We start from the raw sequence: 55,216 nt of genomic DNA on the forward strand, positions 1-55,216 counted from the left end.
AATCACATCACGGCGGAACTCTTCCGGATACGCCTTCACCATGGCGCACATCCTTCCAGCAGGAGCCAACGCTCCTACCTGTCAGGAGTCAACCGAACCTGCAGCAGTCCCATAGAGCAGCCGGGAGGCGCAACGAACGATCGTCTATCGGTCCCGATCAGCCACGCACGTTCGCTTCGTTCACTCACGCCCGGGTCGGGCGGGGCCATGGAGTGCAAAACCAATCGCTCCCACGACCGCGAGCAGCAATCCCAACGCGGCGATGACCAGCCCGGCCGCCACGAGCCCGAGGTAGTCCGCACCGTGGACGGCGCCGAGAAGCGCCATGACGAGGCCCGCTGCCAACGCCCCTGCGCCGATCGCAAGGCCGAGTACGCGAGGCGGGAGGCGGGAGGCGGGACAGCATGCTTGCATCCAACTCCACACGATCGGCGTCCGATCATCGACCGGCTGAACCCAAGATCGGCTACCGGACACCCCGACGGTGCTCGGCCGCTGGCCTCGCGCCGTTGCAGTCGTCACTCTCCACCATGTCGTGCGCTCTCACGTCGATCGAGGGCCGCAAGCATCGCGCTTGTGTTGTGGAGCACTCGAGGTGTCGTGACAGCGGTGAGGACGAACACGGCGACGAAGAAAGCTGCACCGAACCAGAACAGCGGCTGACTCGTGACAGCAAGCCAGATGGCAAGCGCTGTCATCGGCGAGTACAGCGCCGGCACCGACCATCGCAGCGGGCGGTGCTGCGCTCGATGATGCTGCAACGCGCGACGCCACTCGTCGATTTTCACCTCTGCCGGGACGGTGCCGCTTCGAACAGCTCGATCGAAGTCCGGGCGTCGTGCGGGGCCGCTGTATCCACGTCGTGTGCGGCCGAGCCAAATCCCCATGAAGGTGCCGTAGAACGCGCCAGCGATGGCTGACACGAGCGCGCGAGCTCCGATACCGAGTTCCGGCGTCGTGATGAAGGTCGCCCCGAACCACGCGGCGGCGAACCTGACCACCATGATGCCCCCGGCCGTCCAGGTCGGTATCTTCCGCATCCACCCCGTGAGACGAGCTTCCCGTGACCAGTTCGATCAACGGCAGTCGTCATGTACCCAGGGCTCGCCGCCCGCAGGAGGCGGCACGACCGATGACCGATGGGTTGGCGGACGCTTTCGCTAGGGTCAGAGCATGGGACCGACCAAAGCCGAGCGGCGGCTGCGCAACGCGCAGACCCGACTTCTCATCGTCGCTCTCTTCGCCGCGGTCCTCGCGGCCTTGTTGCTCGGGATGGTCGGAGTGCCGCAACCGCTCGCCCTAGCAATCAGTGGCGTGGTGTACCTCGCCTGCTGGTGGGCAGTCCTTCGAGCGATTCGCCGACGCCGAGACGCGACAGTAGACATGGACGTCCGTTAGCCGATCTCGAGTTCAGCTGATCGTTGCAACACCACCGTGATCCGGAGCGTTGCAGATGCGACCCGGCTGGCGCAGCGTGCCCGAGCGGCGCGGCTGTGGGAGCTACCCGGACAGGGCACGAGCGGGCCAGCGGCTTGTGATGCTGCCCGCGTGCATCCACGTCATGGAACCGATGGTCCCGAGCAGCTCGTGGGCAGGACCCTGAAGAGCGAACGTCTCGTCCGGCTGCGCATCCTCTGTCGGAGCCTCAGCGGCGGAGGGTGTCCTTGGGGTACTCGCCGTAGCGGGCGAGGTAGAGCCCGGAGAACCGTCCGAGGTGGGTGAAGCCCCATCGGCGTGCGACCTCGGCGACGGTGGTGGCGGCGGGGTCGAGTTGCAGGAGTTCGTCGCGTACCCGGGTGAGGCGGACGTCGCGCAGGTACGCCATCGGGGTGGTGTCGAAGACCCGCTGGAACGAGTCCTGCAACGCTCGGATGCTCAGGTCGGCGACGGCCGCGACGTCGGCGACCGTCATCGGCAGGTGCGGGTTCGCGTGCAGGTGGTCGACGGCTCGGCGCAGTCGTGCGTTCTTCGGCAGCAGCAGCGCCGGCGGGAGCGGCTCGGACAGGATCGGCGGGTAGAGGGCCAGGAACGCCGCCGCCGTCTGTCGGGTGACTTCGTGCCACGCGAGCGAGCCGAGCTCCGCGTCGCGGAGCGTGGACGACGCGGTTGCGAGGGCGCGCCGCCACCGCAGGACGGCGTCGTGCGAGGGCGGCTGCCGGTGGTCGAACCGGAGGTCACGGTCATCGACGTCGTACTGTTCGGCGGCGACGTCGTGCACGAGGTCCCGGTCCAGGTGGACGAGCCGTTGGTCGTAGTCGGCGAAGGTGAAGACGAAGTCGCGGTCCGGTGGGAAGAGCAGCGGTTGGTGCAGTGCTTGCGGGATGGGTTCGCCGTGCACGTCGACGACGGACTCGCCGGCGTCGATCCACTGGACCACGTAGTCCTCGCTCGGTGGGATGTTCCCGCGGAGGAACCCCGTCATCTGCGATCGGCGCAGCGACAGGCGGTGGTCTCCGGCGGCGCCGTACCGGTAGCGGTACGGCGCGTCCGTGTGCTGGGTGTGCCAGTGCTTGCCGGCGTACAGCCCGGGCAGCGTTCCCATCGCTGATCCGGAGTCCGCGCCGCTGAGCTGCAGTCGTACGGGCTCCGGCACCGGTCGGTCGGGTGGGTCGATCATCGTTGCGCCTCCCCGGTGCAGCGTCCGGTGTCCCCATCGTGGACCGGAAACGCCGAGGTGTTCGGCTTCCCATCGGAAGCGTGGTGTGCTGGGTGTCGACGTTCGAGGGAAGCACGGTGATGGTGGGCATGGGTGACAGTGGCGGGGACGGCGGCACCGACCTCGACGTGATCGGCGCGCTGACGCGGATGGAAGCAGCAGACGCAGCGCTGCGACACCGGCTCCGGGAGCGTCTGCACGTGTCGGGGAGCGACGTGGTGCTGCTGCAGTTCGTCGGTCGGGCCGAAGCCGGCGGCCGGACCGTGCGTGTGGCCGACCTGGTGCGCCACCTCGGTGTGAGCAGCCCCGCCGTGACCGCGACGACGCAGCGGCTCGAGCGCGCCGGGTACCTCGAGCGCTCGCCGCACCCGGAGGACCGGCGCAGCCGCATCATCCGTCTCACCGCGGACACCCGCGCGGCCTTCACCGCGGCCCTGGACCACACCAACGAGCAACTCCACGAGCTGCTGTCCTCCTTCTCCGATGACGAGCGTGCCCGGTTCGTCCACATCATCGAACGCGTCACCACCGCCCTCGACGACGGCGCGCCGCCCTCACCCGGAGGACACTAGCCGCCGCCTGTCGACCACAGCGCCACTGTCCAAGATACGTCGATCGGTCACGACGTGACCGTTCTGGTTGGTGGGGGGAACCGCTGCTCCGTACCGTCGTCGTCGATGCGAGGAGGGTTGTTGTGATCACGATGTCGTTCAGCCACGGCGGGAGTTGCCACGGAGCTCCCCAGGGAGAGCTCCGTGCAGAGTTCGGGATCCGCAGCCAGGTGTGCCGTCGTGTCCACACGCACGTGCACCGCGCGCGTCGGGAGGGAGCGCCCCTCGCCGAGGTGGAAGACGGGGCCTTCTCCGCGTTCGACGATCACTGACCGTACGGCGCCCTGCCGGTCGGACCGACCGGGCGGCGCTCTCGTGATCAGGTGCTGCGGAGCGTCTCGCTCGGGTACTCGCCGTACCGGGCGGCGTACACGGCGGAGAACCGCCCGGCGTGCGCGAACCCCCAGTACCGGGCGACGTCGGCGACGTTCGTCGTCGCGGGGTCTGCACGGAGCAGTTCGGTGCGGATCCGGTCGAGGCGTACCTGTCGGATGTAGGCGTTCGGGGACATCCCGAGGACACGGCCGAACGCGGTCTGCAACGCGCGGAGGCTGAGGTTCGCCAGGGCGGCGAGGTCGGTGCTGGTGATCGGCAGGTGCGCGTGTTCGTGGACGTACTCGGCGACGTGCTTCAGTCGGGCGTTCCCCGGTAGCAGCAGCTCCGGTGGCAGGTCCGCGGTCGCCTGCGGGTACAGCTCGAGCAGTGACACCGCCGCGAGGCGGCTCATCTCGGCTTGGAGGAGCGGGGAGGCGTTCCGGTCCATCGTCGTCGCGGAGATCAGGTGCACGGTCTGCCGCCACCGCCGCAGTGCTTCGTCGTCGGGGCGGGCGGTGTGGTCGAAGTTCGCACGGGAGACCGCGAGACCGCGCTCGGCGGCGATCTCGTCGACGGCCCTGCGGTTGACCTGCACCAGGCGTTGGTCGTAGTCCGCGAACGCGAACTCGAAGGCATGGCCCGGCCACAGCTGCGGTCGGCCGGGCTGGAGGTGGATCGCGTGCGGACCGACGTCGAGGATGCCGGTCCCGCGGGTGATCCACTGCATGACGAAGTCGTCGCCGGCGGGCATCTCGCCGGTCAGGCGGCCGTCGAACTGCACCGCGCGCAGCGTCATCGCCGCATCCCCGGCAGATGCGTACCGGTAGGAGAACGCGGTGTCGGTGGTGTCCGCTTCCCAGGCGACGCCGGCGTAGGCGGTGGCGAGGGTCCGGCGTGCGTCGGCGATGTCGTCGCCGCGCTCGTCGACGCGGATCGGGGCGGGTGTCTGCTCAGTCATCGTGCTCGAGCAGAAGTGTCACATCCCGACGGAGTCCACCGGGGAAGGTGTACGGAATACGCCGCTAGAAGCGTTCGGCGTCGATGTCGTACACGGCGATCAGCATCGCTGCGGCCGTCCGGGCGGTGCGAGCGGGCTGCACGGTGTCGTGGATCGCAGCCTCGACCTGTGCGCCCCGCAGCAGCAGCGTCAGCGCCGGCGCGAGGTGCGCGGGCAGGGCTGCGGCGTCGCACAGCATCGCGACGTGCTGCTCGACCTGTCGGAGGTGGTCGTCGGCGAGCTGGCGGATGACCGGGTCCTGCCGTCCGAGTTCCCCGTACCCGTTGATGAACGCGCATCCCCGGTAGGAGTCGTCGGCGAAGCACTGTTCGAGGTAGGTGAAGACCGTGAGGAGGCGGTCCCGCGGGTCCGCCGCGACCTGCTCGGCGGCGGTCAGGCCTGCCATCCAGTGCTGGTGGCGGTTCTGGAGCGCGGCGACGACGAGCTCTCGCTTCGTCGGGAACGCCGCCCGGAGCGCGATCAGCGGCACGTGCGCGTCCGAGGCGATGCGCTCCATCGAGACGGGTGTGACACCTTCCACGGCGAACAGGGTGTCCGCGGTCGCGACGATCGCCTCCTCGTCCGCAGTGCGGGCGGGAGGAGCAGCGATCAGTACAGGAGATGTCATGGAGGTGCGCGACAGGTGTCGGACGTGAGCTTACGCGTCAGCCTTCCGGTCGACGGCGTGTGCCGCGGGGAGGGCGTGCCTGGCGGCGTCTCCCAGCCGGCTGAGCCTGCGCCACACGTCCTGGTGACGTGTGGTGAGTTCGGGGATGGTGATGTCGGTCATCGGTGCGTTCACGCGGCGAAGAAGTCGGCGTAGGACGGCTCCGCCGGGACGGACACGTGCTCGTGCTCGCCCACGCGGGCGGCGACGATCTGCGCGAGCTCGGTCGGCGGGGTCAGTCCACGCCGGCGCCACTCGGTCGGGTGGCGGCGGAGGACGTCGAGGGGGATCGTGTCACGCATCGGTGCGGTCCTGTTCGACGATGAGGTCGAGGATGTCGATCGGCTGCGTCGTCGCCAGCTCGAGTGCGGGGGCGGCGGCGGCGTTCACGCGGACAGTCCCAGGACGACCGCGGCGGACGCGGCGACGGTGACCGAGACGATGCCGGTGGCGGTCGCGGCGAGCATGAGGGTGCGCTGACGGGCCTGCTCGCGGACCTCCGAGAACGGGCTGCGCTGCGCGGAGCGACGGGTCCGCGGTGCCAGGGCGGCACTCGCAGATGAAGCGTTCAGGAGTGCGTCGGGGGTGGTGAACGTGGTCACGGTGCCCTCCCTCTCTGAGCCGTCAGCGGCCCGGTCTGGTCCGGAACGTCCGGACGAGATGACCATAGGAAGGAAACCGTTCACGGTGTGAACGATCCGGCGGAGACAGCGAAACCTGGACAGCGGCACACGGACCGGCGTCCGAAAGTGGATCACATCGATCGTTCCCCCGGCGGTGTCGGCCGAGGAGTGTCGAGGACCCGGCTGAAGCAGACCGACTCCGTCGAGCCCTGGTACGAGCCGAACAGCGGTACCGGCTGGTACCCCTCGCGCTGGTAGAAGCGGATGGCATCCGGTTGACGGGTACCCGTCTCGAGCACGAGGCGCCGCGTGCCGAGTCCAGCGGCTGCGACCTCGAGCGCGCGGAGCACTGCGACGGCGACACCGGTACCGCGTGCGGCGGGATCCACGTACATGCGCTTGATCTCGACCACTGCCGGACCGAGCACGTCCTCCGGCAGTGGCCGGAGCCCGCCGCAGGCGATCGCAGCGCCCACTCGATCGCGAGCGACGAGGAACACCGGCACGTCGGCGGCCGAAGGGGCTGCGCCCGGCTCGTGGTCGTCGCTGCCGTACCGCTCGGCGAGTTCTCGGCGTTGCGCCACCCGGAGCGTGTCCGCGTCGGGGTGGTCGTAGGGCGTGGTCTCGATGGTCCAGTCCATGGCATTCCTTTCGGTAACACTCGTTACGGTAACGCATGTTACGGTTGCCTCGTGCCCCGGTACCGGAACGACGAAGCGCAACGCGAGCGCCTGTCCGAAGCGGTCTTCACCACGCTCGCCGATCTCGGGCCGGCGGGGCTGACGCTCCGGTCGGTCGCCGCGAGGGCGGGCTGCACGACCGGTCTGGTGCTGCACACGTTCTCCGACAAGCGGGCCCTCCTGCTGCACGCTCGTGACGTCCTGCACGAGCGGACGAAGCAGCGTGCCGACCTGCTCGAGTCGGGTGCGGCCGGCCCGGGTGCTGCAGTCCGTGCGGTGACGCTCGGCGCGCTCCCGACCGACGCGGAGACGCTCGCCGAGGCGCGGGTGTGGGTCGGGTTCCTGGCCGCGGCGCTCGGTGACCCGGTGCTGCGCGAGCACCACGCCCGGAAGAGTCGCGCGTTCACCGAGCGCCTGACACGCCTGCTCGCAGTGGCTGCGGACCTGTCGGTGGTGGTCGCCGCGGAGCGCGCATCCGCCCTCGCGGCGGCGGTGGAGGGGATCGCGACCCTCGCTGCGGGTGATCCGCAGCAGTGGTCCGCACCCAGGCAGCGCGCCGCGCTGGACATCGTCCTGGACGCCGTCCTGGCGGCGAGCGAACCCGAGACGAGGACGCGACCCGTCTGAGCCGACGCGGACGGCGGGCTCGGGCGCCGCGGACCTCCCGGAGTCGCTCGGCAGTCGTCGGTGCGGGACCTCCCGTCACAGGTCCTCTCGTCACACCGGTCGGGTCCCGCTGACCACCTGGACGACCACAGAGCTGAACGGTCTCACAGGTCGCAGTCAACCCCCAGCGTTGGGGCCGGGCCTCCTGCGGACGACGAGTGAACAATCTGGGAACACCTGTCCGACGTGCTCCCGGAACCGCAGGAGATCCGAGAGCAGCTCCACCGCATCGAGGGATGGCGACGATGACCGTTCTGGAAACCCCACTCCTGCCCACCCGCTCGCGCTCGACGCGGGTCGTCACCGCCTCGGCGAGCGGCCCGGACCCCGACCGGATCCTCGTCTTCGGGGACGCGGTCTTCGCACCCGAGCACCCCCTGCACGCCGCTGCAGGTCTGATGGCGGAGGCCGTGGCTGCACGGTCCGGACGCGGCGCCGACGTCACCGCCGTGCCGTGGTCGAGCTGGTCCGGCCAGACGCTGCTCTCGGCCGGGAACGGGATCCACTTCGCCAACCACGACGTCGTGGTGGTCTGCCTGTCCGGCAGCGTCGTCCACAGCCGCACGACGAACACCGCGGTCGTCGGTGCCGCCGAGGAAGCGCTCGTCCTGGTCGATCAGCTGCGCCCGCAGCTCGCGCCGACCGCCGAGATCGTGCTGGCCCTCGCGCACAGGGAGGACCAGACCGCCCTCGTGACGGCACTGCACCAGGCGCGACCGGACCTGATCGTGCTGCGCATCGACGCCGACACGGTCGCGAGCGCACCGCCGCTGCTCCTCGAGGTCATGCAGCTGCTGCTCGAACAGCAGCGTGCCCGTGCCGGGAGCCCGCAGTGGCTCCGCTCGACCCCGCAGCCGTTCGACCACCGGTACGACGCGATCCGGCGCCTGGGCATCGTGGACGCGCCGGCGGATGCTGCCCTCGACCGGATGGTTCAGCGCATGTCGGAGCTCTTCCACACGAAGGGGGCCGCGATCACGTTCCTGCCGGAGGGCCGACAGTGGTCCGCCGCGAGCACCTGGTTCCCGCGTGGGAGCCGAGCGCTGCAGGACTCGTTCTGCCGCTCCACCGTGCTGGGCTCCGGACCGATGGTCATCGGGGACGCGTGGGCCAGGAACGGCCGGCAGGTAGCGCGACGCGGACGGATCCGCTTCTACGCCGGCCATCCGCTCGAGAGCGTGGACGGTGTGCGGGTCGGCGCGGTCTGCGTGTTCGACCCTGCTCCCCGGCGCGAGGACGCCGTGGAGCTCGACCTCCTGCGCGACTTCGCCGTCCTGGCACGCGACACCCTGTACCGCTCGTAGACCTCCACCAGGTTCGGGTCTGGTGGAGCGCACGGCGCGCCGATCGGCGCGCCGTGCGCAACGAAGGACGGGAGGCGCGGTGTCGGGTACCGCCGCGCCTCCCGTCCGGCACACCGATCGTCCGTACCGGGCTCGGGTGCTCGTCGGCGTCGAGCGCCGCACCGGTCGCGGACGACCTACCCTGGACCGATGCTCTCCCGACGTGACGCCGCCATCCGGCTCGACATCCCCCTCGAGATGGCCGCCCGCCACGGCGTCCCGTCGCACATCAGCGAAGCCGACCTCGCGCAGCTCGAGCAGGACCCGCCCGCGTGGCTCGTGCAGTCCCGCGCGAACCGGACCGGCGCGAAGAAGGTCTGGGCGCGGCTCGAGTGCGCGGTGTGCGGCTTCGCGGAGCAGGAGCGGCCGAAGAAGTGGTGGCCGGACTGGACCGTGCTCGTCTGCGACGACCACGACCTGGACGAGGCACCGCGTCCGGCGACCGGGACCACCCGGCACCGGGTGCACGGCGTCGGCAGCCGCTTCACCGCACTCGTCGACCAGCGCTCCTGACGACCCACCGCCGGGGTCAGCGCCGGCTGACGGGGCTGTCGTGCCGCATCCGCACCAGGCTCGCCCCGGTGGCGCCGGCCATCGCGACGAGGATCACCACGAGCGACACCCACGTCGGGATCTCCGGCGCCCACGAGAAGCCCTCGCCACCGTTGACGAACGGCAGCTCGTTCTCGTGCAGGGCGTGCAGGACGAGCTTCACCCCGATGAACGCGAGGATGAGCGCGATGCCGTACTTCAGGTAGACCAGGCGCTCGAGCAGTCCGCCGAGCAGGAAGTAGAGCTGCCGCAGCCCCATCAGGGCGAAGACGTTCGCGGTGAAGACGATGAAGGCGCTCTCGGTGATGCCGAAGATCGCCGGGATCGAGTCGAGCGCGAACAGCAGGTCGGTGGTGCCGATGGCGATCAGGACGATGAGCAGCGGCGTGAAGTGCCGGGCGCCGTCGTGGGTGACACGGAACTTCATGCCGTCGAACTCGTCGGTGATCCGCACGCGTCGGCGGAGCAGCCGGACGAGCGCGCTGTCCTGCTGTTCCTCGTCGTCGTCCTCGCGCAGCTGCTGGATCGCGGTCCAGATGAGCCATGCGCCGAACAGGTAGAAGATCCAGGTGAAGTCCTCGATGAGCTGTGCGCCCACCAGGATGAACACCCCGCGCAGCACCAGGGCGATGATGATGCCGAGCATCAGCACCTCCTGCTGGATCGCCTTCGGCACGCTGAACCGCGCCATGATGATGACGAAGACGAACAGGTTGTCGATGCTCAGGCTGTACTCGGTCAACCAGCCGGCGACGAACTGTCCGGCGGCGTCACCGCCCGCGAACACGAGCATGAGCACGGCGAACACGAGCGCCAGCCCGACGTAGACGCCGACCCACGCACCGGACTCCCGGAGGGTCGGCACGTGCGGCCGGCGGGCGACGATGAGCAGGTCGACGAGCAGGATCGCGACGAGCGCGATGATCGAGCCGACCTCGAAGACGACGGGGAGCTGGGGCATCGTTCCAGTCTGGGGCATGCGGGAGGGCAGCGGTCGCCCGCTGCCCCCGGAAGGCCGTCCTGCGCGCTCAGACCGTCACGACGACCTTTCCCGCGATGCGACCGGCCTCGGCCTCGGCGTGCAGCGCGGGCAGGTCGTCGAGCGCGATCCGCCGGGTGACCTCGACGTGGAGCTCCCCCGCGTCGACCAGCGAGACGAGCTCGGCCAGGCGCTGCCGGTCGGGCCGGACGAACACCGTCGCCGCGCGGACGTCGCGGTCGTCGTCGCCGGGCGTCGCCAGGAACGCCGTGGTGCTCACGACGGTGCCGCCGTCGCGCACGAGCGAGACGAGTCGCGCGAACGTCTCGGGCTCGATCGGCGCGAGGTTGAGCAGCACGTCGACCTGCTCGTCGACCGCCCCGTGCAGGTCGGTGGTGGTGTGGTCGACGACCTGGTCGGCCCCCGCCGCACGCACGGCCTCGGCGCTGCGCGGGCTGGCGGTGGCGACGACGTGCACGCCGAGGCGCTTGGCGAGCTGCACCGCGTACTTCCCGACGACGCCACCGGCGCCGTTGACCAGCAGTCGCTGACCGGCGGTCAGGTGGCCGTCGTCGACGAGCGCCTGCCAGGCGGTGAGGGCGACCGACGGCAGCGCGGCAGCGTCGGTGAGCGGGATGCTCGTGGGTGCCGCGACCAGGGCCTCGGCCGGCGCGACGACGTACTCCGCCGCGCCGCCGTCCCGCTCCATGGGCAGGAACCCGACCACCGCGTCGCCCACGGCGAGGTCCGCGACGCCGTCACCGAGGGCGTCGATCGTGCCGGAGACGTCGTACCCGGGGACGTGCGGCAGGACCACGGGGATCGGCAGGAACCCGCCGCGCATCCCCCCGTCCGCCGCGTTGTACGCGGAGGCGGCGACCCGCACCCGCACCTGCCCGGCGCCCGGCTCGGGACGCTCGACGTCCTCGATGCGCAGGACCTCGGGTCCGCCGACCTCGTGGAACCGTACTGCCTTCATGGTGTGCCCCTTCGTCTTGTGCTTCGATTTCGAAGCATCTGGACACGACGCTACACCTGCTTCGGATTCGAAGCAACAGGGAGAGCGGAAACGGACGGGAGGTACGTGGCGGAGCCGCCACGTGCCTCCCGTCCGCCTGTCGGATCGGTGCTGACCGGCTACTCGCGCTCGGCGACCGTGTCTGCCGCCTGCTCGTAGAGGCCCGTCGCCAGGGCGTTGAGCACCTGGTGCAGCCCGCCGCCGTGCGCGCCGTCGACGGCGCGGAGCATGGCGCCGTAGCGCGCGCGGTAGTCCTCGACCACGGCCTCGCCCGGCGGGAGCAGGCGGAGCAGGGAGCCCCGTCGGTCGGCGGGGTTCGGGGCGCGCTCGAGCAGGCCGGCGCTCGTCATGCGGTCGATCATGTTCGTCACCGCGCCGGAGGTCAGCCCGAGGTACCCGGCGACCTCGGTCGGCGTCGAGTACCCGGTGTCGCTCACGAGCACGAGTGCGCGCAGGGCGTTCTCGTGGATGCCGGCGCGAGCGCTCAGCTGGCCGACGAGGCTCGTGTTCGCGCGGACGACCGCGGCGAACGCCGCCATGAGGTCGGCGTCGTCGTCGGTGGTGGGGGCCACGGGACCTGCTTCCGTCGAAAGGGGGACACGGGGCGTCCCCCGCTCTGGGGTAAGTATACGAGTGGTCAAATTGGTGAACCACTGACTATCTTGATGATTGAAGCAATTCGGCCCGAACGTCTTGCTCCCGAGCCTTCCCGAACCCGAACGACCACCGAACGACGAGGTACACCGTGTCCACCAAGCTCCGCACCTCCGCACTGAAGCGGATCCGTTTCGCCCCCGTGGCGCTCCTCGCCGGCATCTTCGCCGCCGTCCTGCTGTCGCTGTCGCTCACCGGCACGCTCTCCGGGTTCGCGGCGAGCATCACCAACTCGAGCAACACCGCCGCCACCGGCACCCTCGTCATGCAGGAGCAGAACGCGGGCGCGACCGTCACGTGTCTCAGCACCGACGGCGGCTCGGTCTCCACGAACTCGGCGACCTGCTCGACGATCAACAAGTTCGGTGGCAGCACGACGATGACGCCGGGCAACACGGTGAACACCCCCATCTCGATCAAGAACACCGGCACCGCGAACGCCGCGACCTTCACGCTCACGCCGGGCGCGACCTGCACGCAGTCGGCCAACGGCACCCAGAACGGCACCGCCACGGACCTGTGCGCGAAGATGAACCTCGTCATCACCTCGGGCTCGACCACGGTCTTCAGCGGCACCCTCGCCAGCTTCAAGGGCGCGCCGGCCTCGGCCTTCACGATGCCCGCCGCACCGGCCGCCGGTGCGAGCGTCCCGTTCAACTTCGCGGTCACCCTCGACCAGTCGGCGGGGAACGCCTACCAGGGCCTCGCGGCCTCCGTCCCGATGACCTGGACCTTCACCGCCTGATCCGCGGCCACTGCTCCGGCGGGACGTGCCGATCCCGTCCCGCCGGTGTCCACCTCCACCACCTCGAGTCCCCCGAACCGACGCCTCCCGACCGGCCTCCCCCTTCCGGCCGGGCGACGTCCCCCGCGACGCCTCCCGACCGGCCTCCCCCTTCCGGCCGGGCGACGTCCACCCCGGCGGCGCTCGGTCGGCCCCCCACGACCGAGCGCCGCCACCCCTTCCCACGCACCGACCCGCACCCCCGTCGCCCCCGGAGGCGGCCGAACCCACCGGAGCAGCAGATGAGCCAGACGGCGGCGATCCCGCTCAGCGGCACGCTGGACCGGCCGATCCTGCGCGGGCGGGCCGTCAGCCGCTCCGAGACCGTCCTCGCCTGGACGGTCGCCGCGCTCGCCGCCGTCCTGCTCGGCGCCGCGGTCCTGTTCCTCTCGGCCGGCGGACGCTGGTTCGTCGTCGAGACCCCCTCGATGGGCGTGGCCGCCCCCGTCGGCACCCTCGTGCTGGACATGCCGGTCGACGTCGCCACGCTCGACGTCGGCGACATCGTCTCCTTCGAGACCGACGCCAACCCCGGCGTCGTCTACACGCACCGCATCATCGCGATCGACGCCGACGGCCTGCACACCCGCGGCGACATCAACGGCGCCACCGACCCGTGGACCCTCACGCAGCGCGACGTCATCGGCGCTCCGGTGCTCCTCGTGCCGCACCTCGGCTGGCTGTTCCGCGCCGCCCCGATCCTGCTCGTCGGCACCCTGCTGATCTGGACCTTCACCAACGCCTTCACCGACCGCGTCACCCGTACCTGCCTCCGCATCGCCGGCGGTGCGCTCACCACGTCGTACGCCGCGTTCGTCCTCAAGCCGTTCGTCAACGTGACCACGATCACGAACACGTCGAGCCCGCGGGGCGTCGAGGCGACGATCGTCTCGTCCGGCATCTTCCCCGTCCGCGTCGAGGCGCACGGCGGCACCACCGCCCACCTGGTCGACGGCGAGGTCGGTCGGGTCGTCATCCACGAGCTGACCGACAACGGGCACTACCAACTGACCTCGAACATCGACCTCGACCCGGTCGGCTGGGCCGCCCTCATCGCGGTGTGCCTCGTGCCGCTCGTGCTCTGCCTGGCCGTCGGCCGCGTCGAACCGGTGCGTGCGTCGTGACCGTCCGCACCCTGCGCGACGGCAGGGTCGTCGCCGCCCTCCTCGTCGTCGCCCTCGCCGTGGTCGTCCTGCTCAACCAGTTCGCCCCGACCCGATCCGCCTACAGCGCGACCGTGCGGAACCCGGGCAACACCGCGGCCACCGCGCCGTACTTCACCTGTGCCGCCGCCGCGCGCGCCGACGCCTCGGGCGCCCTGTTCGCCTACGACCTCGACGAGGCGTCGGGCTCCCGCACCGCGGCGGACTCGTCCGGCAAGGGGAACGCCGGCACCTACCAGGGCACGATGACCGCGACCGCGAACCCCGGTGCCTGCGCACGCGACGGCGGCCCGGCGTACACGCTGAACGGGTCGAACAGCTTCGTCTCGACGCCGCGCTCCTACGCCAACCCCACGACGTTCAGCGAGGAGGTCTGGTTCCGGACCACCGTCGCCGGCGGTCTGCTCATCGGCTTCGGCAGCAACCAGGTCGCCGTCTCCGGGCAGCACGACCGGCAGATCTACATCAACACCGCGGGGCAGCTGGTGTTCGGCGCGTACAACGGCACCACGCAGGTGATCACCTCGCCGAGGGCCGTCACGGACGGTGGATGGCACCACGTGGTGTCGACGATGTCCCCGACGAACGGCATGCGGCTGTACCTCGACGGCACGCTCGTCGCCTCGAACAGCGCGTTCAAGGCCGCCGAGAACTACACCGGGTACTTCCGCATCGGCTACGACACGATCAGCGGGTGGCCCGGTGCTCCTGCCAACTACTGGTTCACCGGCTCGATGCGCTTCGCCGCCGTCTACTCGATGGAACTGTCCGCGACGCAGGTCGCGAACCACCACGCGGCCGGTCGCTGACGGACGGGAGGCGCGTGGCGGCGCCGCCACGCGCCTCCCGTCCGACCGTGCTCGGGTGGGGGAAACCCCCACCCGATCGTGCGGGCACCACCGTCGAGGCCCGCTCGCGTCCGCCCCTACTGTGAAGCCGTGCAGAAAGCGACCGCCCTCTGGAGCTCCGCCGTGGACCTCCTCCTCGACGCGTTCCTCGGCATCGTCTGGCTCGTCCTCCTCGTCACGCTCCTCGCCACCTCGATCGGCAGCATCCCCGCGGCCGGCGTGGGGGTGCTCCTGCTGGTGGGCACCACCCTGACGGCCCGGTGGGTCGCCGAGGTCGAGCGCCGCCGCGCGGCGGCCCTCCACGACGTCGACATCACCCGTCCCGTCCGCAGGGCGACCCGCGTCACCGGGCCCTGGCGCGCCGTGGTGCAGGCGTTCGTCGACCTCGCCGACCCCGTGACCTGGCGGGCCCTGGCGCACCACCTGGTGTCCACCGTGCTCGGCTGGGGCTTCCTCGCGCTCGTGACGCTCGCGCCGTTCCTCGTGACGACGGCCCGCTCCGGTCCGCTGCTGGGGCTGCTGCCCGGGGGAACGGCGGGTGGCGTCGTCGCGGCCGTGGTGCTCCTCGTGGTGACGGTGCTGTACGTCTGGGGAGCCGGCCGACTCGACCGCGCGCTCGCCCCGGTGCTCCTCGGGTCGAGCCGGACCGCGGCGCTCCAGGACCGCATCGACACCCTCGCCGACGCCCGGCAGGGTGCGGTCGACGCCGCCACCACCGAACGACTCCGCATCGAGCGCGACCTGCACGACGGCGTGCAGCCCCGGCTCGTGGCGCTCGCGATGACGCTCGGCATGGCGCGGTCGCGGTTCGACAGCGACCCCGCGGCGACCAGGGAGCTCCTCGACCAGGCGCACCGCGACGCGAAGGACTCCATCACCGAGCTCCGGCAGCTCGCCAGGGGCATCCACCCCGCGATCCTCACCGACCGTGGTCTCGACGCCGCGCTCTCCGCCGTCGCCGCCCGCAACGCGGTCCCGACGACCGTCGACGTGGCGCTCACCGCCCGTCCGCGGCCCGAGATCGAGGCGGTCCTCTACTTCGCCGTGGCCGAGGCGCTGACGAACGTCGCCAAGCACTCCGGCGCGACCCGGTGCACCGTCAACGTCGACCAGGTCCCGGACGGCGTCCGGACCGTGGTGTGGGACGACGGGAACGGCGGCGCCGGGGCCGACGGACACCCCGGCGGCGGCCTGAGCGGCATGCGTGACCGCGTCCGCGCCGCCGGTGGCACCCTGCAGACCGAGAGCCCCGTCGGCGGCCCGACCCGAGTGACCGTGGAGGTCCCGTGCGCATTGTGATCGCCGAGGACGCCGTCCTCCTCCGTGCCGGACTCGTCCGCCTGCTCACCGACGCGGGACACGAGGTCGCGGCCGCCGTCGACACCGCCCCGGCACTGCTCGACGCCGTCGCGGCCGATCGTCCCGACCTGGCGATCGTCGACGTCCGGATGCCCCCGACCTTCACCGACGAGGGGGTGCGCGCCGCGGTCCTCATCCGGGCGCAGCACCCCGGGGTCGCCGTGCTCGTGCTCTCCCAGTACGTCGAGGAGCGCTACGCCGCCGACCTCATCACGAGCAACACGGCCGGGCTCGGGTACCTGCTCAAGGACCGCGTGGTCGAGGTCGACGAGTTCCTCGGCGACGTCGCCCGTGTCGGTGCGGGTGGCACCGTGTTCGACCCCGAGGTGGTGGCGCAGATCCTCGCCCGCTCGCGCCGCACCGACGGCATCGACACCCTGTCCCCGCGGGAGCTCCAGGTCCTGCAGCTCATGGCCGAGGGGCGGTCGAACAGCGCCGTCGGCGCCGAGCTGCACATCACCGAGAGCTCGGTCGAGAAGCACGTGTCCGCCGTCTTCACGAAGCTCGGCGTCCCGGCCGAGGGCACCGGCAACCGCCGTGTGCTCGCCGTCCTCCGCTACCTGTCCGAAGCCGCCGGTCGCGGTCGCTGACCGTAGCACCGAACCGGCAGCCCCAGCACCGCACCCACACCAGTACCCGAAGGAACGAGGTCCCCGTGACGACGACCGCCCCACCTCCCAGCACCACGCCCCCGCCCGCCCCCCGACGTCCCCGGACCCTGCGGACCGTGCTGCTGGTCGTCGGCTCGGTCCTGCTCGTCGCGCTGCTCGGTCTCGTCGTGGTGCAGTCCGTCTCGGCGTCCGACCGACAGGACCACTCGCTGACGAGCACCGTCGGCGAGTCGTTCGACCGCATCCGGATCGACGTCGGCGCGACCGACGTCCGGGTCGAGCGGGCCGACGTAGGACGGCCCGTGATCGCGTTCACCGCCGGCGACACACGGCTCCGTGAGCGGCACGAGGTCCGCGACGGCGTGCTCGACCTCACGGTCTCCGGGCCCGCGTGGAGCATCGTCGACCTGTCCGTCGGGGTGCGGCAGGGCGCGCACCTGACCGTCCGCGTGCCGGAGGACGCCGCCGACGCCGTCCCGGTCGAGGTCACCTCCACCGCCGGTGACGTCCTGCTCGCCGGCAGCTGGGGCGACGTCACGCTGACCAGCACCGCCGGGGACGTCACGCTCGACGGTCGCGCCGATGCCCTGACCGTCGAGGCGACCTCGGGCGACGTGGACCTCGCCCTCGGGGCGGCGCCGCGGAGCATCTCGGTGGAGACCACCTCCGGCGACCAGGAGGTCCGTCTGCCGGACGGCGACTACGCGATCACCGCGGAGGCGACGGTCGGTGACGTCGACAACGCCCTCGGCACCGACCCCGGTTCCGCGCAGCGGTACCGGTTCACGGCGGTGGCCGGCGACATCGAGATCGAGCGCGGGTCCGGTCGCTGACGGGCCCGCAGGACGGAACGCCAGGCGCGTGGCGGGGTCGCCACGCGCCTGGCGTTCCGTCCCCCGCGTTCGCGGAGCGGACACCTGTACCTCGGACGCCCCGGTGCCTCGGTGGTGCACGGCGTAGTCAGGACGCTCACCGTCCGACCACGGGAGGAACCCACATGACCAAGGACGCGAACGCCGCCACGCAGGAGAAGCTCGGCGGGATCCTCGAGGCCCGCGACTGGAGCCGCATGCACGAGGCCTGGCACGAGGACGTCGTCGACCACGACCCCGCGCCCGGTCAGGCGCCGGGACTCGCCGGCATCGTCGACTTCTGGACCGAGTTCACCACGGCCTTCCCGGACGTCACGCTCGAGGCGGACCCGCTCGTCGTGACCGACGAGTACATCACCGCGGTCTTCACCATCCGCGGCACCCACACCGGGCCGTTCCAGGGCCACGAGCCGACCGGCCGCTCGTTCACGGTCCGCGGCATCCAGGTGTCGAGGTTCGTCGACGGCAGGATCGCCGAGCGCTGGGGCTCGACGGACCAGAAGGGCATCGAGGAGCAGCTGCAGCTCGGCTCGTCGAACGCGCAGTTCGTCAGCGAGGCCTGACCCGGGCCGCTCGGTCGGGCGCCCCGGGTACGCTCGGGGCGTCCGGTACCAGCCGGGTCAGCAGCCGATGAAAGGCACCCGTGCGTCTCCGAGCCCTCCTCGCCACCGTCGTCGTCGCAGCGCTCGCACCGATCGTGCTCCTCGCCGGCCCGGCGTCCGCGCACGACTCGCTCGTGTCCGCGGACCCGGCCGCCGACTCGTCCGTACCCGGCGACCTCGACCACGTCACGCTGACGCTCTCCGAGGCGCCGCTGTCCGGGCTGCAGACGGGCATCGTGATCAGCATCACCGACGGCGCCGGAACCGAACGCACCACCGGTGACGTCCGGATCGAGGGCAACACCATCGCGAAGGACGTCGACCTCGCCGCCGCCGGCACCTACCGGGTGCAGTGGCGCAGCGTCTCGGTCGACGGACACCCGATCTCCGGCGAGTACCGGTTCACCTCGACGGGAGCGACCGCGCCGACACCGACGCCGACCACGGCGCCGGACCCTGCCGCGACGCGTGCCGCAGCGCCTTCGCCCACCGCGACTGCGGTCGCTGCGACGGGGACGTCCGAGGGTGTGTCCGCGACGCAGGTCGCCGCACCCGCGGGTGACCACCGGCACCACACCGTCCTGCTGCTGCTCGTCGCACTGGCCGTCGTCGCCTTCGCCGCCGTCGTCGGCATCCGCGCCCTGCGGGACCGTCGGAACGGCGTGCCCGCCGAGGGCGCCGAACTCGACCGTGGCACGGACGAGCACGGCGCGGACGAGGACGGCACGCACAGGTGACCCGCGCGGACCAGGCCCGGTCGGCCGACGCTGCACGCGCGGCGCTCGCCGCTGTCGCCGCACCCGGAGCCGGTCCGCTCGTCCCCGCGATGCCGACGACCGCCGACCCGCGCGCGGCGGCCGTGCTCATGCTCTTCGGCGTCCTCGACCGCACCCCGGCCGACCGTGCAGCCGCAGCCGAGGCCGTCCACCGCGACCTCGACGTCCTGCTGCTCGCCCGCGCGTCGACCCTCCGCTCGCACCCGGGCGAGGTCGCCTTCCCCGGCGGCCGCATCGACCCCGGCGACCACGACGCCGCAGCGGCCGCCCTGCGCGAGGCCCGCGAGGAGACCGGACTCGACCCGACCGGCGTCGAGGTCCTCGGCACCCTGCCCGCCGTCCCGCTCGCCCACTCGAACCACCTGGTGCGACCGGTGCTCGGCTGGTGGCGGGACCCGACGCCGGTGCGGGTCGTCGACGAGCGGGAGTCCGCCGCCGTGTTCCGCACCCCGGTCGCCGACCTGCTCGACCCGGTGAACCGCGGGGTGACCGTGCTGCGTCGCGGGGGTCAGGAGTGGCGGGGACCGGCGTTCACGGTACGGTCGGACCAGGGAATGCACACGCTCTGGGGGTTCACCGCGATGCTCCTCGACGCGCTCTTCGACCGGCTCGGCTGGTCCGAGCCGTGGGACGCCGCACACGAGCTGCCCCTCCCTGCGCAGCGAAGGGGCTGACCGCTGCTCTCCACCCTGCTCGTCCAGGTGCCGTGGCTCACCTTCGGTGTGCTCGTCGCGGTCGTCGTCGTCGCCCCCTTCCTCGGGGTCCTGCTGGCGCGGGCGCCGCGGGCCACGACGGCACTCGCGCTGGTCTAGAGCAGCTCGTCGAGCAGGGTCTCGACCCGGCGGCGGACCTCGTCACGCACCGGGCGGACCTGTTCGATCGGCAGTCCGGCCGGGTCGGTGAGCGCCCAGTCCTCGTAGCGCTTGCCCGGGAAGACGGGGCACGCGTCCCCGCAGCCCATCGTCACGACGACGTCCGCCTGCCGGACCGCGTCGGTGGTCAGGACGGCGGGCTGCTCCCCGGCGATGTCGATGCCCTCCTCGGCCATCGCCTGCACCGCGACGGCGTTGATCCGGTCCGCGGGCTCGGAGCCGGCGGAGAACACGTCGACACGGTCGCCGGCGAGGTGCCGGAGCCACCCGGCTGCCATCTGGGAGCGGCCGGCGTTGTGGACGCAGACGAACAGGACGGCGGGCTTCTGGTCGGGCACGGTGACTCCGGGGGACGTCGGGACGGGGCCTGGCCATCCTGCCGCACCGTGGTGAACGGACGGGAGGCGCGTGACGGGTTCGCCACGCGCCCCCCGTCGGTCCCACGGTGCCGGAGGGTCAGCGCGCCGCGGGCTGACAGCGGGGACACCACCAGACCCGGCGAGGCGGGGACCCGACCACCTCGACGTCGTCACGGGCGCGGACACGCGTGCCGCAGCGCAGGCACGGCCGACCCGCTCGTCCGACGACCCAGTGGCGCTCGCCGCGGCGCAGGACGCCCGTCGTCACCTGGTACGCCTCCGGCACCGTCGCCGAGTGCCGGAGCATCCGCTGCGCGGTGTCGAGCAGTGCCCCGACGTCGACGGTGCCGATCGGGCGGTCGGGGTGCACCCCGCGGACGAAGCCGAGCTCGTTCGCCCAGAGGTTGCCGAGCCCGGCGAGCCGGCGCTGGTCGAGCAGGACCGTGCGAACGGGCAGGTCCGGTTCGGCGGTGCAGCGGCGGACGGCATCGTCGCGGTCGAAGTCGTCGTGGAGCAGGTCCGGGCCGAGGTGCCCGACCGCCAGGTGCTCGTCGCGCGTCGGGAGCAGTTCGACCACGGGCAGCGCGAGCCCCCACACGGTGCGGCCGTCGTCGAGGGCCATGCGCACCCGGGCGTCCTGCGCGGCGTGCACCGGCAGACGCTTCCCGGGGCCCGTCGTCGTCCACGAGCCGGTCATCCGCATGTGGGTGTGGAGCGTCGTACCGTCGTCGAACCGGGTCAGCAGGTGCTTGCCGTGCGTCGCGTGCGCGACGATGCGTCGGCCGCCGAGCGGGGTGCCGGCGTCCGCGCCGCCGCGGAGCTCACCGCGCGTGACCAGGGCCCCGTCGACGGCACGGAGCCGTGCTGCCAGACGGTGGACGGAGTCACCCTCGGGCATGTGGTCACGCTAGGCGGCGCCACCGACAGCGTCGGTGTGCTCCTCAGGCCGCGGCGGCGTGCTCCCGCAGCGCCGGGCAGTGCTCCGGTGTCGGGTGCTCGGAGATCGCGATGACCTCGTCGAGTCGGTCGCGGGTGGCCTCGAGCTCGGCGAGCTGCGCGGTGATCCGGTCGCGCTCGGCGACCAGCAGTGCGAACGACTCCGGCGTCGCGACCCCCGCGTCGACGCACGGCAGCAGCTGCACGATGGTCCGGCTCGCCAGGCCGGCGGCGAAGAGCTGCTGCACGAGCTGCACCCGCTCGACGGACGTGTCGGCGTACGACCGCTGGCCGCCCGCGGTCCGCTCCGCCGTGAGCAGGCCCTGCTCCTCGTAGTACCGCAGCGAGCGGACGCTCGCCCCGGTCGCCGCCGCGAGGTCACCGATCCGCATGTCGTCTCCGATCCGCACTTGCACCTGACACCGATGTGAGGTCCTACCGTAGCCGAGCCGCAGCGGGAAGTGCCTGCTCGGCAGGAGGACACCATGGACATCGCCGGATCCGTCGCGCTCGTCACCGGGTCGAACCGGGGCATCGGTCGCCGCTTCGTCACGCAGCTGCTCGAGCGGGGTGCCGCCAAGGTCTACGCGACCGCGCGTCGCCCCGAACTCGTCGACGTCGAGGGTGTCGAGGTGCTCCCGCTCGACATCACCGACGAGGCATCCGTCACGGCAGCGGCAGCCGCCGCGCAGGACGTCACGTTGCTCGTCAACAACGCGGGGATCTCCGCGGGCGGTTCGCTCCTCCGCGACGACCTCGCCGACGCGCACCGGCTGCTCGACACGCACCTGTGGGGGACCCTGTCGATGCTGCGGGCGTTCACGCCGGTGATCGAGCGCAACGGGGGCGGGGCGGTCGTGAACGTGCTGTCCGCGCTGTCGTGGTTCGCCCACCCGGGCGCCGGCGGGTACGCGGTCGCGAAGGCCGCCGAGTGGAACATGACGAACGCCGTCCGGCTCGAGCTGCGCGACGCCGGGATCACGGTCCAGGGGCTGCACCTCGGCGCGGCCGACACCGACATGATGGCCGGGTACGACGGCCCGATGACCGACCCGGCGGACGTCGTGCGTGCCTCCCTGGACGGGGTCGAGCAGGGCCTCACCGAGGTCGTCGTCGACGAGTGGAGCGCGATGGTGAAGGCCTCGCTCCAGCAGTCGCCGGACGTGCTCGCCGCGCAGCTCGTCTGACGGTCACCGAGCGCGGACCCGGACGGACGGGAGGCGCGGTGCCAGCCGGCACCGCGCCTCCCGTCCGTCACCCGGTCGCGTCAGGACCCGGGACGCTCGCCGTTGCCGGTCGACTGCCCGTCGGTGCCGTCCGGCTGCTCGCCGGCGGCGGGTGCGGGGTCGAGGCTCGCGTCGATGCCGGGGTCCGGTGACACGGTGTCGACGCGGACGGGGAACGCGTCCGGCGAGGTGTCGACCACCGTCGCGCGTCCGGTCCCACGTCCACGGAGCCGACGGACGATGTCCCAGGGGCGGCTGCCCGCACGCTCGGCCGGTGCGTCGACCTCGAGACCGTAGTAGGCGCCGACGTGCTCGAGCAGCACCTCACGCTCCGCCTTGTCGTACGCCCGTCGCTCGCGGTTGAACGCGATCACCGTCGACCAACAGGTCATCAGGAGCACGATGCTGAACGGCAGCGCGGTCGTGATCGCCGCCGTCTTCAGCGCGTTGAGCCCGCCGGTGAGCAGCAGCGCCACGGCGAGGAGCGCGGCGACGATCGCGAAGAAGACACGGAGCCAGTTCTTCGGCTCGATGTCGCCGCCCGACGCGATCATCGCCATCACCAGCGAACCGGAGTCGGACGACGTGACGAAGAACACGCCGATGAGCAGGATCGCCCCGAAGGTCAGCACGACGCCCGCGGGCAGGTCGCCGAGCAGGGTGAACAGCGCACTCTCCACGTCCACCGCGCCGTCGGCGCCGATGAGCCCGCCCGAACCGTCGGTCTCCTGGTGGATGGCTGCACCACCGAGGACGGCGAACCACAGGAAGGTGAGGGCGGTCGGCACGAGGAGGACGCCGAAGACGAACTCGCGCACCGTGCGGCCCTTCGAGATGCGGGCGATGAAGATGCCCACGAAGGGGGCCCAGGACATCCACCAGCCCCAGTAGAACGTGGTCCAGGCGCCCTGCCACTCCTCGCCGGCGGCGCCCTGCTGCGCCGTGACGTTGAAGGAGAGGCCGACGACGTTCTGCAGGTACGCCCCGATCGACTGCACGAAGTCGCGCAGCAGGAACTGCGTGGGACCGACGATCAGGATGAAGAGCAGCAGCGCCGCCGCGAGGATGAGGTTGAAGTTCGACAGGATCTTCATGCCCTTCGTCACACCGGTGACGAGGGAGACGATGGTCACCGCGGTGATCACGGCGATGATGGCGATCTGAGTGACGGTGCTGCTCTCCGCGATGCCGGCGCTCTCCAGCCCGGCACCGATCTGGATGACACCGAGGCCGAGGGAGGTCGCGACGCCGAACAGCGTGCCGATCAGGGCGATGACGTCGATGAGGTTGCCCCACCCGCCGCGGACCCGACGGCCGAGCAGCGGTTCGAGTGCCCAGCGGATCGAGACCGGACGGCCCCGGCGGTGGATCGCGTAGGCGAGCGCGAGGCCGAGGACGACGTAGATCGCCCACGCGTGCAGGCCCCAGTGCAGGAACGTCTGGGTCATCGCCTGCTGGGCGAGCTGGTTCTCGGTGCCGCTCACGCCGGGTCGGGGCGATGCGAAGTGGCTGAGCGGCTCGGAGACGCCGTAGAAGACGAGGCCGATGCCCATGCCTGCGGCGAAGAGCAGCGCGAACCACGACCCCGTCGAGAACTCCGGCTCGTCCTGGTCCTTGCCCAGCTTGATGTCGCCGTACTTCGAGAAGCCGACGAACAGTGAGAACCCGACGAAGAACGCCGCGATGAGCACGTAGTACCAGCTGAAGTTGCGGACGATCCCACCCTGCAGCGCGTTGAAGACGGCCTCGGCCGACGAGGGCGCGACGAGCGTCCACGCGACGAAGCCGAGCACGATGACGGCGGCGGGCCAGAAGACCCAGGTGGCGAGGTTCGGGGTGGTCCGGACGGGCTCGCCGGGCCGGAGGCGGTCGGCGGAGGATGCGGGGGGTCTCGTCGTGGCCATCCGTCCATGGTGCCTGATCGACTGTGGGCGCGCTCAGGCGGGGGGTGCCCCCGGCCTCGTGGGACCGTCCGGCACCCCCGGGCCCGGCTACGACCGGAGGAAGTCGGCGATCGGCGTCGAGCCGCCGTTGAACCGGAGCGTCCGACCAGCCGTGGACGGGTCCTCGAGCACGTCCGCGACGACGTGCGCCACGTCGCCGCGGGGCACCTGCGACGCCGAACCGTCCCAGTCGACGGAGCCGGTCGGCTCGTCGTCGGTCAGCGTGCTCGGCGCCACGACGGTCCACTGCAGGCCGGAGTCGCGGAGCACGGCGTCGGCGATCATCTTCGACTGCGCGTACGCGAAGAAGTCCTGGTCCTGCGGGATCCCGTGGTCGAGCTGCGAGCCGGACCAGGAGACCATCACGTACCGGTCCACACCTGCCTGTGCAGCGCCCTGCACGGACAGGACCGCCGCGTCTCGGTCGATCGCCCACGTGCGGTCCGCGGAGCCGCCACCGGCACCGGCCGACCAAACCACGGCGTCGTGCCCGCGGATCAGGTCGGCGAAGTCGGTGAGGGACTGTTCCTGCACGTCGGCGATCCGCGGTTCCCCGCCGTGCGCACGTACCTCGTCCTGCTGGTCCGGGTTGCGGATCACGGAGGTCACGCGGTGCCCCCGGTCGGTGAGGATGCGGGTGGCCAGCAGTGCGACCTTGCCGTGGCCGCCGAACAGGATGATGTCGCTCATGCGGCGGACGGTACGCGGGCCGGCTCCGAGCGAGCGCAAGCGTCTGCCACCCCCAGCGGCCCCCGAGTACCGTCCGACCCGACACGACGGGAGAACCGATGAGCAAGCAGAACGAGCAGCACACCCTGGTCCGCACCCTGGCACTCGGGGTCCTCAGCGGTGGACGGAGCGGCACCCCGCTCGCCGTCCTCGCCCTGAACCACGACAACAAGGCCCTCAAGGGCGACTGGCAGCAGTGGAAGGCCTTCAGCACCCCGCTCGGCCGCGGGCTGCTCGTCGCCTCCGCGATCGGTGAGCTCATCGGCGACAAGTCGTCGAAGGTCCCGGCCCGCATCTCCCCCGCCGGCCTGGTCGGCCGGATCGGTGCCGGCGCGCTCGCCGGTGCCGCCCTGGGCACCACCGGTCGCCGTGACCTCCGCATCGAGGGCGCGATCCTCGGTGGCATCGGCGCGGTCGTCGGCAGCTTCGTCGGCTGGGCCGCCCGCAAGGCCCTCAGCGGTGCCGGTCTGCCGGACGCCGTCGGCGCGCTCGCCGAGGACGGGGCCGTCATCGCGGGCTCCGTGAAGGCGGTCGGCAGCGTCTGACGTGACCACCTGCCGGACGGGAGGCACGGGTCGGCGACGATCCGTGCCTCCCGTCACGTCAGGGGGTACCGACGGTGCCTGCCGCGCCCGGTGGGACGCGCCTAGCGTCGCCACCATGGACATCGTCGTCATCGGAGCCACCGGCCACATCGGCACCTTCCTGGTCCCCCGCCTCGTGCGGGCCGGGCACCGCGTCACCGTCGTGACGCGCGGCACCAGCACCCCGTACGCGGACGCTCCCGAATGGGAGCAGGTCGAGCGGGTCACCGCCGACCGTGAGCGGGAGGACCGCGACGGGACCTTCGGCGACCGCGTCGCCGCGCTGGGTGCCGACGCCGTCGTCGACCTCGTGTGCTTCACCCTCGAGTCGGCCGAGCAGCTCGTCCGTGCCCTCCGCGGCAGCGCCACGCACCTGGTCCACTGCGGCTCGATCTGGCGCGCGGGCGTCTCCCACGTCCTGCCGATCACCGAGGAGACGGCGACGCCGCCGTTCGGCGAGTACGGCACGCAGAAGGACGCGATCGCCCGGATGCTCCAGCAGGAAACCGCTCATGGTGGTGTCGTGACGACGTCGATCCACCCCGGTCACATCAGCGGTCCGGGCTGGTTGCCGATCGGCCCGCTCGGCAACCTCGACCCCACGGTCGTCACGCGGCTGTCCGCCGGCGAGGTCGTCGAGGTCCCCGGCCTCGGCGCCGAGTCGATGGCGCACGTGCACGCCGACGACGTCGCGCAGCTGTTCCAGCTCGCGGTCGAGCAGCGGAACGCTGCCGCCGGTGAGGACTTCTTCGCCACGGCCCGGACCGCCCTCACCGTGCGCGGGTACGCCCACCTGGTCGCGTCCTGGGCCGGCCTGGAGGCACGGCTCGAGTCCGTCAGCTGGGACCGCTTCCGCGGGACCACGGACCCCGAGCACGCCGACGCGAGCTGGGAGCACCTGTCCCGCAGCCAGGTCTTCAGCACCGAGAAGCCGGAGCGCCTGCTCGGGTACGTGCCGCGGTACACGGCGTCGGAGACGGTGCGCGACGCGCTGCGCTGGCAGGTCGAGCACGGCGACCTCGACGTGGCGGACGCCTTCCGCCCCTGAGGGGCCCGTCAGGCCGGGCCGCGCTCGTCCCGCCCGGGCAGGGCGAGCGCGCGGTGACGGTGCACGGCCCAGACCGTCGTCGCGAAGCCGATGAGCACGGCGGCACCGATCGTGACCGCGGTCCAGCCGCCGGCGTCCCAGAGCACGGCGGCGACGGCGGACCCGACCGCGCCACCGACGAAGTTGCCCGTCACGAAGGCGGTGTTCAGGCGGCTGCGGGCAGCGGGGTCGATCGCGAAGAGCCGCGTCTGGTTGAGCACGTTCGCCGCCTGCACGCCGACGTCGAGCAGCAGGACGGCGACGAGCACCACGACGATGGACCGGGCGCCGAGCCCGGCGACGACGAGCGACAGGAGCACCAGGACCAGCGCGCCGCCGATCACGGGCACCGACCAGCCGCGGTCGTGCAGCCGCCCGACCCGCTGCGCGGCCACCGCGCCCGCCAACCCGACCAGTCCGACGGCACCGATCGCGGTCGTCGAGTACCCGAACGGAGCGCTGCTCAGCAGGAACGTCAGCGCCGTCCAGAACATCGTGAACACGGCGAAGACCGACGCGCTGATGACGAGCGTCACCCGGACCGCACGGTGCGCCCGGACGACCCCGAAGACGGACCCGATCAGCCGCGGGTACCCGAGGCGCTCCCGTGGTGGCAGCTGTGGCAGGGCACGGTGGAGCAACACCGCGAGGACCACAGCGACGACCGCGGCGACCACGTACACCGAGCGCCACCCCGCCGCGCCCGCGATCACGCCGCTGACCGTCCGGGACAGCAGGATCCCGGTGAGCACACCCGATGCGATCGTCCCGACCACACGTCCGCGCTGCGCCGGGTCGGCGAGGTCGCCGGCGAGCGGGATGAGCAGCTGCCCGGCCACCGTCGTCGTGCCGACCAGTGCGAGCGCGACGAGCAGCGTCGTGAACCCCGGAGCCAGTGCGGCGGCCAGCAGCGCGACGGCCGAGGCGGCGAGCACGCCGGGCACCAGCCGGCGCCGGTCCGCGACGTCGCCGAGCGGGACGAGCAGCAGGATGCCGAGCGCGTAGCCGACCTGCGTCAGGGTCACGAGCAGCCCGGCCGTCGCCGGTGCGACCCCGAGGTCCGTCGCGATGTCGTCGAGCAGTGGCTGGGCCCAGTAGAGGTTGCCGACCGCCGCACCACCGGCGACCGCGAAGAGCAGGGTCCGGCCGCGACCCATGCCCCCGGCGTCACCGACGCCGGTCACCGGGTCGGGTCCTCGTGGTGGTCCGGGGCAGGACGGCTCGACAGGGAGTCTCGGGCTTCGTCACGGTGGTCCATGCGCTCCACGGTACGTGCGCGCCGTGGCGGCGACGAGGTGCTGGCGGAACCCCTGTCCGCGGTACGTCGTCAGCGCTGTGTCGTCAGCGGCTCGTCGTCAGTGGCTCGTCGTCAGTGGCACCGACACGATCCGGTCGTCGCCGTCCCGGGGGTCGCCGCGCCCGTCGGTGTTGTTCGTCACGAACCACAGCGTGTCGTCGGGGCCGGGCAGCACGGCACGGATCCGCCCGAGGTCCCCGGCGAGGTACACCGTCGACGTGGAGGGGTCCGACACCGGTACGCCGCGGACGGACTCCCCCTTGAGGTTGGCGACGAAGACGGTGTCCCCGATCACGGTGAGCCCGCTCGGTGACGCCTCGTCGGTGGTCCACTGCTGCACGGGATCGACGAACCCGCGGTCCTCGCCGCCGGTGCCCTCGACCTCGGGCCAGCCGTAGTCCTCGCCGGGTTCGACGACGTTGAGCTCGTCCCACCGGTCCTCACCGAACTCGGCGGCGAACATCGTGCCGTCCGCGGCCCAGCCCAAGCCCTGCACGTTCCGGTGTCCGAGCGACCAGACCGGGGAGCCGTCGAACGGGTTGTCGTCCGGCACGTCGCCGTCCGGGGTGAGCCGGAGGATCTTGCCCGCGAGCGAGTCACGGTCCTGCGCCTCGGAGCGCTCGCCCGCGTCGCCGACGCTCGCGTAGAGCATGCCGTCGGGACCGAACGCGATCCGACCGCCGTCGTGGAAGGTGTTCGCCGGCAGGCCGTCGATGACCGTGGTGGACTCCCCGAGCCCGTACGAGCCGGTCTCCCCCGTCAGGTCGTACCGCTCGATCCGGTTGCCGTCGTCGGCCGTCGAGTACACGAACAGGTCGTCGTCGTGCAGCGCGAGGCCGAGCAACCCGCCCTCACCGCCGTGCCGCACTCCGTCGACGACGCCGACCTCGCGCACGGAGCCGTCCGTGCGGAGTTCGAGGACGCGGGCGGAGTCCCGTTCGCTGACGAAGGCGTCGCCGTCGTCCCCGATCGGGACGACCGACCACGGGGCCTCGAGCCCGGTGACGACGTCGGTCGTGGCACCGTCCGGAGCGACCTGCCCGGCGGCGAGGTCGGCGGGCGGGCTGGCGGTGCTGCGCTGCTCGGCGGAGCCGGAGGGGTCCGCGCCCGGTCCGTCGTCGGAGCAGGCGGTCACGGCGAGGGCAGCCGCGGCGGCCAGTCCGACGGCGGACCAGGTGCGGCGGCTGCGGCGGGTGCTGCGGGTGGTGTCCACGGTGTTCCTCCCGGTTCGTGCCGTGAGTCCACACGTTCCGGTCGGGAAACCCCTGGGGGTCCCCGCCGGTGCCCCTCACCGCCGCGCACAGCGGCCTACCGTCGGCGGCACACCGTCCCGGTCGGAAAGGACCACCATGACCACCATCGCCATCGTCGGCGCCGGCAAGGGCCTCGGGCTCGCCGTCGCGGACCGCTTCGGCCGCGAGGGCTTCGACATCGCGCTGATCTCCCGCAACCAGGACCGGCTCGACTCCCTCGCCGCAGGACTCCGGGCATCCGGGTACCGCGCCCAGGGCTTCGCCGCGAACGTCCGCGACGGCGACTCCCTGCGCAGCGCGCTCGAGGCCGCGACCGAGCAGCTCGGCCCGATCGAGGTGCTGCAGTACAGCCCGCTGCCGGCGAAGGAGTACATGCGCCCGGTGCTCGAGACCACCGCAGAGGACCTCGTCGGCCCGATCGAGTTCTCGGTCTACGGCTCGGTGAACGCCGTGCGACAGGTGCTGCCCGGCATGCGGGCGATCGGGACGGGCACGATCCTCTTCGTCAACGGTGGCAGCGCCGTGCGCCCCGGCGCCCGGGTGACCGGCACCTCGGTCGCGTTCGCGGGTGAGAGCGCCTACGCGCAGCTCCTGCACGACGCCGTCGCCGCGGAGCAGGTGCACGTCGCCCAGCTCATCATCCCGTTCGGCATCGACGACGGGCAGGACGACCACTCGTCGGCGGCGATCGCCGAGCGCCTCTGGACGATCCACACCGAGCGCGGGGACTTCCGGACGTACGCCGAGCCGCTGCCCGAGTGACGGGCGACGGACGGGCGAGGCCCGCCCGTCCGTCCGGGGACGCGTCAGCGCGCGGTGCGCTCGATCGCATCGGCCATCGCCGTGGCAACGGCACCGTTCGCCTCCGCCGTCGGGTGGATGCCGTCACGCGAGGTGCCCGGGACGTACGCACCGTCGGCGGCGCGGATCGACCGGAAGGGGTCGACGAAGGCCCAGCCGTGCTCGTCGGCGACGGCGTGCAGCGCGTCGGTGAGCACGAGCTGGCCGGAGCGGCGGTCGGCTCCCCACCGGCTCCACGTCCGGTCGGACGGCGGGCCGGCGACGACGAGCACCCGCTCTGCGCCCACCCTGCGGACGATCGCGTCGACGTCGGCGATGGTCCGCTCGGTCGCGACGGCCTGGTTGACGTCGTTCGTCCCGACCTCGACCACGAGCACGCGTGCCTGCGGCACCGGGCCGATCTCGGCGAGGACCTGGTCGGCGCGGTAGCCGCTGTGGGCGTAGCCGCCGACGGCGCGCAGCCGGTCGTCCGTCGCGAGCTGGTGGAGCCAGGAGTCCGGTCGTGCCGTGATGGAGTCGCCCGCGTAGGCGAACGGGACCGCGTCCGTCAGCGCCGGGGTGTCGAGCGCACCCGAGACGACGTTCGGCGTGCTCGGACGGGCGACGTTGGTCGTGCCCCGCTCGACGCGGGTGTCGCCGAACACGGCGACGGGGCGGTCCCCGGCGCTCGCGGTGTGCGTGGAGGAGACGACGAACACGCCGGCGCCGACGAGGCAGGCTGCGGAGACGAGGCTCGTGACGAGGGCGAGGCGGGTGGTACGGGACACGGGGACAGCGTGGCTCGCGATCGGTCTCCGGGGCCAGCCCCCAGACCTGGGGAACGTGCGGACGGGAGGCGCGTGCCCGCTGGCACCGCGCCTCCCGTCCGCACCGGGTCGCGGGAGCGACCTCAGCTCCCGAGCTTCGACAGCTCCTCGAACTCCTCGTCGGTGAGCTCGACCGTCGCGCCCTGCAGGTTGTCCTCCAGGTGGTCGACGCTCGACGTGCCGGGGATCGGCAGCATGACGGGCGAGCGCCGCAGCAGCCAGGCGAGCGCGAGCTGCGCCGGGCTGGCGCCCTTGCGCTGGGCGATCTCGGTGAGCGGGGAGTCCTCGCCGGTCAGGCCGCCCGTCGCGAGCGGGAACCACGGGATGAACCCGATGCCCTGCTGCTCGGACCAGTCGAGGAGTTCCTCGGCGTCGCGCTTCTGCAGGTTGTAGAGGTTCTGGACGGAGACGATCGTCGCGACCTCCTGGGCGGCCTTCACCTCGTCGACCGAGACCTCGGAGAGCCCGATGTGGCGGATCTTGCCCTCGTCCTGCAGCTTCTTCAGCTCGCCGACCTGGTCCTCGAGCGGGACCTTCGGGTCGATGCGGTGGAGCTGGAACAGGTCGATGCGCTCGAGGCCGAGGCGGCGGAGGCTCATCTCGGCCTCCTGGCGGAGGTACTCCGGACGGCCCACCGGCGGCCACTCGTTCGGGCCGGTGCGGGTGAGGCCGGCCTTGGTCGCGATGACGATGTCGTCGCCGTACGGGTGCAGTGCCTCGCGGAGCAGGTCCTCGGCGACGTACGGGCCGTACGAGTCGGCGGTGTCGAAGAAGTCGACGCCGAGCTCGACGGCGCGCTTGAGCACGCGGATCGCCTCGTCGTGGTCCTTCGGCGGACCCCAGACGCCCGGGCCGGTGAGCTGCATGGTGCCGTAGCCCAGACGGTGGACCTCGAGGTCGCCTCCGATGCGGAACGTGCCCGAGGCGGCGGCAGGACGGTTCGTGGTGTCGGTACCAGTGGTCATGCGCCCGGTCTACGCCCGGGGCGTGACCCGTTCCTGAGTCGGTGTCCCCCTCACGCGCGGCGGGGGTCCCCATCGGGCCGCGGGTACGGGGTGTCTCCGCTGCTGATCCGCACCGCGTCGGCCCACTCGTGCACCCAGGTCGGCAGTGTCAGGTCGCGCGGGGCCCCACCAGCCGCCGCCACGAGCTCGTCGGGGGTCACCGGACCGCCCTCGCGCCGCAGGAACCGGGCCTGCACCACGGCTCGGGCCACGACGGCGCCGTCGCGGACGAACGTCTGCTCGATGTACACCGCACGCTCGTCGACGCCGAGCACCTTCGTCAGCAGGGCGAACCGCTGTCCGAGCGTCAGCGAGCGCTTGTACGTGATCGTCTGCGCCGCGACGACGGCGTACCAGCCCCGGCGCGAGGCCTCCTGCCAGAACCCGGACCGGGCGAGCAGGTCGTACCGGCCGAGGTCGAGCATCGACAGGTACTTGCCGTTGTTCACGTGCCGCAGCGGGTCGAGGTCGGTCGGCGCGACGCGGAACGGCGTGCGGGCCTCGTCCCACAGCGACGGCCGACGCCCGGGCCGCGCGGCGGCCAGTCGGACACGCAGGGTGAGCAGGAGCAGCCGCAGGTACAGGTTCACGAGCCGATCACACCAGCGACCGGGCCGTGCAGTCGACTGTGTTGGAGGAACCGCACGGCTCGCCCGGTGCGGAGTGCAACAGCGTGCAGTCGACCCTCCAACCGGGTCAGCCCGGCGCCGGTCAGCCCGGGACGGCGCCGCCGGCTCAGCTCGTGCCCGGGTGGGCGGACTCCCCGAGCCCCTCGGTGAGCGTGGCCGTGGTGGTACCTCCCTGGCGAGCGTGCTCCGGGAGTAGACCTGCACCATGCAGACACGCACGCTCGCAGACCTCGAGGTCGGCCCCGTCGGCCTCGGCACCATGGGCATGAGCGCCTTCTACACGGGCGCCGGCTCCGACGACGACGAGTCGATCCGCACCGTCCACCGCGCGATCGACCTCGGCGTCACCCTGTTCGACACCGCCGAGGCCTACGGCCCCTACACGAACGAGGAACTCCTCCGCCGGGCGCTCGGCGACCGACGCGACCAGGTCGTCGTCGCCACGAAGTTCGGCCTGATCACCCACCAGCCCGGCGAGTCCGAGCCCAGCACGCAACGGAACATCTCCAGCGCGCCCGAGTCCGTGCGCGAGGCGCTCGAGGGCTCGCTCCGTCGGCTCGGCACCGACCACATCGACCTGTACTACCAGCACCGCGTCGACCCGGCGGTCCCGATCGAGGACGTCATCGGCCAGCTCGCGGGCTTCGTGCAGGAGGGCAAGATCCGCCACATCGGGCTCTCCGAGGCCTCGGCCGCCACGATCCGGAAGGCGCACGCCGTGCACCCGGTCACCGCGCTGCAGAGCGAGTACTCGCTCTGGACGCGGGACCCGGAGGGCGAGGTGCTCGACACCCTCCGCGAGCTCGGCATCGGACTCGTGCCGTACTCGCCGCTCGGCCGCGGGTTCCTGACCGGCGCCATCACGAAGCCGTCCGACCTGGACGACGACGACTTCCGCCGGCAGAACCCGCGCTTCGCCGACAAGGCCTTCGCCGAGAACATGCGGATCGTCGACGAGGTCAGGGCGGTCGCCGACGAGGTCGGCGCGACCCCGGCGCAGGTGGCGCTCGCGTGGCTGCTGGCGCAGGGCGACGACATCGTGCCGATCCCCGGCACGAAGCGGGTCACCCGGCTCGAGGAGAACGTCGGCGCGGCCGACGTGACGCTCTCCCCCGAGCAGCTCGCACGCCTGTCGGCGCTCCCGGTGCCCACGGGCGACCGCTACCCCGACATGTCGTCCATCGGTCGCTGACGCGACCAGGAGGCGTCCTGGAGGCTCGTGGCGACCCCGCCACGGGCCTCCCGTCCGTTCCGCGGCCACGCACCCGCGGGAACGCACGTTCCGCCAGGACCTCGCGTGACCCGCGCGACCCGTGCTCGTCACGGGGCGGAAACAGGGGCTGCATAGCGTCGTCGTGACACGGAACCGGCGACGCAAGGGGCAGGCATGAGCACGACGGGGACACGACGGACCACCGAGGGACGACCCGACGGGGTCGATGCCGTCCCGCCGCTCGCCAGGCTGTTGCCGCTCGGTCTGCAGCACGTCCTGGCCATGTACGCGGGTGCCGTCGCCGTGCCGCTCATCGTCGGCGGCGCGCTCGGGTTCAACCGGGCCGACCTGGCGTTCCTCATCAGTGCCGACCTGTTCGTCGCCGGCCTGGCCACGATCGTGCAGTCCGTCGGCTTCTGGCGGTTCGGGGTCCGGCTGCCGCTCGTGCAGGGCGTCACCTTCGCCGCCGTCGGCCCGATGATCGCGATCGGATCGGCACACGGCATCACCGCGGTCTACGGCGCGACCATCGCCTGCGGGGTCTTCATGGTCCTCGTCGCACCGTGGTTCTCGCAGCTCGTCCGGCTCTTCCCGCCGATCGTCACCGGCACCGTGATCCTCATCATCGGCGTCTCGCTCACGAGCGTCGCGGCCGGGTGGATCACCGACGGCGGGGAGGACGGCGCGGCGGACCCGGTCGACGTTGCCTTCGCGGCCGGCGTGCTCCTGGCGATCGTGCTGGTCGAACGCTTCGCACCGCGCGGTCTGGCGCGGGTGTCGGTGCTCCTCGGGCTCGTGCTCGGCACCGTGGCGGCGCTGTTCGTCCCCGGCATGGTCGACGGGTCGGGCATCGGCGACGCCGCCTGGTTCGCGGTCGTCACGCCGTTCCACTTCGGGCTGCCGACGTTCGACCTCGCGTCGATCGTGTCGATGCTCGTCGTCGGGCTCGTCATCATGACCGAGACCACGGGCGACATGGTGGCCGTGGGCGAGGTCGTGGGCCGACCGGTGTCGAAGCGGACGCTCGCGGACGGTCTGCGGGCCGACGGGCTCGGCACCGTCGTCGGCGGGGTGTTCAACACGTTCCCGTACACGGCGTTCGCGCAGAACGTCGGTCTCGTGGCACTCACCGGCGTGCGCTCCCGGTACGTGGCGACCGCCGCGGGGGCGATCCTCGTCGTGCTCGGCCTGGTGCCCAAGGTCGCCGCGGTCGTCGAGGCGGTGCCGCACGCGGTGCTCGGCGGCGCCGGGGTCGCCCTGTTCGGCATGGTCGCGGCGAGCGGCGTCCGGACGCTGTCGACGGTGCGGTTCGACAACCGGAACGTGCTCGTCGTGGCCATCCCGCTCGCGATCGCCCTGCTGCCCACCGTGGCGCCGGAGATCTACGGGGCGTTCCCGACGTGGTTCACGCTGGTGTTCGACTCGGGGATCTCGTCCGGGGCGGTCGCGGCGATCCTGCTCAACCTGCTGCTCGGGTCGCGCGGGGTGCGGGAGCGGTACGGCGACGACCCCGTGGTCGGCTCGTACGACGCCGTGCGGTCGACGGCGCCGGTCGCGACCGTGCCGGACGGAGCGGACGCCGGTCAGCTGCCGCGGTAGGTGCTGTAGGCGAAGGGGCTGAGCAGCAGCGGTACGTGCAGGTGCTCGGTCCCGGCCACCGTGAACGCCACGACGACGTACGGGTGGAAGGTCGGCGTGCCCGCAGCGCGGTGGTGGGCCCCGGTGTCGAACCGGAGCTCGAGATCACCCCGCGGCAGCACGTCCGGACCGAGGCCGGCGCGACCGTCCGCGTCGGTCTCCCCCGTCGCCAGGACCTCGCCGGCGGGTGTCCGCAGGGTCAGTGCGACGCCGGACGCCGGGGTCCCGGTGCGGGCGTCGAGCACGTGCGTGGTGAGGTGCGGGACGCCGAAGGTCGCCCGGATGCGGTGCACGGCGATGTCGGCGAGCGCGGCGGTGGCCTCGGCGACCTCCGTGTCCGGGTCGCCGGCCAGTCGCCGCTCGAGCTCGGCCAGCAGCTCGTCGGGGGTCCGCCCGGCCGCACGCACGAGGAACACCCGGCCGAACCGTTCCTCGTACGCGGCGTTCCCGCGCGCGACGGCCGCTGCGACCTCGTCTCGTGCGGCGGCCATCGCCCCCTGCTCGCGGGCCGAGCTCGGCTCGGTCGTGCGCTCGCCGATGCGGGGGTGCTCGGCGAGGGCGGCGTCGAGGTCCTCGGCGGTCCACCCGGCCGCGGCCTCGGTCGCCGCCGCGATCAGCGCCGCGACCGTGCGGTGGGGTCGGGCGGCCACGAGGGCGTCGGCCCACGCCGGCACGGCAGCCCAGTGCAGGGCGGTCCGGCGGGCGTCGGCGGCGGGCGCGGTGTCGAAGTCGCGGAGGTCCACGCGCCTCACCCTAGGGACCGCTCGTTACATCGGCGTTTCCGCGGCGCGACCCGCTGGCTCCTTCCGCGAAACGCAACGTCGGCGGTTCCTCGCAGCGGTACATCGCTGCGAGGAACCGCCATGGTTGCGTCCTGCGGACCGGACCGGACCGGACCGGTCAGGGCAGGGCAGGGCGGGACGGGCAGGCTCAGAGCCCGGCGGCGAAGGACACCACGCGCAGCTGCAGGTCCTCGATCCGCCGCACCCGCGCCGCCTCGACGTCGTAGCCCTCGTACGCCGGCGGCACCGGTCGCCGGACGTTCCGCGAGCACTGGAAGTCCTGGCACACGAGCGTGCCGACGGTGTTGCCGTTCCGACCGGCCTTCCCCGAGCGCTTGGCGGCGGAGAACACGACGTCGTTCGGCAGCGTGACGTCCTGGCACCACGAGCACTGCGCCCGTGCGCGGGGTGCGGCCTCGGCCTGCCGGAAGAGGATGCCGACGAGGTCGCCCTCGAGCGTGGGCACGACGACGTACGCCCGCCGGGCGGTCCTCGGGTCGCGCCACCCGAGGAAGTCCCGCGACTCCCAGTCGAGGGTCTCGAGGTCGGTGGGCAGGGTGAGGTCCGAGACCTCCTTGCGGGAGGCGTTGACGAACGAGGATCGGATGGTGTTCTCGCTGATGGGCAGCATGGTGTGGTCGCTCTCGACAGGGCCCGGGCGCGGGGACGCGCCGCACGGGCGGAGGTGTGGTCAGGGTTCGACGAACGCGGCCGTGCCGGACGGCACAGCCGGGGGCGTCACGCCCTGATGCCGGCGCTCAGCGCGCCGACCACCTCCTGCTGACTCACGGCTCCAGCCTACGACGAGGTGTCAAGCCGGGCGTGTCGGATCCTGTTCCGCCGGGGTCCGCAGCAGTACGACCGAGCCGTCGAGGGTCGGTCGGCGGCGCAGCGCCCCGTGCCGGGCGTCCCACTCGCCGGACTCGAGCGCCGCACGGAGCGCGGCGACGGACCGCCGTGCGGTGAGGTCGTCGACGCCGCTCCACGCGGGGTCCGCCGATCGGGCACCCGGGTCCAGCAGCCGTTCGGGTCGGGCGTAGTACGCCTCGGAGAACCCGTCGACGCAGGTGAACGGCACGGGCAGGCGGGTGGGCCCGTCTGCCGTGCCCAGCGCGGCGGCGATCTCGTCGAGGGTGGGCAGGGCGGACGCCTCGGTCTCGACGACCTCGGCCGCGTACTCGGCGAGCCAGCCGTTCCGCAGGCCTTCCGGGTCCCGTGCCAGCACGACCACTGGTCCGGTGGTGCGTGCACGGAGCCCGGCGAGGTCGTCCGCGCGGGTCGGGAAGGTCACGAGCACCGCGTCGGCCGTCCCGCCGGTCGACGGTGTCGTGGTCGAGCGGTCTGCCGGCACGTAGGACACCGGACCGGAGCGCAGTTCGAGCACCGTGCGAGCGCTGCCGAGGACCTTCGCGACAGCCCGCACGAACACGGGCTCCGGCCGGCGGTACCGACGCAGGGCCTCGTCGGGGTTCTCGGTCCTCGTCACGGGCCCACCCTACGGAGCCGCCCTGCCAGCGTCGTCGCATGTTCTCCGGGGGTGCACCCCTCGGCCCGACGCATCAGGGGGACCGAGCGTCTCCTGACGACGCCAGCGGGCGCCCGCGGACGCCCGGCCGCTCAGTCGTCCTGCTCGGCCTCGCCGGCGCGCACGGCGGCCAGCCGCTCGGAGCGCTCCGTCGCGGCCCAGGTCCCGAGCAGCGCGAGCGACCGCTCGGACTCGCTGCCCGGTTCGGCCGAGTACGTGAACATCGTCAGGCCCGGGTCGGCGACGAGTTCGAGCGCCTCGAAGTCGAGCTGCAGCTCGCCCACGATCGGGTGCGCGATCCGCTTGCCGCCGCGGCGGTGCATCCGCACGTCGTGCGCGGCCCACCAGGCGCGGAACTCCTCGCTCCGCGTCGAGAGCTCGCCCACCAGGGTCACCAGACCCGGCTCGCAGGGGTTCGCCACGGCGGCTGCACGCAGGACGGCGACCGCCTCACGCGCGGTGTTCGCCCAGTCCGGGAAGAACTCGCGGGCGGCCGGGTCGAGGAACGTGAAGCGTGCGGTGTTCACCGGACGGCCGGGGCCCGCGAACATCGGCGCGTACAGCGCACGGCCGAGCTCGTTCGTCGCGACCACGTCACCGCGCTCGTTCCGCACCCACGCGGGAGCGCCGGTGATGGCGTCGAGCAGCCGCTGGACGCCCGGTCGCACGCGCGTCGGGACGTTCCGGTGCATCACCTTGACGCCGGCGTTCGCCAGACGTGCGAGGTCGAACAGGTGGACGCGCTCGTCCTCGTCGAGCTGCAGCGCGCCCGCGAGGCCCTCGAGCACGCTGTCCGAGACGCCCTTGAGCGAGCCCCGCTCGAGCCGCGTGTAGTAGTCGACGCTCACGCCGGCGAGCATGGCGACCTCGTGCCGACGGAGCCCGGGCACCCGCCGGACGCCGCCGCCGAACGACGGCATGCCGACCTCGTCCGGGGTGAGCCGTGCCCGCCGCGAGGACAGGAAGTCACGGATCTCGTTGCGCACGTCGATACCCATGGGACGAGCGTACGTGGCGGCACCGGCACGCGACAGGCACCGGCGGTACCCGCCACCCAGGCGGCCGACGAGACGCCGGCAGGGCGCCGGGACGCCGCGGAACGACCGAGACGCCGCCGGAACCGGCGGCGTCTCGTGGACAGCAGGGCGTCTCGCCCGGCGGGCCCCGTCGGGAACCGCCGGGAACCGGCGCGATCGGGTGACGGACGGGAGGCGCGGGTGCGGACCGGCACCGCGCCTCCCGTCCGGCGGGGACGCGGCTAGGCGACGGGCGGGGCGGCGTGCGCCGGCTCGGCCGTCGTCGCCGGCTGCTCGGTGATCCGCACCCGCGCGACGCGGTGGCCGTCCATCTCGGTCACCTCGAGCCGGTGCTCCCCCACGTCGACGACGTCACCGACCTCCGGGACCCGGTCGAGGTGGACCTGCACGAGCCCGCCGACGGTCTCGTAGTCCCCGTCGGGCAGGTGCGGACCGCCGTCGACCGCCAGGTCCTCGAGGACCGTCGCACCGTCGATGCCGCCCGACCGCGCGGCGGTCTCGTCGTACTCGGCGGTGTCCCACTCGTCCCTGATGCGTCCGACCAGGTCCTCGAGCAGCGCCTCGAGCGTGACCATGCCCGCGCTGCCGCCGTACTCGTCGACGACGAGCGCGATCTGGTGGCCGTCGGTGCGCATGTCCGCGATGGCGCTCGACAGCGACTTCGTCTCCGGCATCGCGAGCACCGGGCGCACGAGCGTCGACACGGGGGCCGCCGGGTCGGTCGGGCGGAGGAGGTCCCGCAGGTGCACGAACCCGGCGACGTCGTCGCGCGACCCCTCGGTGACCAGGTAGCGGGAGTGGCCCTCCTCGATGGCGTGGTCGGTCGCGTCGGCGATGGACAGCGAGGCGTCGATGGTGGCGACGTCGTACCAGGGCCGCATCGACTCGCGGAGGATCCGGTCCCCGGCGTCGAGCGCGCTCCGGGCGATCCGGCGGCCCTGCGCGTCGATGGCGTCGTGCTCCTCGACCAGGCCGCGGAGCTCCTCGGTGCTCATCGACTCGCTGCGGGCGTGCGGGTCCCCACCGAGCAGGCGCACCACGGCGTCCGTGGTCTTCGAGAGCACCCAGATCACCGGGCGCATCAGGGTGGCGAAGCGGTCGAGCGTCGGTGCCACCGCCATCGAGAAGCCCTCGGCGCGCTGCAGGGCGAGGCGCTTCGGCACGAGCTCGCCGAACACGAGCGACAGGTAGGCGATGACGAGCGTCATGAGCACGAGCGCGACGGCCTCGGCGGCGCCCCGGTCGAGCCCGAGGCCCGTGAGCAGCGGCGCGACGTCCGGTGCGATCGAGGACGCACCGTAGGCGGCCGAGAAGAAGCCGGCGACGGTGACGCCGATCTGCACGGCGGACAGGAAGCGGTTCGGGTCGCGGCCGAGCGCGGCGACACGGGCGCCACGCGACCCGCGACGTTCGAGCTGCTGCAGCTGGGACTCACGGAGCGAGACGAGGGCGATCTCCGCTGCGGCGAAGACACCGCCGACGAGCACGAAGAGGATGACGAGCCCGAAGGCGATCCAGGTGTCGGCGTCCATCAGCGGGACACCGCCGCGGATCGACGACGGGCGGGCGGTCTGTGGTGATCGTCCATGCTGTGATCCTGCACAGGTCAGCTGGGACGTCGCCGCGGCAGTGCTGCGCGAGCGCTGTGGGTCCGGGGTGCGGGGCGCTCGACGACGACCGCTGCCCGGACTCGCTCAGATGGTGAGCGAGCGGCCGATGCGCGCCTCGAGCCAGGCCTCGGGATCGATCGGGGTCACGCCGTCCATGAGGACCTCGAGGTGCAGGTGCGCACCCGTCGAGACCCCGGACGACCCGACGCTGCCGATGAACTGGCCGGCCTCGACGGTGTCGCCGGCCTGCAGCGGCGAGGACCCCGGGATCATGTGCCCGTAGAGGGTGGAAACGCGGCGGCCCTCGATCACGTGGTCGATGATCACGGTCGTGCCGTAGGAGAAGTACGTGCCCGAGACCCGGACGGTGCCGGAGGCGACCGCGCCGATCGGAGCGCCCATGCCCGGGTTGAAGTCCAACCCCTGGTGGAGCGAGGAGCACGCGGCGCAGGGGGCGGAGCGGTACCCGAAGCCGGAGCTCATGCGCACCGGGCCGGGGAACGGCGAGCGGACCTCGCCGCCGTAGGACACGGCGCCCTCGGCCGCCTCGCCGTCGGACGCGACGACGACCTGCTGCCCGCCGCCGACCGTGAAGTCGTCGCGGTCGAGTGCGGCCGCGGTGACCGCCTGGGTCACCGCGTAGTCCTGGGTGCGGACCTGGGGTGCGAGCGTGGAGGTCGCGAGCGAGGTGCCCGCGCTGGCGTGCGCGGGCATCGCCGACGCGGCGAACATCGCGAGGGCGGCTGCGGCACTGGTGAGCGTGATGCGGCTGGCCCGGTGCGAGCGGCCCGGACGAGCGGCACGTGCGGCGGTCGCCGTGGCTGCCGGCAGCGCGGCGCTGCGGCGGCGGACGACACGCGTGATGCGTGCGTCGACGTGCTCGGTGGTGGCACGGGCCGGCTTCCGGGCCGCGGCGCGTTCGGCCTCGAGGGCCGCGCGACGGGACAGGTGCACGACCGGGGTCTCCGGCTGCTGCTGGTCGGTGTCGTGTGTCGTCGTCATGGCCGCAGACCATTCTGCACGAGTCTGTCGCTTTGTACAGACCCTTTCGTGATCTTCTCGTTACCGAACTGCTGGGAGCCCGCTGACGCGTCACCCGGGTCGCGTGCCGGCCGGGCGTCCGGTCGGTAGTGTCCGAACCCAGCGACCGGAAGGACCTGCGCATGGCCCGAACGCCGCGGGAACGGCACGAACCCATCGACCTCGCGACCGCCGAGGTCGTGCTCGCGGGCACGCAGGAACTGCTGCCCGTGCTCCGCGCCTCGGCCGTGCGCGCGGGTGTCGACGCGGCGCGGATGCGGGTCGTCGGGGTCGACGACCTGCCCGATCCGCACGAGCACGCGGACGCGGACCTGGCCGTGATCGCGATCCGCCGCCCCGGCGACGACCCCGCCTTCCACCGGGCGCAGGAGGCCGCCGAGCTCATCGCCCCGCTGCTCGCCCCGAACGCGGTGCGCGTCGTCATCACCGTCTCCGGCGTGACCCGCCTCGCCCCCAGGGTTGAGCGCACCCTGACCTCCGAGGTGCTGCACCAGATCGGTGTCGCCTCGTCCCGCTCCGGGTTCACGCGACCGTTCCGGAGCCTGCGGACGCGGCTCGGCACGGCGGGCCTGCGGGCGGCCGGGGTGCGGGTGTTCCGGATCACCGTCTGACCACCGCGGGCGCCGGGACGGGTGTCGGACGGAGCGGGTATCTTGATGTCGAGACATCCCGCGCCGCGAGTAGCGTGGACGTACCGACGGTCGAACAAGGGAGTACCCGCCAGCATGGCCAAGATCATCTACACGCTCACGGACGAGGCACCGTTCCTCGCGACCCACTCGTTCCTGCCGGTCGTCGAGGCGTTCGCGCGCACCGCGGGGGTCGACGTCGAGACCCGCGACATCTCGCTCTCGGGCCGGATCATCGCCCAGTTCCCGGAACGGCTCAGCGACGAGCAGCGCCTGGACGACGCCCTGGCCGAGCTCGGCGAGCTCGCGGGGAGCCCCGAGGCGAACATCATCAAGCTGCCGAACATCTCGGCGTCGATCCCGCAGCTCAAGGCGGCGATCGGGGAGCTGCAGGCGCAGGGCTACGACCTGCCCGCCTACCCCGACGAGCCCACCACCGACGAGGAGCGCGACGTCCGCGCGCGCTACGACCGCGTCAAGGGCAGCGCCGTCAACCCGGTGCTGCGCGAGGGCAACTCGGACCGCCGCGCGCCGCTCTCGGTGAAGAACTACGCGAGGAAGCACCCGCACCGCATGGGTGCCTGGAGCGCTGACTCGAAGACGAACGTCGTGACGATGGGCCAGGACGACTTCCGGTCCAACGAGCGGTCCTGGACCGCCCCGGCCGACGACACCCTGACGATCGAGTTCGTGGCGGCCGACGGTCAGACGACCGTCCTCAAGCAGTCGGTCCCCGTCCTCGCGGGCGAGGTCGTCGACGGCACGGTGCTGCACGTCCGCGCGCTCGAGGCGTTCCTGCGGGACCAGATCGCGGCCGCCCAGCAGCAGGGCGTGCTGTTCTCGGTGCACCTCAAGGCGACGATGATGAAGGTCTCCGACCCGATCATCTTCGGCCACGTCATCCGCGCGTTCTTCCCGAGCGTGTTCGAGCGCTTCGGCGCCGACCTCGCCGCCGCCGGGCTCAACCCGAACGACGGCCTCGGCTCGGTCCTCGCCGGGCTCGACAGCCTGCCGAACGGCGCGGAGATCAAGCAGGCGTTCACGGACGGGCTCGACGCCGGTCCCGACCTCGCGATGGTCGACTCCGACAAGGGCATCACCAACCTGCACGTGCCGAGCGACGTGATCGTCGACGCCTCGATGCCGGCGATGATCCGCACCTCCGGCCACATGTGGGGTCCGGACGGCGAGGAGCACGACACCCTCGCGGTCATCCCGGACTCGAGCTACGCCGGCATCTACCAGGCCGTCATCGAGGACTGCCGCGCGAACGGGGCGTTCGACCCGTCGACGATGGGTTCGGTGCCGAACGTCGGCCTCATGGCACTCAAGGCCGAGGAGTACGGCTCGCACGACAAGACGTTCGAGGTCCCGGGCGACGGCACCGTGCGCGTCGTCACGAGCGCGGGCGAGACCGTGATCGAGCACGACGTCGAGCAGGGCGACATCTGGCGTGCCTGCCAGACCAAGGACGTCGCGATCCGCGACTGGGTGAAGCTCGCCGTGAGCCGCGCCCGGGCGACCGGCGCCCCCGCCGTGTTCTGGCTCGACGAGACCCGCGCGCACGACGCGAACCTGATCGGACTCGTGCACCGGTACCTCGGCGACCACGACACCGACGGTCTGCAGATCGAGGTGATGGCGCCGGTCGACGCCATGCGCTTCTCGCTCGAGCGCATCCGCCGTGGCGAGGACACCATCTCGGTCACGGGCAACGTCCTCCGCGACTACCTCACCGACCTGTTCCCGATCATGGAGCTCGGCACCTCGGCGAAGATGCTCTCCGTCGTCCCGCTGCTCGGTGGTGGTGGACTGTTCGAGACCGGTGCCGGCGGCTCGGCCCCGAAGCACGTGCAGCAGCTCGTCGAGCAGAACTACCTGCGCTGGGACTCCCTCGGTGAGTTCCTCGCGCTCGCGGTGTCGTTCGAGCACCTCGCGGGCGTGACGGGCAACGCGCGGGCGAAGGTCCTCGCGGACACGCTCGACCGCGCCACGGGCACGTTCCTCGACGAGGACAAGTCCCCGGGCCGCAAGCTCGGCTCGATCGACAACCGCGGCAGCCACTTCTACCTGGCGAAGTACTGGGCCGACGAGCTCGCCCGGCAGACGGAGGACGCCGAGCTCGCGGCGGCGTTCCAGGGCCTGGCGTCGCGGCTCGACGAGCACGAGTCGACGATCGTCGACGAGCTGAACGGCGTGCAGGGGCACCCGGCCGACATCGGCGGGTACTACCGCCCGGACGCGGCGAAGACGGACGCCGTGATGCGCCCGTCCGCGACGCTGAACGAGGCGCTCGCCGCCCTGTAGGCGACCCCACGACGGACGGGAGGCGCGGTGCCGGCTGGCACCGCGCCTCCCGTCCGTCTTCGGTGCCGCCCGCGTGCCCGCCTGCCCGCCTGCCCGCGTGCCCGCCTTCCGGTCGCAGAACACGCCGTCCGTACCGGAGATGAGCGGCGGGTCGTGCGACCGGAACGACCGCGCGCGGCGGGTCGTGCGACCGGAACGTCCGCGCGCGGCGGGTCGTGCGACCGGAACGACCGCGCGGGTCAGCCCTTCGGGACCGGCGGGCCGACCACGAGCAGGCCGGAGAACACCAGGGCGACGGCGACGGCCCCGATGCCGACGGACACCGCGGGCCGACGCACCACGAAGAAGAGCAGGCGGTCCCAGAGGCCCGATCGTCCGTCGGGTGTGCGGCGCCAGGGGCCCTCGAGCATGCCGCGCCGGGCGACGACGACCTCGAACGGCACCGTCGCGTAGGGCACCACGGCGCTCGCCCACCCGAGCACGAGTGCGCCGACGGACCAGCGCTGGTTCACGGCGACGACCGTGGTCACCACGAGGTACGCCAGGAACACGAACCCGTGGATGCTCCCGCCGATCCGGACGCCCCACTCGCCGGCGTCCAGCCCGTACTTCAGCACCATCCCGGCGATGAGCAGTGTCCAGGTCACGAGTTCGGCCACCGCGGCGGCCCGGAACAGGGAGCGAGGAGTCATGCCGACATCGTCGCGCACCCATCCGGGAGAAGCCCCGACACACCGGCGGTCGTATCGATTCGACCCCGGAGCGGGTAGCGTCGGGGGCATGTCAGCGCCGACCGAGGACCGTCCCCTGAACATCGTCGTCTGGAACGAGAACGTGCACGAGAGCCGCGGCGACGCGACCGTGCTCGGGCACTACCCCGACGGCATGCACACCGTGATCGCCGCCGCGCTCCGCGAGCACCACCCGGAGGCGAGGGTGAGCACCGCCACGCTGCAGGAGCCCGAGCACGGCCTGACCGCCGAGCGTCTGGCCGCGACCGACGTGCTGTTCTGGTGGGGTCACATCGCGCACCAGGACGTCTCGGACGAGGTCGTCACGCGCGTGGTCGAGGCCGTGCACGCCGGCATGGGTCTCGTCGTCCTGCACTCGGGGCACTACTCGAAGCCGTTCACGCGGCTGATGGGCACGACCTGCTCCCTGAAGTGGCGCAACGACGGGGAGCGCGAGCTGGTCTGGACGATCGCGCCCGAGCACCCCATCGCCGCCGGGGTCCCGCACCCGATCGTCATCGACCGCCAGGAGATGTACGGCGAGTACTTCGACATCCCCCGCCCCGACGAGGAGGTCTTCCTGTCGACCTTCGCCGGCGGCGAGGTGTTCCGCTCGGGCGTCGCGTACCGCCGCGGCCTCGGCCGGGTCTTCTACTTCTCGCCGGGCGACCAGGAGTACCCCGTGTACCACCACGCGGACGTCCAGCGGGTGCTGGCGAACGCCGCCGCCTGGGCCGCCCCGACCGCCGAGCGCCGTCAGCTCACCGCCGACCCCCACCCGCGGGACTGGTTCCTCAGCGAGGGTGCGCGTACACAGGAGGGGTGACCAACCATCTCGACGGTGCGGACCGCCGCACCGCGGTGATCGAGGCGCTCGAGGTACTCGGATCAGGGCCCGAGGAGCGCTTCGACCGCATCACCCGCATGACCCACGAGGCGTTCGGCGTCCCGCTGACCTTCCTCAACCTCGTCCACCACGACCTCGTCACCACGCAGTCCACGTACGGGTTCCAGCAGGGGACGAGCGTGCCCGCGAGCGAGCAGTTCTGCGCGACCACGGTGCTGACCCCCGGGCCGATGGTGATCCCGGACACCGCGCTCGACGTCCGGTTCGCCCACACGCCGGCCGTGACCGAGTACGGGGTCCGGTTCTACGCGGGCGCCCCGCTCACCATGCCGGACGGCACCCGCGTCGGCACGCTGTGCGTGATGGACGCCCAGCCGCGCGAGTTCTCGGACGAGGACCTCGCGCTCCTCGGCGACCTCGCGCGCTGGGCGGAGCGCGAGCTCGGCCGCGTGATCGAGCGTGGCCGGGTGCAGCGGGTGCTCGCCGGCCTGGTGCCCGAACCCGTCACGGTGCCCGGGGCGTCGCTCGACGGCCTCCTGGTGCCGAACGAGGACGGCGGCGACCTGGTCGACTGGCGGGTCGCTGCCGACGGCTCGGTGCACGTCACCGTGGGCGCGGTGACCGCGGCGGGGCGTGCCTCGGCGCTCCTCGCAGCCTCGGTGCGCGCTGCCGTCGTCGCCCAGACGGACGTCCCGCTCCGCGACGCGATCGCCGGCCTGGAGGCGCAGCTCACCCCCGACCTGACGACCGCGGGAGCCGTCGGGTCGCTCCTGCACCTGCGGTTCGACCCGAGGTCGGGTCACGCCGAGTGGGTGGACGCCGGCCACGGCCCGGCGCTGCACGTCCGCGCCGACGGCTCCGTGACCCCGCTGCGCTCGACCGACCTGCCGATCGGCCTGCAGCCCGCCGGCGTCGCCCGCACCGTCGGAGCGACCGACCTCGCACGCGGTGACCGGGTCGTGCTCGTGACCGACGGCATCCTGGCCCTCGACGGGGTCCGCGACGCGGTGGGGCTCGCGGGACTGGCCGCGGCGCACCCCGACGACCTCGTCGACCACGTCCGGACGCTCGTGCCGACCGGCGGACCCGAGGCCGACGTCTCGCTGGTGGTGCTCACCAGGCGCTGACCAGCGGGGTCAGGGCCAGGGCCAGGGCCAGGGCCAGGGCCAGGCCCAGGGCCAGGGCCGGTGTCGGTGTCGGTGTCAGCGTCCGCGCGGCGACGGTCGTCCCGTTGCGGCGGCGACCAGCAGCGTGGCCAGGAGGCCGAACCCGGCGAGCTCCACCCCGAGTCCCGCCGTCTTCCAGTAGGCACTGGCCACGACCTGCGGCTGCGTGATCGCGTCGGGCCACCACGGGTCGAGGAGCGGCAGCGTCCCGGGGAACGGGTCGAGCCCGAGCACGACGAGGCCGGCGAGCAGCAGCACGACACCGAGACCCGCCATCGCCCCGCGGGAGCGGTGCAGCATCCGGACGACGAGTGCGGCGGCCATGCCGACCAGGCCGAGCACGGCCACCAGGAACGCGATGACGACGACCGGCTGCGGCGCGAGGGCCACCCAGTCGAGCACGGCGATCGGCAGCAGCAGCCACCGCCCGGCTCGTGCCCAGCGCTGCGGGTTCCGCCATGCGTCCATGCCGGTCACCGTACGACAGCGCTCCGGGGGGTCCCCTGAGGGCCTCCCCGCGCACGGGCGCTCCTGGTTACGATCGAGCGCATGGCGCAGGACGGCCGGGTCAGGCAGGAACGGGCGGTGGCGACCCGTGCGGCCCTCATCGAGGCGGCGGCGGCCGAGTTCGACGAGCGGGGCTACGTCGGGGCCTCGATGGACGGGGTCGCCGAGCGCGCGGGGATGACCAAGGGGGCGCTGTACTTCCACTTCCGCTCGAAGGCGGACATGGCCAGCGCGGTGATCGCGCGACAGGACGAGATCTCCCGGCGATACGCCGAGGTCGCCGCCACCCGTGCGACGTCGCCGCTCGAGTCGCTCATGTGGATGTCGCAGGGCGTCGCCACCCAGATGGCGCAGGAGGTCGTGGTCCGCGCGGGGCTCCGGCTCGCTGCGGACCCGAACGCGCGGGAGATCCCCCGCGACCACCCGTACGAGCGCTGGGTGGAGCACACGGCGGACATCATCCGCCGGGCGATCGACGCGGGCGAGGTCGACCCGTCGTGGGACCCGGAGCTCGTCGGGCACGTGGTGAGCCCGGCGGTCGCGGGCGTGCAGATGGTGTCGGACATGCTGCACGACCGCGCCGACCTGTACGAACGGCTGCAGGAGCTCTGGACGATGCTCCTGTCGGCGATCGCCACCGAACGGACCCGGACGCAGGTCCCCCGACTCGTGGCGATCATCCGGCCCGAGGGGCCCGAGGGGCCCGGGGGGCCCGAGGGGCCCGAGCCGCCCGAGGGGCCCGCGGACGTCTGAGCGACGCGGGTCCCCCCAGGGACACCCACGTCGCTGTGCTTGGAGGATACCAAGGAGTACGTTTCCGACAGCAGCCCCACTTCGTGGGGACCCGGAGGACGTCGCTACCCTGTGCCGATGGGCACCCCGGCAGCCGAGTTCCACGTCGACGTCGACCTCGTCGCCGCACTGCTGCGGGACCAGCACCCGGACCTCGCCGACCTGCCGCTGCGGGTCGTCGCGAACGGGTGGGACAACGTCGTCCTGCGCGCAGGCGACACCCTGGCCGTCCGGTTGCCCCGACGTGCCGCGGCGGCCGCGCTCGTCGAGCACGAGCAGCGGTGGCTCCCGTCGATCGCCGCCCGGGTCGGGGACGTCGTGCCGGTGCCCGAACCCGTCCGCACCGGCCGGCCCGCACTCGGTTACCCCTGGGCCTGGAGCGTCGTGCCGTGGCTGCCGGGCCGTCCGGCGGGCGAGCGGTCACAGGGTGGACGGGTGGCTCGGGACCTCGCCGCGTTCGTCACGCGCCTGCACGTCCCGGCGCCGGCGGACGCTCCCGTGAACCCGGTCCGCGCCGTCCCGCTGGCCACACGCCGCGATGCCGTGCTGACGCGACTGGCGACGGCCGACGTTCCCCGGGCGGTGGAGCTGGCGGCGCTCTGGCAGGTCGCGGCCGCCGCACCCGCTCACGCCGGGCCTGGCGTCTGGGTGCACGGCGACCTGCACCCGTTCAACCTGCTCGTGGAGTCGTCCCCCCTCGGTGACCGCCGCTTGTCGGCGGTCGTCGACTTCGGCGACGTGACCGCGGGGGACCCCTCGGTCGACCTGGCGACCCGCTGGCTGACGCTGGACGGCACCGGTCGCCGGACGTTCGCGGAGCTCGTCGCCGTGGACGACGCCACGTGGACGCGGGCCCGCGGGTGGGCCGTGTCCATCGCGTCCGCGCTGGCGACCACCGACGACGACGCCTTCCGGACGGTCGCCGCCCGTGCGATCGACGCGGTGCTGGACGACTGAGCCCACCGGGGCTTATCGTTCCCTCACCTGTCCGTGCACTGGAGATCGGAGGGGCCTGATGACCCTCGAGTTCCGCGTCCCGCACGACGTCGACACCGACGCCTCTCCTGCCCCGTCCACCCGACCCGTCACCCCCGGCCGCGCCGGCCTGCGTGGTCTGCGCGACCGGATCGCCGCCCGCAGGGCCGCGGCTCGCGACCGACGGCTGGTCGCGCACCTGCACGAGCTCGACGACGCGCAACGGCTGCTCACGAACGCCCGCGGAGTCGTCGAACGCGGTTGGATCCAGCACTCCTGGTTCGCGTACCTCGACGAGCACGGCCGGGTGCGGAAGGCATCGAGCGCCGCCGCGATGGACGTGCAGGGACGGCCCCTGGTCGCCGCGTGCCTGGTCGGCGCCGTCGTGTCGGCCGCGGGTGGGCCGCAGGTCGTCCACTCGCAACAGGTGCAGCGGGCGCTCGACCTGGTGTGGCACGCCCTCGCCGCCGACGAGGGCCAGCCGGTCGTCTGGTGCCCCGCGCCGGACGTCCGGACGGCCCGGGTCCGGGACCTGACGAGCTGGAACGACGGTCCGTCCCGGGACGCGGCCGAGGTCGCCTCGCTGCTGCTCACCGCCGAGCGGGTGGCGGTGCACGAGACCCGACGCGTCGCCGCGCGACGGGTGGTGCCGACGTCGACGTGAGCGGTCCGGCCCGCCGTGCGACCGCGGCGGGCGGCGGGCGGAGGATCCCCGCGTAGCCGACTCCTGCTCGGCATCGTTACCGTTCTCCCAGGTGGGCGTGGGGGACGGCGGCCTGACCGGGGGTTTCCTGCTGGCGGAATCCGCAGGAAGTGGATGTTCCGAGGGGTTCGGGTTCGCCAGGACCGGCCCTCCTGCGTACGGTCGGTGAGGTTCGTGCCCCGTCGTGTGGGGCGTTCGGCCGACCAGGGAGGAGCACCCACCCGTGTTCCAGTACGTCGTGGAGCGATGGGACCAGATCTGGTTCTCGTCGTGGCAGCACTTCTCACTGGTGGTCCAGTGCACCGTGCTCGCCACGCTCATCGCCGTGGTGCTCGCCGCACTCGTCTACCGCAGTCCACAGCTCACCTCGATCGCGAACGGGGTGTCCGCCATCGGCCTGACGCTGCCGTCGTTCGCCGTCATCGGTCTGCTCATCGTGCCGCTCGGCTTCGGCGTCGTGCCGTCCGTCGTCACGGTCGTGTTCTTCGCCACGCTGCCGATCCTGCGGAACGCCGTGGTCGGTCTCGCCGAGATCCCGCCGGCCGTCGTCGAGTCGGCGCGGGGGATCGGCATGAGCCGGATGCGCACCCTGCTGCAGGTCGAGCTGCCGATGGCGTGGCCGATCATCCTCAGCGGCGTCCGGGTGTCGGCGCAGATGGTCATGGGCATCGCCGCCATCGCCGCCTACGCACTCGGCCCCGGTCTCGGCGGCTTCATCTTCTCCGGCCTGTCCCGGCTCGGCGGCGCGAACGCCCTCAACTCCGTCGTCGTCGGCGTGATCGGGGTCGTCCTGCTCGCGTTCGTCCTCGACCTGCTCCTCATCGGCCTCGGCCGCCTGACCACCCCGAGAGGTATCCGTGTCCAGCACTGACCACGCCACCACCACCGTCCCCGACGGGGACGTCACCGGCCGCAGCATCCTGCTCGACGAGGTCACCAAGCGGTACCCGGGCCAGCAGAAGCCCGCCGTCGACGGCATCACGCTCGAGATCCCGGCCGGCAAGGTCGTCATGCTCGTCGGTCCGTCCGGCTGCGGCAAGACCACCACGCTGAAGATGATCAACCGGCTCATCGAACCCACCGAGGGGCGGATCGTCGTCGGTGACGAGGACGTCACCGGCATCGACGGCGACGAGCTGCGTCGACGCATGGGCTACGTGATCCAGGCGGGCGGGCTGTTCCCGCACATGACCGTCGCGGCGAACATCGCGATCGTGCCGAAGATGCTCGGCTGGTCGAAGGAGAAGATCGCCGCCCGCGTCGACGAGCTGCTCGACCTGGTGTCGCTCGACCCGGACGCCTACCGCGACCGGTTCCCCCGGGAGCTCTCCGGCGGGCAGCAGCAGCGCGTCGGCGTCGCCCGGGCGCTCGCCGCGGACCCGCCCGTCCTGCTCATGGACGAGCCGTTCGGCGCCGTCGACCCGATCACCCGCCAGCGGCTGCAGGACGAGCTCCTGCGCATCCAGGAGGAGCTGCACAAGACGATCGTCATCGTCACGCACGACTTCGACGAGGCCGTGAAGCTCGGCGACTGGATCGTGATCTTCACCGAGGGCGCGCACATCGTGCAGTACGACACCCCGGAGCGGATCCTGGCCGAACCGGCCAACGAGTTCGTCGAGAACTTCATCGGCTCCGGTGCCGGCCTCAAGCAGCTGACGCTCAACCGCGTGCGGGACGTCGAGCTCGCCGCCGCCGTCACGTGCTCGGCGGGCGAGGAGACCCGCGCCGTGCTGCAGCGCATGGACGAAGCCGGCGGGCACCAGCACGCCGTGGTCGTCGACCGCCGGCAGCGCCCCGTGCAGTGGCCGTCGCGCCGGCAGCTCGAGCGCCTGACCCGCGTGCCCGAGGGGACCGAGCCGGACCTGCCCGTCGTCGGCGAGGCCGCGACCCTGAACGACGCGCTCGACACCATGCTCGTCTCGAGCGCCGGCGCCGCCCTGGTGACGGGTCGCGGCGAGGCGTTCCGCGGCGTCATCACCGTCGAGACCGTGATGGACGCGATCACGCGATCGCGTGCAGCGGCGGCGTCCGACCACGCGCACGCCCCGGTCGGCACGAACACGAACCCGATCGAGACCCTGCCGTCGTCGCCCGCCACCGTGGAGGAGCGGAACGACGAGCACGAGGCGCAGGCCGGAGCGGGCGAGGAGGTCCGGTGAGCACCGCCGTCGCCGGTCGCGGCACCGGTCCCGCCACCGCCGAGCGGACCCCCTGGAAGGGCCTGCTCGTCCAACCGATCGCGATCCTCGTCGTGCTCGCCGGGTTCGCGGTCTGGCTCGCGACCGCCGACCTGTCCGCGACCGAGCGGTCGACGCTCAACCCGTCGGGCATCCTCGAGCTGACCGGGCAGCACCTCGTCCTGACGCTGCAGGCCACCGTGCTCGTGCTCGTCATCGGCATCCCGCTCGGCATCGTGCTCACCCGGGGCCCGTTCCGCCGGGCGAGCACCGCCGTCATCGCCGTCGCGAACTTCGGTCAGGCGGCACCCGCGGTCGGGCTCATCGTGCTGCTCGCGGCGTGGCTCGGGCTGAACAGCTGGTCGGCCGTCGTCGCGCTCGTGCTCTACGCGATCCTGCCCGTGCTCCGGAACACCATGCTCGGCGTGCAGAGCGTCGACAGCCGGCTCGTCGAGGCCGGACGGGGGATGGGCATGAGCGCCCTCAGCGTGCTGCTGAAGGTCGAGCTGCCCCTGGCCGTGCCGGTCATGCTCTCCGGCATCCGGACCGCCCTGGTGCTGCTCGTCGGCACCGCCAGCCTGGCGACCTTCGTCGGCGCGGGCGGCCTCGGCCTCCTCATCACCACGGGCGTGAACCTGTTCCTGCCGAAGGTGCTCGTCTCCGGGGCGCTCCTCGTCGCGCTCCTCGCCCTGACCATCGACTGGATCGGCCGCGTGGTCGAGACGGTCGCACGACCGAAGGGACTCCGATGACGCACGCCGAACCGCGCGACGCGAGCCGCGCCTCCCGTCCGTCCGCCGGCCGCCGCTGGGTGACCGCCGCCGCCGTCGCGGGGGCGAGCGCCCTCGTCCTGTCCGGCTGCGGGCTGCAGCCGGCGGCGTCCTTCGTGCCCGGTGCCGCACCCGGTTCCATCCAGCGGATCGACGACCTGCCCGACGACGCGCAGCTGACGGTCACGTCGAAGAACTTCACCGAACAGCTCGTGCTCGGGAAGATCGCCGTGCTCGCCGCGAAGGCGGCCGGGTTCGACGTCACCGACGAGACGAACGTGCCAGGGTCGGTCGCGGTGCGTGAGTTGATGACCTCGCACAGCGCGGACTTCACGTACGAGTACACGGGGACCGCCTGGCTGACGTTCATGGCGCACGAGCAGGGGATCCCGGACAAGACCGAGCAGTGGCAGGCGGTCAAGGACGAGGACGCAGGCAACGGGCTGACCTGGCTCGAGCCCGCGCCGATGAACAACACCTACGCGTTCGCGGTGCGTGACGAGGCGGTGTCCGAGCTCGACGACGTCGCGACGCTCTCGGACATCACGAAGCTGCCGGTCGACCAGCGCACGTTCTGCGTCGAGTCGGAGTTCAACTCGCGCGCCGACGGCTTCAAGCCGATGCTCGAGAAGTACGGGCTGGAGCTCGGCGGGTCCGGCGACAACGGTGTGCCGACGTCGAACGTCAGCATCCTCGACACGGGTACCGTCTACACGGCCACCGACCGGGGCAAGTGCAACTTCGGTGAGGTCTTCACGACCGACGGCCGCATCAAGTCGCTCGGCCTGACGGTGCTCGAGGACGACCGCGGGTTCTTCCCGGCCTACAACGTCGCGCCCGTGATCGACTCCGAGACGCTCGAGGAGTACCCGCAGCTCCGCGACGTGTACGACCAGATCTCGCCCGCGCTCACCGACGAGGTGCTGCAGGAGCTCAACCGGCAGGTGGACGTCGAGGGGCGCGAGCCCGCCGACGTCGCGTTCGACTGGATGGTCGACGAGGGCTTCATCACGGCACCCTGAGCGGGGCCGACGGACGGACGGGAGGCGCGGTGCCGGTCGGTACTGCGCCTCCCGTCCGTCACGACACGCGGGTCCGGGCCGTCCGCCGCGCCACGGCGGACGGCGACACGCATGCGTGCATAGTGTCGGACGCGTGGCGGCTTCGGGACGGGACCTCGGCGACGGGTGCGCACTCACCCTGCGCGACCTGAGCACCGTCGACGCCGTGCACGACCTCGTCCAGCGCAACCTCGGGCGGCTCCGCGCCGCCGAACCGTGGGCGTGGGCGTCGGTGTCGCGGGACTCGCTCGTGCTCCACACCGAGCAGCTCCTCGCGCAGTACGCGATGGACCGTGCCGTGCCGTGCGTCATCCGGGCGGACGACCGGGTGGTGGGGTGCGCGTCCCTCGCGCTCGACGCCTACCTGGGCCAGGCGTCGCTCGGCTACTGGGTGGACGCGGAGCACGAGGGCCGGGGGATCGTCCGCCGCGCGGCCACCGCACTCGTGGAGGTCGCGTGGGAGCGCGGGAGTGCCCGTGTCGAGATCCGGACGGGGGTCGACAACGTGCGGAGCCGCGGGCTGGCGGAGCGGCTCGGGTTCCGGCACGAGGGCACGCTGCGCTCCGCGCTGCCGCTCGGACCCCGGCGGACGGACGTGGCGGTGTACGGCCTGGTGCGCTGACGGCGCGAGGACGCGTCGTCGGATCGTCGGTCGCGGCGTCAGCGGCCCTGCGTCACGCCCGTCCAGACCGCGGCCGCGCCGCCGACCACGAGCAGGACACCGACGAGGACCCACACCGCCAGGGCGACGAGGTTGAGGAGGATGCCCCACCCCGCCCGGCTGCGGGCCGCGGGTTCGCGCCCGCGGGAGGCGACGCCGAGGCACAGGCCCACGACGGGGGCGAAGAAGGTCCACCCGGCGAGCAGCGAACAGATCCCGAGCACGAGGCTCGCGGTGCCGAGGCCGGTCCGAGGGGCGGGCTGCATGGTGGTCATGCACTCGACGTTACGGTCCTGGCGGGCCGGGGGCGTCCCTCCAGGGCGTGATCCAGGGTCCCCCTGCGGACGGACGGTGGGACGCCGGTATCGTCGGAGCATGGCCCTGTTCGGACGACGCAACAAGCACGACGTGCGCGACCGCCCCGTGAGCCAGGTGGAGCTGAAGCGGGCGGTCGACGAGGGCTTCCTCATCGCGAAGGCCGCGGTGACCGTCGCCGTGGCGAACCGGATCATCACGAACGCACTGCGTGACCAGGGGTACTTCGACCACGCCGTCATCGCCGAGGCCACCCGCCAGGAACTGCACCGCATGGCGGAGGAGCAGCGCGGCGACGCGGCCCGCATGCGGGAGATCCGGGCGACGTCGAGCAAGCAGAAGGGGCGCTCGCGGCACCAGCACGACTACCGGCGGGGCGACGACCTGAAGCTCCGCACGCGCGAGGCGACCTACGAGCAGCTCG

The 55,216-nt window shown here is 72.5% G+C and carries 61 protein-coding genes (1 of these 61 cut by a window edge); 32 read left to right on the plus strand and 29 right to left on the minus strand.

Features of this window, described 5'->3' with window-relative positions; all coding sequences use genetic code 11:
- Window positions 1-518: 518 nt before the first annotated feature.
- On the minus strand, window positions 519-1,004 hold the full coding sequence (locus tag DEJ23_RS15380) for a hypothetical protein (protein ID WP_146240213.1): 486 nt from the start codon (window positions 1,002-1,004) through the stop codon (window positions 519-521).
- Window positions 1,005-1,645: 641 nt separating this feature from the next.
- Window positions 1,646-2,617: a helix-turn-helix transcriptional regulator gene (locus DEJ23_RS06990; RefSeq protein ID WP_111239570.1), complete on the minus strand. Its 972-nt coding sequence runs from the start codon at window positions 2,615-2,617 to the stop codon at window positions 1,646-1,648.
- A 128-nt stretch (window positions 2,618-2,745) separates the two neighbouring features.
- Between DEJ23_RS06990 and DEJ23_RS06995 the strand changes: the two genes are divergently transcribed.
- Window positions 2,746-3,228: a MarR family winged helix-turn-helix transcriptional regulator gene (locus DEJ23_RS06995; RefSeq protein WP_181429165.1), complete on the plus strand. Its 483-nt coding sequence runs from the start codon at window positions 2,746-2,748 to the stop codon at window positions 3,226-3,228.
- A gap of 358 nt (window positions 3,229-3,586) precedes the next feature.
- On the opposite strand, the gene DEJ23_RS07005 is transcribed toward DEJ23_RS06995, so the two are convergent.
- The 5 genes from DEJ23_RS07005 to DEJ23_RS07020 all read right to left on the minus strand — a co-directional run bounded on the left by DEJ23_RS07005 (window position 3,587) and on the right by DEJ23_RS07020 (window position 6,510).
- Window positions 3,587-4,540: an AraC family transcriptional regulator gene (locus DEJ23_RS07005; RefSeq protein ID WP_111239573.1), complete on the minus strand. Its 954-nt coding sequence runs from the start codon at window positions 4,538-4,540 to the stop codon at window positions 3,587-3,589.
- Window positions 4,541-4,604: 64 nt separating this feature from the next.
- Window positions 4,605-5,207 (minus strand): TetR/AcrR family transcriptional regulator, encoded by a 603-nt coding sequence (locus DEJ23_RS07010; RefSeq protein WP_111239574.1) that lies wholly within the window; start codon window positions 5,205-5,207, stop codon window positions 4,605-4,607.
- A 170-nt stretch (window positions 5,208-5,377) separates the two neighbouring features.
- Entirely contained in the window at window positions 5,378-5,548 is a 171-nt protein-coding gene (locus DEJ23_RS15655) for a hypothetical protein (protein ID WP_181429166.1), read from the minus strand.
- A gap of 84 nt (window positions 5,549-5,632) precedes the next feature.
- Window positions 5,633-5,848, minus strand: a complete 216-nt coding sequence (locus DEJ23_RS07015) for a hypothetical protein (protein WP_111239575.1) — start codon at window positions 5,846-5,848, stop codon at window positions 5,633-5,635.
- 152 nt (window positions 5,849-6,000) lie between these two features.
- Window positions 6,001-6,510 carry a GNAT family N-acetyltransferase gene (locus tag DEJ23_RS07020; RefSeq protein WP_111239576.1) on the minus strand — a complete coding sequence of 170 codons (510 nt, stop codon included), beginning with the start codon at window positions 6,508-6,510 and terminating at the stop codon, window positions 6,001-6,003.
- A gap of 51 nt (window positions 6,511-6,561) precedes the next feature.
- On the opposite strand from DEJ23_RS07020, the gene DEJ23_RS07025 reads away from it, so the two are divergent.
- The 3 genes from DEJ23_RS07025 (at window position 6,562) to DEJ23_RS07035 (ending at window position 9,071) form a co-directional block, all read left to right on the plus strand.
- Window positions 6,562-7,176 carry a TetR/AcrR family transcriptional regulator gene (locus DEJ23_RS07025; RefSeq protein ID WP_111239577.1) on the plus strand — a complete coding sequence of 205 codons (615 nt, stop codon included), beginning with the start codon at window positions 6,562-6,564 and terminating at the stop codon, window positions 7,174-7,176.
- Window positions 7,177-7,460: 284 nt separating this feature from the next.
- Window positions 7,461-8,519, plus strand: a complete 1,059-nt coding sequence (locus DEJ23_RS07030) for a GAF domain-containing protein (RefSeq protein WP_146240215.1) — start codon at window positions 7,461-7,463, stop codon at window positions 8,517-8,519.
- A gap of 189 nt (window positions 8,520-8,708) precedes the next feature.
- The gene (locus DEJ23_RS07035; protein ID WP_111239579.1) at window positions 8,709-9,071 is read left to right on the plus strand and encodes a hypothetical protein; all 363 of its coding nucleotides are present in this window, start codon (window positions 8,709-8,711) and stop codon (window positions 9,069-9,071) included.
- Between the two features lie 16 nt (window positions 9,072-9,087).
- Here DEJ23_RS07035 and DEJ23_RS07040 read toward each other — a convergent pair whose 3' ends face one another.
- The 3 genes from DEJ23_RS07040 to DEJ23_RS07050 all read right to left on the minus strand — a co-directional run bounded on the left by DEJ23_RS07040 (window position 9,088) and on the right by DEJ23_RS07050 (window position 11,679).
- Complete coding sequence (locus tag DEJ23_RS07040; protein WP_111239580.1) at window positions 9,088-10,071, minus strand: TerC family protein; 984 nt, start codon at window positions 10,069-10,071, stop codon at window positions 9,088-9,090.
- 67 nt (window positions 10,072-10,138) lie between these two features.
- Window positions 10,139-11,068, minus strand: coding sequence for an NADP-dependent oxidoreductase (locus DEJ23_RS07045; RefSeq protein ID WP_111239581.1), 930 nt, complete (start codon window positions 11,066-11,068; stop codon window positions 10,139-10,141).
- 158 nt (window positions 11,069-11,226) lie between these two features.
- The gene (locus DEJ23_RS07050; RefSeq protein ID WP_111239582.1) at window positions 11,227-11,679 is read right to left on the minus strand and encodes a MarR family winged helix-turn-helix transcriptional regulator; all 453 of its coding nucleotides are present in this window, start codon (window positions 11,677-11,679) and stop codon (window positions 11,227-11,229) included.
- A gap of 173 nt (window positions 11,680-11,852) precedes the next feature.
- Here DEJ23_RS07050 and DEJ23_RS07055 point away from each other — a divergent pair, with 173 nt between their 5' ends.
- From DEJ23_RS07055 to DEJ23_RS07095, 9 genes are all read left to right on the plus strand, one after another.
- The gene (locus tag DEJ23_RS07055) at window positions 11,853-12,506 is read left to right on the plus strand and encodes a hypothetical protein (protein WP_111239583.1); all 654 of its coding nucleotides are present in this window, start codon (window positions 11,853-11,855) and stop codon (window positions 12,504-12,506) included.
- Window positions 12,507-12,787: 281 nt separating this feature from the next.
- On the plus strand, window positions 12,788-13,669 hold the full coding sequence (locus tag DEJ23_RS07060) for a S26 family signal peptidase (protein ID WP_111239584.1): 882 nt from the start codon (window positions 12,788-12,790) through the stop codon (window positions 13,667-13,669).
- On the plus strand, window positions 13,666-14,517 hold the full coding sequence (locus tag DEJ23_RS07065; protein WP_111239585.1) for a LamG domain-containing protein: 852 nt from the start codon (window positions 13,666-13,668) through the stop codon (window positions 14,515-14,517). The genes DEJ23_RS07060 and DEJ23_RS07065 overlap by 4 nt, the downstream gene beginning before the upstream one ends.
- A 129-nt stretch (window positions 14,518-14,646) precedes the next feature.
- Window positions 14,647-15,855 carry a sensor domain-containing protein gene (locus DEJ23_RS07070; RefSeq protein ID WP_146240216.1) on the plus strand — a complete coding sequence of 403 codons (1,209 nt, stop codon included), beginning with the start codon at window positions 14,647-14,649 and terminating at the stop codon, window positions 15,853-15,855.
- Window positions 15,843-16,505: a response regulator transcription factor gene (locus DEJ23_RS07075; protein ID WP_111239587.1), complete on the plus strand. Its 663-nt coding sequence runs from the start codon at window positions 15,843-15,845 to the stop codon at window positions 16,503-16,505. The genes DEJ23_RS07070 and DEJ23_RS07075 overlap by 13 nt, the downstream gene beginning before the upstream one ends.
- Before the next feature lie 137 nt (window positions 16,506-16,642).
- Window positions 16,643-17,359: a DUF4097 family beta strand repeat-containing protein gene (locus tag DEJ23_RS07080; protein WP_111239588.1), complete on the plus strand. Its 717-nt coding sequence runs from the start codon at window positions 16,643-16,645 to the stop codon at window positions 17,357-17,359.
- Between the two features lie 164 nt (window positions 17,360-17,523).
- Window positions 17,524-17,961 (plus strand): ester cyclase, encoded by a 438-nt coding sequence (locus tag DEJ23_RS07085; RefSeq protein ID WP_111239589.1) that lies wholly within the window; start codon window positions 17,524-17,526, stop codon window positions 17,959-17,961.
- A gap of 80 nt (window positions 17,962-18,041) precedes the next feature.
- Window positions 18,042-18,737, plus strand: coding sequence for a copper resistance protein CopC (locus DEJ23_RS07090; RefSeq protein ID WP_111239590.1), 696 nt, complete (start codon window positions 18,042-18,044; stop codon window positions 18,735-18,737).
- Window positions 18,734-19,450, plus strand: coding sequence for an NUDIX hydrolase (locus tag DEJ23_RS07095; RefSeq protein WP_375342265.1), 717 nt, complete (start codon window positions 18,734-18,736; stop codon window positions 19,448-19,450). Before DEJ23_RS07090 ends, DEJ23_RS07095 begins: the two co-directional genes overlap by 4 nt.
- A gap of 134 nt (window positions 19,451-19,584) precedes the next feature.
- Here DEJ23_RS07095 and DEJ23_RS07100 read toward each other — a convergent pair whose 3' ends face one another.
- The 3 genes from DEJ23_RS07100 to DEJ23_RS07110 all read right to left on the minus strand — a co-directional run bounded on the left by DEJ23_RS07100 (window position 19,585) and on the right by DEJ23_RS07110 (window position 21,335).
- Complete coding sequence (locus DEJ23_RS07100) at window positions 19,585-19,986, minus strand: arsenate reductase ArsC (RefSeq protein WP_111239591.1); 402 nt, start codon at window positions 19,984-19,986, stop codon at window positions 19,585-19,587.
- A gap of 118 nt (window positions 19,987-20,104) precedes the next feature.
- Window positions 20,105-20,905 (minus strand): DNA-formamidopyrimidine glycosylase family protein, encoded by an 801-nt coding sequence (locus DEJ23_RS07105; RefSeq protein WP_111239592.1) that lies wholly within the window; start codon window positions 20,903-20,905, stop codon window positions 20,105-20,107.
- 43 nt (window positions 20,906-20,948) lie between these two features.
- On the minus strand, window positions 20,949-21,335 hold the full coding sequence (locus tag DEJ23_RS07110) for a MerR family transcriptional regulator (RefSeq protein WP_111239764.1): 387 nt from the start codon (window positions 21,333-21,335) through the stop codon (window positions 20,949-20,951).
- 93 nt (window positions 21,336-21,428) lie between these two features.
- Here DEJ23_RS07110 and DEJ23_RS07115 point away from each other — a divergent pair, with 93 nt between their 5' ends.
- Window positions 21,429-22,130 (plus strand): SDR family oxidoreductase, encoded by a 702-nt coding sequence (locus tag DEJ23_RS07115; RefSeq protein ID WP_111239593.1) that lies wholly within the window; start codon window positions 21,429-21,431, stop codon window positions 22,128-22,130.
- 80 nt (window positions 22,131-22,210) lie between these two features.
- Here DEJ23_RS07115 and DEJ23_RS07120 read toward each other — a convergent pair whose 3' ends face one another.
- A complete protein-coding gene (locus tag DEJ23_RS07120; RefSeq protein ID WP_111239594.1) occupies window positions 22,211-24,073 on the minus strand; it encodes a BCCT family transporter in 1,863 nt (620 codons plus the stop codon).
- 87 nt (window positions 24,074-24,160) lie between these two features.
- Window positions 24,161-24,802, minus strand: a complete 642-nt coding sequence (locus DEJ23_RS07125) for an SDR family oxidoreductase (protein WP_111239595.1) — start codon at window positions 24,800-24,802, stop codon at window positions 24,161-24,163.
- A gap of 98 nt (window positions 24,803-24,900) precedes the next feature.
- Between DEJ23_RS07125 and DEJ23_RS07130 the strand changes: the two genes are divergently transcribed.
- Both DEJ23_RS07130 and DEJ23_RS07135 read left to right on the plus strand, forming a co-directional pair.
- Entirely contained in the window at window positions 24,901-25,386 is a 486-nt protein-coding gene (locus DEJ23_RS07130; protein ID WP_111239596.1) for a DUF4126 family protein, read from the plus strand.
- Window positions 25,387-25,501: 115 nt separating this feature from the next.
- A complete protein-coding gene (locus DEJ23_RS07135; RefSeq protein ID WP_111239597.1) occupies window positions 25,502-26,473 on the plus strand; it encodes an NAD(P)-dependent oxidoreductase in 972 nt (323 codons plus the stop codon).
- 8 nt (window positions 26,474-26,481) lie between these two features.
- Here DEJ23_RS07135 and DEJ23_RS07140 read toward each other — a convergent pair whose 3' ends face one another.
- Complete coding sequence (locus tag DEJ23_RS07140; RefSeq protein WP_258375322.1) at window positions 26,482-27,696, minus strand: MFS transporter; 1,215 nt, start codon at window positions 27,694-27,696, stop codon at window positions 26,482-26,484.
- 171 nt (window positions 27,697-27,867) lie between these two features.
- The gene (locus DEJ23_RS07145; RefSeq protein ID WP_111239598.1) at window positions 27,868-29,022 is read right to left on the minus strand and encodes a sorbosone dehydrogenase family protein; all 1,155 of its coding nucleotides are present in this window, start codon (window positions 29,020-29,022) and stop codon (window positions 27,868-27,870) included.
- Window positions 29,023-29,158: 136 nt separating this feature from the next.
- Here DEJ23_RS07145 and DEJ23_RS07150 point away from each other — a divergent pair, with 136 nt between their 5' ends.
- Window positions 29,159-29,824: an SDR family NAD(P)-dependent oxidoreductase gene (locus tag DEJ23_RS07150; protein WP_111239599.1), complete on the plus strand. Its 666-nt coding sequence runs from the start codon at window positions 29,159-29,161 to the stop codon at window positions 29,822-29,824.
- A 44-nt stretch (window positions 29,825-29,868) separates the two neighbouring features.
- On the opposite strand, the gene DEJ23_RS07155 is transcribed toward DEJ23_RS07150, so the two are convergent.
- From DEJ23_RS07155 to DEJ23_RS07165, 3 genes are all read right to left on the minus strand, one after another.
- On the minus strand, window positions 29,869-30,630 hold the full coding sequence (locus DEJ23_RS07155) for an SGNH/GDSL hydrolase family protein (RefSeq protein WP_146240218.1): 762 nt from the start codon (window positions 30,628-30,630) through the stop codon (window positions 29,869-29,871).
- 122 nt (window positions 30,631-30,752) lie between these two features.
- Window positions 30,753-31,634 (minus strand): aldo/keto reductase, encoded by an 882-nt coding sequence (locus tag DEJ23_RS07160; RefSeq protein WP_111239601.1) that lies wholly within the window; start codon window positions 31,632-31,634, stop codon window positions 30,753-30,755.
- A gap of 50 nt (window positions 31,635-31,684) precedes the next feature.
- Complete coding sequence (locus DEJ23_RS07165) at window positions 31,685-32,263, minus strand: acyl-CoA thioesterase (protein ID WP_111239602.1); 579 nt, start codon at window positions 32,261-32,263, stop codon at window positions 31,685-31,687.
- Window positions 32,264-32,507: 244 nt separating this feature from the next.
- On the opposite strand from DEJ23_RS07165, the gene DEJ23_RS07170 reads away from it, so the two are divergent.
- Both DEJ23_RS07170 and DEJ23_RS07175 read left to right on the plus strand, forming a co-directional pair.
- Window positions 32,508-33,494 carry an aldo/keto reductase gene (locus DEJ23_RS07170; protein ID WP_111239603.1) on the plus strand — a complete coding sequence of 329 codons (987 nt, stop codon included), beginning with the start codon at window positions 32,508-32,510 and terminating at the stop codon, window positions 33,492-33,494.
- 195 nt (window positions 33,495-33,689) lie between these two features.
- Complete coding sequence (locus tag DEJ23_RS07175) at window positions 33,690-35,114, plus strand: nucleobase:cation symporter-2 family protein (protein ID WP_258375324.1); 1,425 nt, start codon at window positions 33,690-33,692, stop codon at window positions 35,112-35,114.
- Here the strand turns inward: DEJ23_RS07175 and uraD are convergent.
- From uraD to DEJ23_RS16005, 6 genes are all read right to left on the minus strand, one after another.
- Complete coding sequence (gene uraD, locus DEJ23_RS16000) at window positions 35,099-35,896, minus strand: 2-oxo-4-hydroxy-4-carboxy-5-ureidoimidazoline decarboxylase (protein ID WP_309147077.1); 798 nt, start codon at window positions 35,894-35,896, stop codon at window positions 35,099-35,101. The two genes, DEJ23_RS07175 and uraD, sit on opposite strands and share 16 nt — an antisense overlap.
- Window positions 35,897-36,083: 187 nt before the next feature.
- The gene (locus tag DEJ23_RS07185; protein ID WP_111239604.1) at window positions 36,084-36,566 is read right to left on the minus strand and encodes an FBP domain-containing protein; all 483 of its coding nucleotides are present in this window, start codon (window positions 36,564-36,566) and stop codon (window positions 36,084-36,086) included.
- Window positions 36,567-36,746: 180 nt separating this feature from the next.
- Window positions 36,747-37,421, minus strand: coding sequence for an SAM-dependent methyltransferase (locus DEJ23_RS07190; protein WP_111239605.1), 675 nt, complete (start codon window positions 37,419-37,421; stop codon window positions 36,747-36,749).
- 131 nt (window positions 37,422-37,552) lie between these two features.
- Window positions 37,553-38,458 carry a helix-turn-helix transcriptional regulator gene (locus DEJ23_RS07195; protein WP_111239606.1) on the minus strand — a complete coding sequence of 302 codons (906 nt, stop codon included), beginning with the start codon at window positions 38,456-38,458 and terminating at the stop codon, window positions 37,553-37,555.
- 260 nt (window positions 38,459-38,718) lie between these two features.
- A complete protein-coding gene (locus DEJ23_RS07200) occupies window positions 38,719-40,029 on the minus strand; it encodes a hemolysin family protein (RefSeq protein WP_111239607.1) in 1,311 nt (436 codons plus the stop codon).
- Between the two features lie 162 nt (window positions 40,030-40,191).
- Window positions 40,192-41,109 (minus strand): M23 family metallopeptidase, encoded by a 918-nt coding sequence (locus DEJ23_RS16005; protein ID WP_111239608.1) that lies wholly within the window; start codon window positions 41,107-41,109, stop codon window positions 40,192-40,194.
- A 161-nt stretch (window positions 41,110-41,270) separates the two neighbouring features.
- Between DEJ23_RS16005 and DEJ23_RS07210 the strand changes: the two genes are divergently transcribed.
- Window positions 41,271-41,759, plus strand: a complete 489-nt coding sequence (locus tag DEJ23_RS07210; protein ID WP_111239609.1) for a hypothetical protein — start codon at window positions 41,271-41,273, stop codon at window positions 41,757-41,759.
- Window positions 41,760-41,873: 114 nt separating this feature from the next.
- Entirely contained in the window at window positions 41,874-44,084 is a 2,211-nt protein-coding gene (locus DEJ23_RS07215; protein WP_111239610.1) for an NADP-dependent isocitrate dehydrogenase, read from the plus strand.
- A 239-nt stretch (window positions 44,085-44,323) separates the two neighbouring features.
- On the opposite strand, the gene DEJ23_RS07220 is transcribed toward DEJ23_RS07215, so the two are convergent.
- Window positions 44,324-44,776, minus strand: a complete 453-nt coding sequence (locus DEJ23_RS07220) for a DUF3817 domain-containing protein (RefSeq protein ID WP_111239611.1) — start codon at window positions 44,774-44,776, stop codon at window positions 44,324-44,326.
- An 88-nt stretch (window positions 44,777-44,864) separates the two neighbouring features.
- Here DEJ23_RS07220 and DEJ23_RS07225 point away from each other — a divergent pair, with 88 nt between their 5' ends.
- Both DEJ23_RS07225 and DEJ23_RS07230 read left to right on the plus strand, forming a co-directional pair.
- Window positions 44,865-45,641, plus strand: a complete 777-nt coding sequence (locus DEJ23_RS07225) for a ThuA domain-containing protein (protein ID WP_181429167.1) — start codon at window positions 44,865-44,867, stop codon at window positions 45,639-45,641.
- Window positions 45,638-46,789, plus strand: a complete 1,152-nt coding sequence (locus DEJ23_RS07230; RefSeq protein WP_111239612.1) for a PP2C family protein-serine/threonine phosphatase — start codon at window positions 45,638-45,640, stop codon at window positions 46,787-46,789. The genes DEJ23_RS07225 and DEJ23_RS07230 overlap by 4 nt, the downstream gene beginning before the upstream one ends.
- 75 nt (window positions 46,790-46,864) lie before the next feature.
- Here the strand turns inward: DEJ23_RS07230 and DEJ23_RS07235 are convergent, their stop codons facing one another.
- Complete coding sequence (locus tag DEJ23_RS07235) at window positions 46,865-47,296, minus strand: hypothetical protein (protein WP_111239613.1); 432 nt, start codon at window positions 47,294-47,296, stop codon at window positions 46,865-46,867.
- Between the two features lie 81 nt (window positions 47,297-47,377).
- Here DEJ23_RS07235 and DEJ23_RS07240 point away from each other — a divergent pair, with 81 nt between their 5' ends.
- From DEJ23_RS07240 to DEJ23_RS07275, 8 genes are all read left to right on the plus strand, one after another.
- Window positions 47,378-48,088, plus strand: coding sequence for a ScbR family autoregulator-binding transcription factor (locus DEJ23_RS07240; RefSeq protein WP_111239614.1), 711 nt, complete (start codon window positions 47,378-47,380; stop codon window positions 48,086-48,088).
- Window positions 48,089-48,205: 117 nt separating this feature from the next.
- On the plus strand, window positions 48,206-49,084 hold the full coding sequence (locus DEJ23_RS07245) for a phosphotransferase (protein ID WP_111239615.1): 879 nt from the start codon (window positions 48,206-48,208) through the stop codon (window positions 49,082-49,084).
- Between the two features lie 58 nt (window positions 49,085-49,142).
- Complete coding sequence (locus tag DEJ23_RS07250) at window positions 49,143-49,766, plus strand: hypothetical protein (protein WP_111239616.1); 624 nt, start codon at window positions 49,143-49,145, stop codon at window positions 49,764-49,766.
- A gap of 262 nt (window positions 49,767-50,028) precedes the next feature.
- Entirely contained in the window at window positions 50,029-50,676 is a 648-nt protein-coding gene (locus DEJ23_RS07255) for an ABC transporter permease (RefSeq protein ID WP_111239617.1), read from the plus strand.
- Window positions 50,663-51,967 (plus strand): ABC transporter ATP-binding protein, encoded by a 1,305-nt coding sequence (locus DEJ23_RS07260; RefSeq protein ID WP_258375326.1) that lies wholly within the window; start codon window positions 50,663-50,665, stop codon window positions 51,965-51,967. Before DEJ23_RS07255 ends, DEJ23_RS07260 begins: the two co-directional genes overlap by 14 nt.
- A complete protein-coding gene (locus tag DEJ23_RS07265) occupies window positions 51,964-52,737 on the plus strand; it encodes an ABC transporter permease (protein WP_111239618.1) in 774 nt (257 codons plus the stop codon). Before DEJ23_RS07260 ends, DEJ23_RS07265 begins: the two co-directional genes overlap by 4 nt.
- Window positions 52,734-53,777, plus strand: a complete 1,044-nt coding sequence (locus tag DEJ23_RS07270) for a glycine betaine ABC transporter substrate-binding protein (RefSeq protein WP_111239619.1) — start codon at window positions 52,734-52,736, stop codon at window positions 53,775-53,777. The genes DEJ23_RS07265 and DEJ23_RS07270 overlap by 4 nt, the downstream gene beginning before the upstream one ends.
- A gap of 133 nt (window positions 53,778-53,910) precedes the next feature.
- Window positions 53,911-54,438, plus strand: coding sequence for a GNAT family N-acetyltransferase (locus DEJ23_RS07275; protein ID WP_181429168.1), 528 nt, complete (start codon window positions 53,911-53,913; stop codon window positions 54,436-54,438).
- A 38-nt stretch (window positions 54,439-54,476) separates the two neighbouring features.
- Here DEJ23_RS07275 and DEJ23_RS07280 read toward each other — a convergent pair whose 3' ends face one another.
- Complete coding sequence (locus DEJ23_RS07280) at window positions 54,477-54,752, minus strand: hypothetical protein (RefSeq protein WP_111239621.1); 276 nt, start codon at window positions 54,750-54,752, stop codon at window positions 54,477-54,479.
- A gap of 100 nt (window positions 54,753-54,852) precedes the next feature.
- On the opposite strand from DEJ23_RS07280, the gene DEJ23_RS07285 reads away from it, so the two are divergent.
- Window positions 54,853-55,216, plus strand: the 5' portion of a protein-coding gene (locus DEJ23_RS07285; protein WP_111239622.1) for a hypothetical protein. Its footprint extends 323 nt past the window's final position; the window shows 364 of its 687 coding nt (coding positions 1-364); it begins with the start codon at window positions 54,853-54,855; its stop codon lies beyond the right edge, outside the window.

The sequence above is a fragment of the Curtobacterium sp. MCSS17_008 genome, assembly GCF_003234185.1.
Lineage (GTDB): Bacteria > Actinomycetota > Actinomycetes > Actinomycetales > Microbacteriaceae > Curtobacterium.

Coding starts and splice junctions, on each gene's coding strand:
- DEJ23_RS07125 (WP_111239595.1), bottom strand. CDS start 24,802: ATGAGCGACATCATCCTGTTCGGCGGCCACGGCAAGGTCGCACTGCTG.
- DEJ23_RS07010 (WP_111239574.1), bottom strand. CDS start 5,207: ATGACATCTCCTGTACTGATCGCTGCTCCTCCCGCCCGCACTGCGGAC.
- DEJ23_RS07020 (WP_111239576.1), bottom strand. CDS start 6,510: ATGGACTGGACCATCGAGACCACGCCCTACGACCACCCCGACGCGGAC.
- DEJ23_RS07235 (WP_111239613.1), bottom strand. CDS start 47,296: ATGGACGCATGGCGGAACCCGCAGCGCTGGGCACGAGCCGGGCGGTGG.
- DEJ23_RS07225 (WP_181429167.1), top strand. CDS start 44,865: ATGTCAGCGCCGACCGAGGACCGTCCCCTGAACATCGTCGTCTGGAAC.
- DEJ23_RS07270 (WP_111239619.1), top strand. CDS start 52,734: ATGACGCACGCCGAACCGCGCGACGCGAGCCGCGCCTCCCGTCCGTCC.
- DEJ23_RS07185 (WP_111239604.1), bottom strand. CDS start 36,566: ATGCTGCCCATCAGCGAGAACACCATCCGATCCTCGTTCGTCAACGCC.
- DEJ23_RS07210 (WP_111239609.1), top strand. CDS start 41,271: ATGGCCCGAACGCCGCGGGAACGGCACGAACCCATCGACCTCGCGACC.
- DEJ23_RS07110 (WP_111239764.1), bottom strand. CDS start 21,335: ATGCGGATCGGTGACCTCGCGGCGGCGACCGGGGCGAGCGTCCGCTCG.
- DEJ23_RS06995 (WP_181429165.1), top strand. CDS start 2,746: ATGGGTGACAGTGGCGGGGACGGCGGCACCGACCTCGACGTGATCGGC.
- DEJ23_RS07005 (WP_111239573.1), bottom strand. CDS start 4,540: ATGACTGAGCAGACACCCGCCCCGATCCGCGTCGACGAGCGCGGCGAC.
- DEJ23_RS07150 (WP_111239599.1), top strand. CDS start 29,159: ATGACCACCATCGCCATCGTCGGCGCCGGCAAGGGCCTCGGGCTCGCC.
- DEJ23_RS07085 (WP_111239589.1), top strand. CDS start 17,524: ATGACCAAGGACGCGAACGCCGCCACGCAGGAGAAGCTCGGCGGGATC.
- DEJ23_RS07060 (WP_111239584.1), top strand. CDS start 12,788: ATGAGCCAGACGGCGGCGATCCCGCTCAGCGGCACGCTGGACCGGCCG.
- DEJ23_RS15380 (WP_146240213.1), bottom strand. CDS start 1,004: ATGGTGGTCAGGTTCGCCGCCGCGTGGTTCGGGGCGACCTTCATCACG.
- DEJ23_RS07280 (WP_111239621.1), bottom strand. CDS start 54,752: ATGACCACCATGCAGCCCGCCCCTCGGACCGGCCTCGGCACCGCGAGC.
- DEJ23_RS07045 (WP_111239581.1), bottom strand. CDS start 11,068: ATGAAGGCAGTACGGTTCCACGAGGTCGGCGGACCCGAGGTCCTGCGC.
- DEJ23_RS15655 (WP_181429166.1), bottom strand. CDS start 5,548: ATGCGTGACACGATCCCCCTCGACGTCCTCCGCCGCCACCCGACCGAG.
- DEJ23_RS07160 (WP_111239601.1), bottom strand. CDS start 31,634: ATGACCACTGGTACCGACACCACGAACCGTCCTGCCGCCGCCTCGGGC.
- DEJ23_RS07250 (WP_111239616.1), top strand. CDS start 49,143: ATGACCCTCGAGTTCCGCGTCCCGCACGACGTCGACACCGACGCCTCT.
- DEJ23_RS07175 (WP_258375324.1), top strand. CDS start 33,690: ATGAGCACGACGGGGACACGACGGACCACCGAGGGACGACCCGACGGG.
- DEJ23_RS07135 (WP_111239597.1), top strand. CDS start 25,502: ATGGACATCGTCGTCATCGGAGCCACCGGCCACATCGGCACCTTCCTG.
- DEJ23_RS07040 (WP_111239580.1), bottom strand. CDS start 10,071: ATGCCCCAGCTCCCCGTCGTCTTCGAGGTCGGCTCGATCATCGCGCTC.
- DEJ23_RS07105 (WP_111239592.1), bottom strand. CDS start 20,905: ATGCCCGAGGGTGACTCCGTCCACCGTCTGGCAGCACGGCTCCGTGCC.
- DEJ23_RS07215 (WP_111239610.1), top strand. CDS start 41,874: ATGGCCAAGATCATCTACACGCTCACGGACGAGGCACCGTTCCTCGCG.
- DEJ23_RS07170 (WP_111239603.1), top strand. CDS start 32,508: ATGCAGACACGCACGCTCGCAGACCTCGAGGTCGGCCCCGTCGGCCTC.
- DEJ23_RS07035 (WP_111239579.1), top strand. CDS start 8,709: ATGCTCTCCCGACGTGACGCCGCCATCCGGCTCGACATCCCCCTCGAG.
- DEJ23_RS16005 (WP_111239608.1), bottom strand. CDS start 41,109: ATGACGACGACACACGACACCGACCAGCAGCAGCCGGAGACCCCGGTC.
- DEJ23_RS07120 (WP_111239594.1), bottom strand. CDS start 24,073: ATGGCCACGACGAGACCCCCCGCATCCTCCGCCGACCGCCTCCGGCCC.
- DEJ23_RS07030 (WP_146240215.1), top strand. CDS start 7,461: ATGACCGTTCTGGAAACCCCACTCCTGCCCACCCGCTCGCGCTCGACG.
- DEJ23_RS07195 (WP_111239606.1), bottom strand. CDS start 38,458: ATGGGTATCGACGTGCGCAACGAGATCCGTGACTTCCTGTCCTCGCGG.
- DEJ23_RS06990 (WP_111239570.1), bottom strand. CDS start 2,617: ATGATCGACCCACCCGACCGACCGGTGCCGGAGCCCGTACGACTGCAG.
- DEJ23_RS07200 (WP_111239607.1), bottom strand. CDS start 40,029: ATGGACGCCGACACCTGGATCGCCTTCGGGCTCGTCATCCTCTTCGTG.
- DEJ23_RS07220 (WP_111239611.1), bottom strand. CDS start 44,776: ATGACTCCTCGCTCCCTGTTCCGGGCCGCCGCGGTGGCCGAACTCGTG.
- DEJ23_RS07115 (WP_111239593.1), top strand. CDS start 21,429: ATGGACATCGCCGGATCCGTCGCGCTCGTCACCGGGTCGAACCGGGGC.
- DEJ23_RS07245 (WP_111239615.1), top strand. CDS start 48,206: ATGGGCACCCCGGCAGCCGAGTTCCACGTCGACGTCGACCTCGTCGCC.
- DEJ23_RS07240 (WP_111239614.1), top strand. CDS start 47,378: ATGGCGCAGGACGGCCGGGTCAGGCAGGAACGGGCGGTGGCGACCCGT.
- DEJ23_RS07130 (WP_111239596.1), top strand. CDS start 24,901: ATGAGCAAGCAGAACGAGCAGCACACCCTGGTCCGCACCCTGGCACTC.